The sequence below is a fragment of the Micromonospora sp. CPCC 206171 genome (assembly GCF_036906755.1).
Taxonomy (GTDB): domain Bacteria; phylum Actinomycetota; class Actinomycetes; order Mycobacteriales; family Micromonosporaceae; genus Micromonospora; species Micromonospora purpureochromogenes.
Genome location: NZ_JBAKHT010000036.1, coordinates 1 through 52450, shown reverse-complemented (window position 1 = coordinate 52450; position 52450 = coordinate 1). Strand labels below are relative to the sequence as shown.

General features: G+C 73.6%; 49 protein-coding genes, 2 pseudogenes and 1 riboswitch. Of the genes and pseudogenes, 18 read left to right on the top strand and 33 right to left on the bottom strand.

Features of this window, described 5'->3' with window-relative positions; all coding sequences use genetic code 11:
• Positions 1-112 precede the first annotated feature (112 nt).
• Together V6U89_RS27505 and V6U89_RS27500 are read right to left on the bottom strand one after the other, a co-directional pair.
• Positions 113-763, bottom strand: coding sequence for a mycothiol-dependent nitroreductase Rv2466c family protein (locus V6U89_RS27505; protein ID WP_334575248.1), 651 nt, complete (start codon positions 761-763; stop codon positions 113-115).
• A 349-nt stretch (positions 764-1112) separates the two neighbouring features.
• Positions 1113-1640 (bottom strand): 2'-5' RNA ligase family protein, encoded by a 528-nt coding sequence (locus V6U89_RS27500; RefSeq protein ID WP_334575244.1) that lies wholly within the window; start codon positions 1638-1640, stop codon positions 1113-1115.
• 54 nt (positions 1641-1694) lie between these two features.
• Here V6U89_RS27500 and V6U89_RS27495 point away from each other — a divergent pair, with 54 nt between their 5' ends.
• On the top strand, positions 1695-2123 hold the full coding sequence (locus tag V6U89_RS27495) for a nucleoside deaminase (RefSeq protein WP_334575240.1): 429 nt from the start codon (positions 1695-1697) through the stop codon (positions 2121-2123).
• Positions 2124-2187: 64 nt separating this feature from the next.
• Here V6U89_RS27495 and V6U89_RS27490 read toward each other — a convergent pair whose 3' ends face one another.
• Complete coding sequence (locus V6U89_RS27490) at positions 2188-2793, bottom strand: response regulator transcription factor (protein WP_334575235.1); 606 nt, start codon at positions 2791-2793, stop codon at positions 2188-2190.
• The gene (locus V6U89_RS27485) at positions 2790-3941 is read right to left on the bottom strand and encodes a sensor histidine kinase (RefSeq protein WP_334575230.1); all 1152 of its coding nucleotides are present in this window, start codon (positions 3939-3941) and stop codon (positions 2790-2792) included. Before V6U89_RS27485 ends, V6U89_RS27490 begins: the two co-directional genes overlap by 4 nt.
• Before the next feature lie 183 nt (positions 3942-4124).
• On the opposite strand from V6U89_RS27485, the gene V6U89_RS27480 reads away from it, so the two are divergent.
• Together V6U89_RS27480 and V6U89_RS27475 are read left to right on the top strand one after the other, a co-directional pair.
• Positions 4125-4961 (top strand): hypothetical protein, encoded by an 837-nt coding sequence (locus V6U89_RS27480; protein ID WP_334575226.1) that lies wholly within the window; start codon positions 4125-4127, stop codon positions 4959-4961.
• Between the two features lie 66 nt (positions 4962-5027).
• Positions 5028-6782, top strand: a pseudogene (locus V6U89_RS27475) (DEAD/DEAH box helicase); the annotation flags it as partial.
• Between the two features lie 162 nt (positions 6783-6944).
• Here V6U89_RS27475 and lon read toward each other — a convergent pair.
• From lon to V6U89_RS27450, 5 genes are all read right to left on the bottom strand, one after another.
• Positions 6945-9275, bottom strand: coding sequence for an endopeptidase La (gene lon / locus V6U89_RS27470; protein ID WP_334575223.1), 2331 nt, complete (start codon positions 9273-9275; stop codon positions 6945-6947).
• 38 nt (positions 9276-9313) lie between these two features.
• On the bottom strand, positions 9314-9556 hold the full coding sequence (locus V6U89_RS27465; protein WP_334575220.1) for a hypothetical protein: 243 nt from the start codon (positions 9554-9556) through the stop codon (positions 9314-9316).
• Between the two features lie 54 nt (positions 9557-9610).
• Complete coding sequence (locus tag V6U89_RS27460) at positions 9611-10939, bottom strand: putative manganese transporter (protein ID WP_334575216.1); 1329 nt, start codon at positions 10937-10939, stop codon at positions 9611-9613.
• A gap of 68 nt (positions 10940-11007) precedes the next feature.
• Positions 11008-11877 (bottom strand): manganese catalase family protein, encoded by an 870-nt coding sequence (locus tag V6U89_RS27455; RefSeq protein WP_334575212.1) that lies wholly within the window; start codon positions 11875-11877, stop codon positions 11008-11010.
• Positions 11878-11966: 89 nt separating this feature from the next.
• Positions 11967-12701 carry a sensor histidine kinase gene (locus tag V6U89_RS27450; protein ID WP_334575208.1) on the bottom strand — a complete coding sequence of 245 codons (735 nt, stop codon included), beginning with the start codon at positions 12699-12701 and terminating at the stop codon, positions 11967-11969.
• A gap of 65 nt (positions 12702-12766) precedes the next feature.
• Between V6U89_RS27450 and V6U89_RS27445 the strand changes: the two genes are divergently transcribed.
• The gene (locus V6U89_RS27445; protein WP_334575204.1) at positions 12767-13405 is read left to right on the top strand and encodes a response regulator transcription factor; all 639 of its coding nucleotides are present in this window, start codon (positions 12767-12769) and stop codon (positions 13403-13405) included.
• 139 nt (positions 13406-13544) lie between these two features.
• On the top strand, positions 13545-13892 hold the full coding sequence (locus V6U89_RS27440; RefSeq protein WP_088964589.1) for a histone-like nucleoid-structuring protein Lsr2: 348 nt from the start codon (positions 13545-13547) through the stop codon (positions 13890-13892).
• Positions 13893-14021: 129 nt separating this feature from the next.
• Here V6U89_RS27440 and V6U89_RS27435 read toward each other — a convergent pair whose 3' ends face one another.
• The 4 genes from V6U89_RS27435 to V6U89_RS27420 all read right to left on the bottom strand — a co-directional run bounded on the left by V6U89_RS27435 (position 14022) and on the right by V6U89_RS27420 (position 18180).
• Positions 14022-14546, bottom strand: coding sequence for a DinB family protein (locus V6U89_RS27435; protein WP_334575199.1), 525 nt, complete (start codon positions 14544-14546; stop codon positions 14022-14024).
• A gap of 203 nt (positions 14547-14749) precedes the next feature.
• Positions 14750-16039, bottom strand: a complete 1290-nt coding sequence (locus V6U89_RS27430; protein WP_334575196.1) for a hypothetical protein — start codon at positions 16037-16039, stop codon at positions 14750-14752.
• A gap of 311 nt (positions 16040-16350) precedes the next feature.
• Complete coding sequence (locus V6U89_RS27425) at positions 16351-17229, bottom strand: hypothetical protein (protein WP_334575191.1); 879 nt, start codon at positions 17227-17229, stop codon at positions 16351-16353.
• Between the two features lie 111 nt (positions 17230-17340).
• Entirely contained in the window at positions 17341-18180 is an 840-nt protein-coding gene (locus V6U89_RS27420) for a phytanoyl-CoA dioxygenase family protein (RefSeq protein WP_334575188.1), read from the bottom strand.
• 139 nt (positions 18181-18319) lie between these two features.
• On the opposite strand from V6U89_RS27420, the gene V6U89_RS27415 reads away from it, so the two are divergent.
• On the top strand, positions 18320-19048 hold the full coding sequence (locus V6U89_RS27415) for a helical backbone metal receptor (RefSeq protein ID WP_334575184.1): 729 nt from the start codon (positions 18320-18322) through the stop codon (positions 19046-19048).
• 30 nt (positions 19049-19078) lie between these two features.
• Here V6U89_RS27415 and V6U89_RS27410 read toward each other — a convergent pair whose 3' ends face one another.
• A complete protein-coding gene (locus V6U89_RS27410; RefSeq protein WP_334575179.1) occupies positions 19079-19777 on the bottom strand; it encodes a CBS domain-containing protein in 699 nt (232 codons plus the stop codon).
• A 225-nt stretch (positions 19778-20002) separates the two neighbouring features.
• On the opposite strand from V6U89_RS27410, the gene V6U89_RS27405 reads away from it, so the two are divergent.
• The gene (locus tag V6U89_RS27405) at positions 20003-20566 is read left to right on the top strand and encodes a hypothetical protein (protein ID WP_334575174.1); all 564 of its coding nucleotides are present in this window, start codon (positions 20003-20005) and stop codon (positions 20564-20566) included.
• Between the two features lie 176 nt (positions 20567-20742).
• The gene (locus tag V6U89_RS27400) at positions 20743-21120 is read left to right on the top strand and encodes an FKBP-type peptidyl-prolyl cis-trans isomerase (protein WP_334575271.1); all 378 of its coding nucleotides are present in this window, start codon (positions 20743-20745) and stop codon (positions 21118-21120) included.
• A gap of 156 nt (positions 21121-21276) precedes the next feature.
• Here the strand turns inward: V6U89_RS27400 and V6U89_RS27395 are convergent, their stop codons facing one another.
• On the bottom strand, positions 21277-21645 hold the full coding sequence (locus V6U89_RS27395; RefSeq protein WP_334575169.1) for an STAS domain-containing protein: 369 nt from the start codon (positions 21643-21645) through the stop codon (positions 21277-21279).
• 173 nt (positions 21646-21818) lie between these two features.
• On the opposite strand from V6U89_RS27395, the gene V6U89_RS27390 reads away from it, so the two are divergent.
• A complete protein-coding gene (locus tag V6U89_RS27390; RefSeq protein WP_334575163.1) occupies positions 21819-22844 on the top strand; it encodes an SMP-30/gluconolactonase/LRE family protein in 1026 nt (341 codons plus the stop codon).
• Between the two features lie 287 nt (positions 22845-23131).
• Here V6U89_RS27390 and V6U89_RS27385 read toward each other — a convergent pair whose 3' ends face one another.
• The 5 genes from V6U89_RS27385 to pdhA all read right to left on the bottom strand — a co-directional run bounded on the left by V6U89_RS27385 (position 23132) and on the right by pdhA (position 30051).
• The gene (locus V6U89_RS27385) at positions 23132-24403 is read right to left on the bottom strand and encodes a L,D-transpeptidase (protein ID WP_334575266.1); all 1272 of its coding nucleotides are present in this window, start codon (positions 24401-24403) and stop codon (positions 23132-23134) included.
• 196 nt (positions 24404-24599) lie between these two features.
• Positions 24600-26279 (bottom strand): right-handed parallel beta-helix repeat-containing protein, encoded by a 1680-nt coding sequence (locus V6U89_RS27380; protein ID WP_334575158.1) that lies wholly within the window; start codon positions 26277-26279, stop codon positions 24600-24602.
• 168 nt (positions 26280-26447) lie between these two features.
• The gene (locus tag V6U89_RS27375; RefSeq protein ID WP_334575157.1) at positions 26448-27833 is read right to left on the bottom strand and encodes a dihydrolipoamide acetyltransferase family protein; all 1386 of its coding nucleotides are present in this window, start codon (positions 27831-27833) and stop codon (positions 26448-26450) included.
• Positions 27830-28846: an alpha-ketoacid dehydrogenase subunit beta gene (locus V6U89_RS27370; RefSeq protein WP_334575155.1), complete on the bottom strand. Its 1017-nt coding sequence runs from the start codon at positions 28844-28846 to the stop codon at positions 27830-27832. Before V6U89_RS27370 ends, V6U89_RS27375 begins: the two co-directional genes overlap by 4 nt.
• Positions 28846-30051, bottom strand: a complete 1206-nt coding sequence (gene pdhA, locus V6U89_RS27365) for a pyruvate dehydrogenase (acetyl-transferring) E1 component subunit alpha (protein WP_334575262.1) — start codon at positions 30049-30051, stop codon at positions 28846-28848. The genes V6U89_RS27370 and pdhA overlap by 1 nt, the downstream gene beginning before the upstream one ends.
• A 72-nt stretch (positions 30052-30123) precedes the next feature.
• On the opposite strand from pdhA, the gene V6U89_RS27360 reads away from it, so the two are divergent.
• Positions 30124-30630, top strand: coding sequence for an Lrp/AsnC family transcriptional regulator (locus V6U89_RS27360; protein WP_334575152.1), 507 nt, complete (start codon positions 30124-30126; stop codon positions 30628-30630).
• Between the two features lie 25 nt (positions 30631-30655).
• On the opposite strand, the gene V6U89_RS27355 is transcribed toward V6U89_RS27360, so the two are convergent.
• Entirely contained in the window at positions 30656-31606 is a 951-nt protein-coding gene (locus V6U89_RS27355) for a DNA polymerase domain-containing protein (protein WP_334575257.1), read from the bottom strand.
• Positions 31607-31767: 161 nt separating this feature from the next.
• On the opposite strand from V6U89_RS27355, the gene V6U89_RS27350 reads away from it, so the two are divergent.
• The gene (locus tag V6U89_RS27350; protein WP_334575149.1) at positions 31768-32388 is read left to right on the top strand and encodes an L-threonylcarbamoyladenylate synthase; all 621 of its coding nucleotides are present in this window, start codon (positions 31768-31770) and stop codon (positions 32386-32388) included.
• A gap of 7 nt (positions 32389-32395) precedes the next feature.
• Here the strand turns inward: V6U89_RS27350 and V6U89_RS27345 are convergent, their stop codons facing one another.
• The 3 genes from V6U89_RS27345 to V6U89_RS27335 all read right to left on the bottom strand — a co-directional run bounded on the left by V6U89_RS27345 (position 32396) and on the right by V6U89_RS27335 (position 35389).
• Complete coding sequence (locus V6U89_RS27345) at positions 32396-32941, bottom strand: hypothetical protein (protein ID WP_334575143.1); 546 nt, start codon at positions 32939-32941, stop codon at positions 32396-32398.
• 56 nt (positions 32942-32997) lie between these two features.
• Positions 32998-33318, bottom strand: coding sequence for a hypothetical protein (locus V6U89_RS27340; protein ID WP_334575139.1), 321 nt, complete (start codon positions 33316-33318; stop codon positions 32998-33000).
• Between the two features lie 109 nt (positions 33319-33427).
• Positions 33428-35389 (bottom strand): Xaa-Pro dipeptidyl-peptidase, encoded by a 1962-nt coding sequence (locus V6U89_RS27335; RefSeq protein WP_334575136.1) that lies wholly within the window; start codon positions 35387-35389, stop codon positions 33428-33430.
• A gap of 180 nt (positions 35390-35569) precedes the next feature.
• Between V6U89_RS27335 and V6U89_RS27330 the strand changes: the two genes are divergently transcribed.
• Positions 35570-37819 (top strand): WD40/YVTN/BNR-like repeat-containing protein, encoded by a 2250-nt coding sequence (locus V6U89_RS27330; protein WP_334575130.1) that lies wholly within the window; start codon positions 35570-35572, stop codon positions 37817-37819.
• Between the two features lie 64 nt (positions 37820-37883).
• Here the strand turns inward: V6U89_RS27330 and V6U89_RS27325 are convergent, their stop codons facing one another.
• Entirely contained in the window at positions 37884-38111 is a 228-nt protein-coding gene (locus tag V6U89_RS27325; RefSeq protein ID WP_334575252.1) for a hypothetical protein, read from the bottom strand.
• 145 nt (positions 38112-38256) lie between these two features.
• On the opposite strand from V6U89_RS27325, the gene V6U89_RS27320 reads away from it, so the two are divergent.
• From V6U89_RS27320 to V6U89_RS27305, 4 genes are all read left to right on the top strand, one after another.
• Positions 38257-38988 carry a histidine phosphatase family protein gene (locus V6U89_RS27320; protein ID WP_334575127.1) on the top strand — a complete coding sequence of 244 codons (732 nt, stop codon included), beginning with the start codon at positions 38257-38259 and terminating at the stop codon, positions 38986-38988.
• Complete coding sequence (locus tag V6U89_RS27315; protein WP_280836664.1) at positions 38972-39841, top strand: NAD(P)H-hydrate dehydratase; 870 nt, start codon at positions 38972-38974, stop codon at positions 39839-39841. The genes V6U89_RS27320 and V6U89_RS27315 overlap by 17 nt, the downstream gene beginning before the upstream one ends.
• 144 nt (positions 39842-39985) lie before the next feature.
• Complete coding sequence (locus tag V6U89_RS27310; protein ID WP_334575121.1) at positions 39986-41470, top strand: S8 family peptidase; 1485 nt, start codon at positions 39986-39988, stop codon at positions 41468-41470.
• 114 nt (positions 41471-41584) lie between these two features.
• Positions 41585-42085 carry a hemerythrin domain-containing protein gene (locus V6U89_RS27305; RefSeq protein ID WP_179805259.1) on the top strand — a complete coding sequence of 167 codons (501 nt, stop codon included), beginning with the start codon at positions 41585-41587 and terminating at the stop codon, positions 42083-42085.
• A 48-nt stretch (positions 42086-42133) separates the two neighbouring features.
• On the opposite strand, the gene V6U89_RS27300 is transcribed toward V6U89_RS27305, so the two are convergent.
• Positions 42134-43003 carry a metallophosphoesterase family protein gene (locus V6U89_RS27300; RefSeq protein WP_334575118.1) on the bottom strand — a complete coding sequence of 290 codons (870 nt, stop codon included), beginning with the start codon at positions 43001-43003 and terminating at the stop codon, positions 42134-42136.
• Between the two features lie 163 nt (positions 43004-43166).
• Positions 43167-43256, top strand: a riboswitch (ZMP/ZTP riboswitch).
• An 18-nt stretch (positions 43257-43274) separates the two neighbouring features.
• Between V6U89_RS27300 and V6U89_RS27295 the strand changes: the two genes are divergently transcribed.
• Positions 43275-44693: a glycine hydroxymethyltransferase gene (locus V6U89_RS27295; RefSeq protein ID WP_334575114.1), complete on the top strand. Its 1419-nt coding sequence runs from the start codon at positions 43275-43277 to the stop codon at positions 44691-44693.
• Between the two features lie 399 nt (positions 44694-45092).
• Here the strand turns inward: V6U89_RS27295 and V6U89_RS27290 are convergent, their stop codons facing one another.
• The 7 genes from V6U89_RS27290 to V6U89_RS27260 form a co-directional block, all read right to left on the bottom strand.
• Complete coding sequence (locus V6U89_RS27290) at positions 45093-45476, bottom strand: hypothetical protein (protein WP_334575109.1); 384 nt, start codon at positions 45474-45476, stop codon at positions 45093-45095.
• A gap of 352 nt (positions 45477-45828) precedes the next feature.
• Entirely contained in the window at positions 45829-47481 is a 1653-nt protein-coding gene (gene araB, locus V6U89_RS27285) for a ribulokinase (RefSeq protein ID WP_334575104.1), read from the bottom strand.
• Positions 47482-47541: 60 nt separating this feature from the next.
• Positions 47542-47793, bottom strand: coding sequence for a hypothetical protein (locus V6U89_RS27280; protein WP_130337177.1), 252 nt, complete (start codon positions 47791-47793; stop codon positions 47542-47544).
• A 64-nt stretch (positions 47794-47857) separates the two neighbouring features.
• Complete coding sequence (locus V6U89_RS27275) at positions 47858-48814, bottom strand: carbohydrate kinase family protein (protein ID WP_334575095.1); 957 nt, start codon at positions 48812-48814, stop codon at positions 47858-47860.
• A 54-nt stretch (positions 48815-48868) separates the two neighbouring features.
• Entirely contained in the window at positions 48869-49708 is an 840-nt protein-coding gene (locus tag V6U89_RS27270) for an ATP-binding cassette domain-containing protein (RefSeq protein ID WP_334575091.1), read from the bottom strand.
• Positions 49705-50733 (bottom strand): ABC transporter permease, encoded by a 1029-nt coding sequence (locus tag V6U89_RS27265; protein WP_334575087.1) that lies wholly within the window; start codon positions 50731-50733, stop codon positions 49705-49707. The genes V6U89_RS27270 and V6U89_RS27265 overlap by 4 nt, the downstream gene beginning before the upstream one ends.
• Before the next feature lie 98 nt (positions 50734-50831).
• The gene (locus tag V6U89_RS27260; RefSeq protein ID WP_334575082.1) at positions 50832-51914 is read right to left on the bottom strand and encodes a substrate-binding domain-containing protein; all 1083 of its coding nucleotides are present in this window, start codon (positions 51912-51914) and stop codon (positions 50832-50834) included.
• A gap of 235 nt (positions 51915-52149) precedes the next feature.
• On the opposite strand from V6U89_RS27260, the pseudogene V6U89_RS27255 reads away from it, so the two are divergent.
• Positions 52150-52450 (top strand): annotated as a pseudogene (locus V6U89_RS27255) (hypothetical protein); the annotation flags it as partial.

Genomic DNA, 52450 nt, shown 5'->3' with positions numbered 1-52450 from the left:
AGCAGGCGGACAAGTCCGGCCGAAGGCACAAAGGCCAGTCAGACGATGGGTCACGCCCGCTACTGCCAGCTATCAGCTCACCACCACTGAGCCGACCCCGCCATGCTCACAGTCAGTCGAAGGACGGACCGAGGTCGCGGCTGCGCTTGAGCTCGTAGAAGCCGGACGTGCCGGCGACGAGGAGCACCCCGTCCCAGAGGCGACCGGCCGCCTCGCCGCGCGGCGCCGGCGTGACCACCGGGCCGAAGAACGCCACGGTCTCCCCGGCCACCGGGCCCGGGGCGTGGATGACCGGGGTGCCGACGTCCGTGCCGACCGGCTTCATCCCCGCGTCGTGGCTGGCCCGGACCGCGTCGTCGTGCGTGGTGCGCTCCGCCACGGCGGCGAGGGCCGGGTCGAGGCCGGCGTCGGCCAGCGCCGCCCGGTTGAGCGCGTCGCCGAGCGGCTGCCCGCCCGGGTGGATCCGGGTGCCGAAGGCGGTGTAGAGGTCGCGGAGCACGCCCTGTCCGTGGGCCTGGGCGGCGGCGACGCAGATCCGCACCGGCCCCCAGGAGCGGCGGCGCAGTTCGAAGTACTCGTCGGGTCGGTCCCGGTACGGCTCGGGCACGTCGTCGTTGCCCTCGTTGAGCACCGCGAGGCTCATCACGTTGAACCGGACGTCGACCGGGCGGACCCGCTCCACCTCCAGCAGCCAGCGGGAGGTCACCCACGCCCAGGGGCAGACCGGGTCGAACCACATGTCCACGGTTCCGCGGTCGTTCATGCTGATCCCTTCTCCACCGTCGCGGGCCCTTCAGCCCGTCCCTGCGGTGATCCTCCCCCGCCGGGTCGATCGGGCCGGACCCTCGCGGACCGCACGGCGGGTGACGTCGATCACCACGCTCGGTCATCGGCGACCGCGGGCCCGGCCCGCCGTCCGCGCCGTCGCCGAGGGGTACGCGCGCTGCCGCCGGTCGCGGCGGGTGGTCGCCCCATGTCAGCCCAGCGGATCGTGCGGGCCGTCCCGTCCACGGCGAAGCCGGCCGGTTCGGCGGGGTTGTCGAACGGGTGCCAGCGGCCGCCGCCGACGGGTCCGGGCCGGCGGGAGCGCCGTGGGCCACCACCGCCCGGCGTCAGTTTGCCGGGGAGACCCTTCCCAGCGGGCTGACCGTCCGGGTGTCGCCGTCGTAGCTGCGGGCGGCCACGAACTCCCCCGCCGGCCGGTCGACGCAGGCCAGGGCCCGGGCCAGCCGCCGGTCGTTGTCACGGAAGCGCAGCGCGAGACTCAGGTGCGGGATCCACCGCCCCGGTGCGTGCCACGGGTTCTGTCCGTCGGCGTCGGCGAGCACGCCCCAGACGGCGGCGTGCAGGGCGGTCAGCTCGGGGGTGGGGCGGACCAGCCAGGCCAGCGGGGCGCTGCCGTCGAGCACCTCGACCCGGTCGAGGCGGACCGGCAGGGGCAGCGCGGCGTCGAAGAGGTCGGCGAGGCGTTCGGCGGCGCCGGGCGGGAACGCGTCCACCGAGGCGATGGTCAGGTGCGGCCGGTTGGTGGGGTGGGTGTTGCGGGCCAGGCTGGGCAGTCCGGCGGCGGCGAGCCGGTCCCAGGCGGCACGCACCGCCTGCTCCAGGGGCGGCGAGCAGAGCAGTTCGACGGTACGCACGCCCGCCAGGCTAATCGGCGTGTGGCGGCCGTTTCGGCGGGGAACCCGGCCGGGATGAGCGTGCTGACGGGGGCCGACGAACGACACCTGCGCCGCGCGATCGAGCTGGCCGGCACGGCCCGAGCGGCCGGGGACGGCCCGTTCGGGTCGCTGCTGGTCGCCGCCGACGGGCGGGTGCTGGCCGAGGAGGTCAACACCGAGCGGACCGACGACGACATCACCGCGCACCCGGAGTTGAAGCTGGCTCGCTGGGCGGCCCGGCGACTGGCCGCCGACGAGGCGGGCCGCGCCACCATGTACACCAGCTGCCAGCCGTGCGGGATGTGCGCGGGCGCCATCCAACGCTCCGGGCTGGGCCGGGTGGTCTACGCGCTCAGCGCCGAGCAGCTGGCCGGGCTGCGACCGGCGGACGCGGCGCCGCCGGTGGCGTACGCCGGACCGGCGCTGTTCGACGAGGCGCGCACACCGGTCGAGCCGGCCTAGAGCTGGTGCCGAAGTCCTCGGTCGAGCCGCCAGCCGCGTCCCCCACCTCTCCGGACAGAACCGTCTAGAGCCAGCCGGCCTCGCGGGCGATCCGCACCGCCTCGGCCCGGTCGGCCGCGCCGAGCTTCTGCACGCTCGCGGACAGGTGGTTGCGGACCGTTCCGGCGGCCAGCCCGGTACGCCGGGCGATCACCGCGACCGGGGCGCCGTACTCGGCCAGCCGCAACGTCTCCAGCTCCCGTGGGGTCAGCGGGCAGGGCGGCAGGGTGAGCGCGTCGGCGGCCAGCGCCGGGTCGACGTACCGGGAGCCGGCGTGGACCCGGCGGATCACGTCGGCGAGCGCGCCGCCCGGGGCGCCCTTGGGCAGGAAGCCGCGAGCCCCGGCGGTGAGCGCCTGCCGCAGGTGGCCGGGGCGGCCGTGCCCGGTGAGGATCACCACCGCGCACGAGGGCAGGGCGCGGCCCAGTTCCGCCGCGAGTTCGATCCCGCCCGGCGCCGGCATCTCCAGGTCGACCACGGCGACGTCCGGCCGGTGCGCCCGCGCCGCGTCGAGCGCGGTACGCCCGTCGGCGGCCTGCGCCACCACCTCGAGGTCGTCCTCCAGACCGAGCAGGGCGGCGAGGGCCTGCCGGATCAGCTCCTCGTCGTCGGCGAGCAGGACCCGGATCACGCGGTCACCGGCACGGTCGCCCGGAGGGTGAAGACCCCGCCCCCCCGGTCGGTACGCAACCCGCCACCGACCGCCGCCAGCCGCTCGGTCAGGCCGCGCAGCCCGTGGCTGTGCCGGTCCGGCCCGGCATCCGCGCCGACCCCGTCGTTGCGCACCGTCATCGTGGCCACGTCGCCCTCCCGGGTGATCTCGATCCGGCACCAACCGGCCCGGCTGTGCCGCAGCACGTTGGTGCCCGCCTCGCGCAGCACCGCGGCCAGCTCGGCGGCGGCGCCCGTCGGCAGGTCGGCCGGCGGCGGCACGGCATCGCACCGCACCCCGCAGGAGCGCAGCACCTCGGCCACCGCGGCGAGCTGTTCGGCGAGGTCGACCGTCCGGTAGCCGTGCACCGCCGCGCGGACCCGGTGCAGCGCCGTGCCGGCGAGCCGCTGCACCTCGGCGGCCTCCCGGCCGGCCCGGTCGGCATCGACCGGGGCGAGCCGGGCGGCCAGTTCGGCCTTCAGCGCGATGACCGTCAGGTCGTGCCCGAGCAGGTCATGCACGTCCCGGGCGAAGCGCAGCCGCTCCTCGGCGGCGGCGAGCCGGGCCCGGGCCCCCTGCCCCTGGCGGGCCTCGACGAGCAGGTCCCAGAACCAGACCTGCACCCGGTTGACGGCGGCGGTCCCGCCGCCGACCAGGCCGGTGACGAGCAGCGTGGTGCCGAGCGCGCCGCCGGTCCAGACGGCCACGCCCAGCGCGACCGCCACGGTGGACGCGGCGGCGGCCAGCGCGGCGACCGGCCGCAGCAGCAGCGGCGTCATGCCGATCAGCGAGGCACCGAGCCAGGCCCAGGTCGGCCAGGCGCCGGCCGCCACCGGGCCGACCAGCGGCACGCTGAGCGCCGCGACGACGGCGAACGCGACCTCGGCCCGGCGACGCCACCGCTGGTGCAGCCAGGGGGTGACCGCCGCGTGCAGCACCGCGGCCTGCGCGAGGGCGAACGCGACCACGCCCACCGCGCCGCACGCCAGCCGGACCGGGTCGGGCTCGCGAACCAGGCCGATCCCAGGCAGCAGCAGGCTGGTCCAGAGGCTGGTGGCCAGCGACCCGAGGGTCACAACACGGGCCCGGCGCAGCCGCCGGTCCGTCCCCGCCGCGCCGGTCGTCATGTCCGCCGATCCTAGGGCGTGTCTCCCGGATCTCGTCGTGCCGAGACGAGGCCCGGGCGACGATCCGGCCAAGGTGCGCCCGCCACCCCTGCGGAACGTCACGGTCCGGCCGTGCGCCCCGCACGGGTTTTCCGTGACACTCGCGCCTGTCGCCCGGGCGCCGGTCGGCGGCAGGGTCGAGGCATGTCCGAGACGCTCGCCGAACCCTCGTCCCCGCCGACCCCCACCGACCGCCCCGGCCGCCGCCTGCCGCGGCACCTGGTCGAGATGACCGTCGCCATGGTGGTCGGGATGCTGCTGCTCGGTCCGCTCTGGCGGACGGCCGGCGCCGCGCTGGGCCTCGCCGGCACGCTGGCCCGGCCCGAGGTCGCCGCCCTGGTGATGGCGACCGACATGTCGATCGGGATGGCCGCGTGGATGTGGCACCGCGGCCACCCGGCGCGCGCCACCGCCGAGATGGTCGCCGCCATGTACCTGCCGTTCCTGCTGCTGGTGGTGCCCTTCGCCGCCGGGCTGGTCGGCGCGGACGCGCTGATGCTCGGCGGGCACCTGCTCATGGTCCCGGCGATGGTGCTGGTGGCCGTGCGGCACCGGCACGAGCACCCGGCGCCGCCGCCCCGGCACCCGGTGGTCGCCGCGCTGGTGCGCCGCTGGCCGACCTGGCTGGCGCTGCTGATGACGGTCGACAACTGGGTCTCCCCCATGGTCCCGCCGCCGGCGGCGCTGCTCGTGCTGCCGGCCGGCTACCTGCTGATCGGCACCGCCCGCCGGCAGTGGCGCACCCCCGGCACGCTGCCGGTGCAGCTCGCCGGCCTGGCCGGCTGGACCGCGCTGGCCGGGCTCGCGGCGGTCGCCGACGACGGCCCGGCGCGCTGGCTGGTGGCCGCCGGCTGGCTCGGGCACGCCGCCTGGGACATCGCGCACCACCGGGCCGGTCGGGTGGTGCCGCGCGGGTACGCCGAGTGGTGCGCCGTCCTCGACACCGTCGTCGGGATCACCGTGGTGCTGACCATCCTCTGAGTGGCTTGCACGACGGTTGTGCCGGTCGCCGGAGCGGACCGGGGCCGGTGATGAAAAGCTTTGCCCATGAGTTCCGCACCCGCACCGAACGACCCGACCAACCCTGACAGCACCGACGAGGCGACCGCCTTCGCGGATCTCGGGCTGCGCACCGAACTGCTCGGCGCGCTCTCGGCCCTCGGCTACGAGGAGCCCACCCCGATCCAGCGGGAGGCGATCCCGCCGCTGCTGGCCGGTCAGGACCTGCTCGGTCAGGCGGCGACCGGCACGGGCAAGACGGCCGCGTTCGCGCTGCCGCTACTGCAGCGGATGCCGGACGGGCGCCGCGGCGGCGACCCGGTGTCGCTGGTGCTGGTGCCCACCCGGGAGCTGGCGGTGCAGGTGTCGGAGGCGTTCCACCGCTACGGCAAGGACCTGGGCACCCGGGTGCTGCCGATCTACGGCGGCCAGCCGATCGGCCGGCAGCTGCGGGCGCTGGACGCCGGCGTGGACGTGGTGGTGGCCACCCCGGGCCGGGCCCTGGACCACATCGCCCGGGGCACCCTGCGCCTGGGTGAGCTGGCCACGGTGGTACTGGACGAGGCGGACGAGATGCTCGACATGGGCTTCGCCGAGGACATCGAGGCGATCCTGGAGCACGCCCCGGCGCAGCGGCAGACGGTGCTCTTCTCGGCCACCATGCCGTCCCGGATCGACGGGATGGCCCGCCAGCACCTGACCGACCCGGTACGCATCCAGATCGGCCGGGAGCAGCCGGTCGCCGGCGAGGCGCCCCGGGTGCGGCAGAGCGCGTACATCGTGGCCCGGGGGCACAAGCCGGCCGCGCTGGGCCGGGTGCTCGACGTGGAGTCGCCCACCGCGGCGATCGTCTTCTGCCGCAGCCGCGAGGAGGTGGACCGGCTCACCGAGACGATGAACGGCCGGGGCTACCGGGCCGAGGCGCTGCACGGCGGGATGAGCCAGGAGCAGCGCGACCGGGTGATGGGTCGACTGCGGTCGAGCACCGCCGACCTGCTGGTCGCCACCGACGTGGCCGCCCGCGGTCTGGACGTGGAGCAGCTCACCCACGTGGTGAACTACGACGTGCCGTCGGCGCCGGAGTCGTACGTGCACCGGATCGGCCGGGTGGGCCGGGCCGGGCGCGAGGGCGTGGCGATCACCCTCGCCGAGCCGCGCGAGCACCGGATGCTCAAGACCATCGAGCGGGTAACCGGGCAGCGGATCCACATCGACAAGATCCCGACGGTGGCCGACCTGCGGACCCGCCGGCTGGAGCTGACCCAGGCCGCGCTGCGCGAGTCGCTGCTGGAGGACGACCTGGACCCGTTCCGGGTGATCGTGGAGACGCTCAGCGACGAGTTCGACCTGATGGAGGTCGCGCTGGCGGCGGTGAAGCTGGCCCACGAGGCGGCCGGGCCGACCAGCGAGGACGAGGAGGAGATCCCGCAGGTCGCGGTCCGGGCGCCGCGGGAGGGCCGGCCGGAGACCGGGGGCCGGGGTGAGCGGCGTGGCGGCGCCCGGCCGCGCACCGGCGGCACCACGCAGGTCTTCATCGGGCTGGGCCGGCGCGCCGGCGTCCGGCCGCAGGACCTGGTGGGGGCGATCACCGGGGAGACCGGGCTGAACGGTCGGGACATCGGTTCGATCGAGATCGCGGACCGGTTCTCGCTGGTGGAGATCCCGATCGGCGTCGCCGACGACGTGATCGCGGGCCTGCGCGGCAGCACCATCAAGGGCCGCAAGGCCACCGTACGGCGGGATCGTGACGGCGGCGAGGGCGGCGGCGAGCGCCGCTTCGACGGCGGTGACCGGCGCGAGCGCCGCGACTTCGGCGGCGAGCGCCGCGACCGGGACTTCGGCGGCGAGCGCCGCGACCGGGACTTCGGCGGCGAGCGCCGCCGCGACCGGCACTGAGGTACGCCGAGGCCCCCGGTCGGTCGGACCGGGGGCCTCGTCGTGTCCCGCCGCCTCAGGCGGCGCCGGTCAGGCGGCGGCGAGCGCCGGGCCGGTGAGGGTGTCGGCGTCGGCCGGGCGCAGCGCCAGGGCGAGCACGTCGGCGACGTCGGCGAGGGTGTGCACGGTCAGCGCCTCGCGGACCTCGGCGGGCAGGTCGTCCAGGTCCGGCTCGTTGCGGGCCGGGATGATCACCTCGGTCAGGCCGGCCCGGTGGGCGGCGAGCAGCTTCTGCTTCACGCCGCCGATGGGCAGCACCCGGCCGGAGAGGGTCACCTCGCCGGTCATCCCGAACTCGGGCCGCACCGGCCGGCCGGTCACCAGGGACGCCAGCGCGGTGACCATGGTGATGCCGGCGCTGGGGCCGTCCTTGGGCACCGCGCCCGCCGGCACGTGCAGGTGGATCCGCCGCCCGGCGAGGGCGTTCGGGTCCAGCCCGTACCGGCGCCCGTTGGAGCGCAGGTACGACCAGGCGATGTGCGCGGACTCCTTCATCACGTCGCCGAGCTGGCCGGTGAGGGTCAGCCCCGGCTCGCCCTCCATGCTGGTCGCCTCGATGAAGAGCACGTCCCCACCGGCGCCGGTGACCGCCAGGCCGGTGGCCACGCCGGGCACCGCCGTGCGCTCGGCCGACTCCGGGGTGAACTTCGGCCGGCCCAGGTAGCGGGCCAGGTTGCCGGTGTCCACCCGGACCGGGGCCGGGTCGCCTGACAGCTCGACGGCGACCTTGCGCAGAATCTTCGCCAGGGCGCGTTCGAGCTGCCGTACGCCAGCCTCCCGGGTGTGCTCCCCCGCGATTCGGGCGAGGGCCGCGTCGGCCACGGTGACCTCGTCGGCGGTCAGGCCGGCCCGCTCCCGCTGCCGGGGCAGCAGGTGGTCCCGGGCGATGGCCACCTTCTCGTCCTCGGTGTAGCCGTCCAGGGTGACCAGCTCCATCCGGTCCAGCAGCGGGCCGGGGATGGTCTCCACCACGTTGGCGGTGGCCAGGAAGAGCACGTCGGACAGGTCGAGGTCGACCTCCAGGTAGTGGTCCCGGAAGGTGTGGTTCTGCGCCGGGTCGAGCACCTCCAGCAGCGCGGCGGCGGGGTCGCCCGCGTAGCCGGCGGCCAGCTTGTCGACCTCGTCGAGGAGCACCACCGGGTTCATCGAGCCGGCCTCCCGCAGCGCGCGGACGATCCGGCCGGGCAGCGCGCCGACGTAGGTGCGCCGGTGACCGCGGATCTCCGCCTCGTCGCGGACGCCGCCGAGCGACACCCGGACGAAGTTGCGCCCGAGCGCCCGGGCAATCGACTCGCCGAGGCTGGTCTTGCCGACGCCGGGCGGGCCGGCGAGGGCGAGGACCGCGCCGGAGCCACGACCGCCGACCACGCCGAGGTTGCGCTCGGCGCGCCGGTTGCGCACCGCCAGGTACTCCAGGATGCGGTCCTTCACGTCGGCCAGGCCGGCGTGGTCGGCGTCGAGCACGGCGCGGGCCGCGGCCAGGTCGGTGTTGTCCTGGGTACGCGTGCTCCACGGCATCTCCAGCACCGTGTCGAGCCAGGTCCGGATCCAGCCCGCCTCCGGGGAGGCGTCGCTGGCCCGCTCCAGCTTGCCGACCTCGCGCAGCGCCGCCTCGCGTACCTTCTCGGGCAGCTCGGCGGTCTCGACCCGGGCCCGGTAGTCGGCGGAGCCGTCGGGCTCGTCCTCGCCCAGCTCCTTGCGGATGGCGGCGAGCTGCTGGCGGAGCAGGAACTCCCGCTGGGACTTCTCCAGCCCCTCGCGGACGTCACTGTTGATCCGCTCGGTGACCTCCTGCTCGGCCAGGTGGTCCTTTACCCAGCCGACGAGCAGTTCCAGCCGGGCGACGACGTCCGGCGCGGCGAGCAGTTCGGTCTTCTGCGCCAGGGTGAGCCAGGGCGCGTAGCCGGCCGCGTCGGCCAGCTCGGAGACGTCGGTCATCCGCTCCATGGCGTCGATGACCTGCCAGGCGCCGCGCTGCTGGAGGACCGAGGTCATCAGCGCGCGGTACTCGCGGGCGAGTTCCCGGGCCCGGCCGGCCGGGGCGGGTTCGTCGAGTTCGGTCGCCTCGACCCAGAGGGCGGCGCCGGGTCCGGGCACGCCGGAGCCGATCCGGGCCCGGGCGAGGCCGCGGATCACGGCGGCGGGCTCGCCGTCGGGCAGCCGGCCCACCTTCTCGATGGTGGCGATCGTGCCGACGGAGCCGTACTCGCCGTCGATGCGGGGCACGGCGAGCAGCTGCTTGTCGCCGGTGGCGCGGGCCGCGTCGACCGCGGCCTGGGTGGTCGGGTCGAGGGTCACCGGGATGACCATGCCGGGCAGCAGGACGGCGTCGGTCAGCGGAAGTACCGGAAGAGTTGCCATCGAACACCTGCTATCGCGTTGAGTTGAGCGTGTCAGGCTCAAGTCACAAAGCGTTCCCCTTGTTCCTGGGTGTGACCCAGGCCACCCCGCCGGGCGGGGCGGGACGGGAGCAGGTCGCGGGGCCGCCCACCGGCGAGGGCGACGGCCACCGGCACGGCGAGGCCGGTCAGCGCCAGCGCGGCGACGGTCGGGGCGGGCAGGCCGGACAGCAGCGCGACGGCGGCCAGGCCGACGAGGACGACGCACTTGCGCCGGGCCGCGCGGACGGAGCGAGGTGACACGGTGGCCTCCTTCGGACGGCTGGTCGGGGCGGGTCGACGCCCGCCCCGGCCGGGTCAGAGCAGGACGAGCAGGGCGGCACCGACCGCCGCCGCCGGAATGGTGGTGATCACGGTGGCCAACGCGGCCGAGTGCCGGCGCAGTGCGGCGAGCGGGATCAGGGCGTCCCCGTCCTGGCTGATGGCGTTCGCCACCAGGGTCGGCAACGGCAGCCCGCCGCCGACGTAGAGGCCGGTGAAGACGATCTGGACGGCACACCCGGGGATCAGCCCGATGGCCGCGCCGACGAGCACGCCGAGCAGGCCGGTCAGCGCCAACTGCGAGCCGTCGAACCCGGTGACGGTGGTGACCACCTGCCAGCCGAGGTACGCCACCGCCACCCAGACGGTGACGAAGGACGCCTCGTGCGCGCTGTGCCGCAACGTCTCGCGCAGCGACTGCGGGTACGCCGTCTCCAGGCTGTCGTCGGCCAACCGCCCCCGCCCGGCGGCGAAGATCAGCACCGCGACCAGCGTGCCGAGCACCCCCAGCGCCAGGTACGGGTCGACCCCGCCGAGCGCGCGGGTCAGCACGGTCGGGTCGACCAGCTGGAACACCACCGGCACCGACACCGCGAACGCCGGCGTGGTCAGCCCCCAGAACGCGGTGGCCGGGTCGCGCCGGCGCAGCCCGTCGAACAGCCCCACCCGACCGGCGGCCGTGCCGCCCGATCGCGGACCGGCGCAGCCGCCCGGGCCGACCGGCACCGCCGCGACCGAACCCACCGGCTGCGCCGGAACCGCATCGACCGGCCCTGCCGGGGCCGCGCCGACCGCGGCTGCCGGGGCCACACCGACCGGCACCGCCGGGGCCGCACCGGCCAGGACCGCCGGGGCGGCGCCGGTGGACGCGGCCGGCACGGCGCGGCCGACCGGGGCGGGGACGACGACGCGGGTGGACGGCCTCCCGGCGGCCACGACCACGGCCGCGATGCCGGGGCGGGTGCGCCGGCGGGCCGGGTCGATGCCGAGCGCGTCGACGACGTACCCGGTGACCAGCCCCACCGCGAAGAGCAACATGTGGATCTTGAAGGCGAAGAGCGGATTCCAGGCCAGCACCACCCAGGACGAGTCCCCCATGGTGGCGGCCAGCGCGGCCACCACCGTGCCGAAGGAGACCTTGCCCCGGGCGTACAGCGGCATCAGCACGATCGCGCCGCCACAGCCGGGGCTGACCCCGAGCAGCGCGCCGACCAACGGGCCGAGCCGGGGGCGGTGGGTCAGCCCGTCGGTGATCCGGTCCCCGTACCGCCAGCGCAGCCAGCCGAAGAGCGCCACCATGACGGCGACGTACACACCCACCTGCATGAAGGCGTCCGCCAACGGACGCACGACGAGTTCGGTCACAGCGCACCTCCTGCGCCTACGGGGGTGCCGCCGGGCCGTCCACGCGGGGACGGCCCGGAGCGGCGACCTCAGGTGAGCTTGCTCTTGACCTTGGTGGCAATGCCGCCGGCGACGCCCGGGTTGGTGCCGTACAGGCGCGGGTCGCCCGGTGCCAGCACCGGCTCCGGGGCGTGGGCCCGCGGGCTGTGGTCGTAGCGGAACTCACCCTTGCCGTCGGGCGTCGGCCCGGAGGCCCACCGCCCCTCAGCGGCGTCGGTGCCCGGCGAGAAGTCCAGGTAGGTGTAACTGAACTGCTCGGTGAACTCCTTGGAGTCGGGGAAGGCGTCCGGGACCGGCATCTCCTCCAGCCCGTCCTCCTTGAGCTGCTCGATCGCCGCCATCCACATGTTCTGGTGCATGGTGTCCCGGGCCAGCAGGAAGCGCAGCATCTGCTTGACGCCCGGGTCGTCGGTCATGTGGAACAGCCGGGAGACCTGGAGCCGGCCCTGCGCCTCGGCGGTGACGTTGAGCTGGAAGTCGGCCATCAGGTTGCCGCTGGCGGTGATGAACGCCGCGTTCCACGGCACGCCGTTGCTGTCCGTCGGCAGGGCGCCGCCGCCGCCGTGGATGAAGTGCGCCGGGTTCGACCCGCCGTAGATCGCCCCGACCATCGGGTTGTCGTCGGCCGCCTCCTGCAGCGACAGCGGCGCGTTCTCCAGCAGCCGCGTGATCATCGTGGCGATCATCTCGACGTGGCCCATCTCCTCGGTGCCCACGTCCAACAGCAGGTCCTTGTACTTGCCGGGCAGCCGGCAGTTCCAGCCCTGGTAGAGGTACTGGTTGGCGACCGTCATCTCGCCCCACTTGCCGCCCAGGATCTCCTGGAGCCGGCGGGCGAACGCGGCGTCGGGGCCGTCCGGCTTGGCCTCGAACTGCAGGTCCTTGATGTGGCTGAACACTATTTTTTCCTCCTCGGTGCGGTCGGGGTGACACCGAGCGGGGTTCCCGCCGCGCCGACCCGTCGGGGCCATCCGGCGGCCCCGGGGGGTCAACCCGGTTGGCGGCCGTCCCGGGGCAGCAGCACCTCCACCCCGACCCCGCGCGGACGCAGCCGGTGCGCCCGCACCGACCCGCCGTCGGCGGCGACCAGCTGGCGCGTGATCCACAGGCCGAGTCCGTGCATCCCGCCGCCGGGGGTGGGCCGGCGCAGTGCCTCGGCGAGACCGTCGGTCGACCGGCCCTGGTCGGTGACGAGGATGCTCAGCCCGGCCGGGCGCACCGCGGCGTAGAGCCCGACCTGCCCGCCGGCCGGTCCGTGCCGCAGCGCGTTCTGCACCAGGTTCACCAGCACCTGGCGGGTCCCTCGCGCCGGCACGGGACATTCGCCGGCCCGGCGGGTGACCCGGGTACGCAGCCGGTGCGGCGGGACGAGGGCGGCCGCCACGGGCAGGAGGTCGGCCAGCGGCGCGTCCGACTCCCGGCGGACGGCCGGGGCCAGCGCGCCACCGCCGGCGGTGACCGCGCGCAGCAGTCCGTCGAGGTGTGCGGCCTGCTGGCGGGCCAGCTCGCTGATCGCCCGGCGTTCCTCCTCGGCCAGCCGCCCGGTGTCCTCGGCGAGCGCCCGGGTGAGCGAGGCCAGCGAGCTGACCGGGCTCCGCAGCTCGTGGCAGAGCACCCGCAGCACCAGCCCCGGGTCGTCGGGTTCGCCGACGGATCCCCCGTGGTCGGGACCGGTGGGCCGCCCCCGCCGCACCAGCGCCCTGCTTCCGTGTCGCGCGCGCACCCGCCCAACTCCCCTCTATCTACACAAATCCGCATGATCCGTACCCGTTCGGGAAGGAAACACGCATGCTCGACGCCCCCATCCGGATGGTCGTCGTTGACGACCATCCGCTCTTCGTCCGCGGCCTGGAGTTGCTGCTGCCCGCCAGCACCGACGGACGCGCCCGGATCGTCGACTCCACCGGCGACGCCTCCGCCGCCGCCTCGCTGGTCGGTCGCACCCAGCCCGACCTCGCCCTGGTCGACCTGCACATGCCGCCACCCGGCGGGATCCGCGCGATCGCCGCCATCCGCCGCACCACCCCGCGGGTACGGGTGGTGGCGATGTCCGGCGGGGACGACCCGGCGCCCGCGCTGGAGGCGCTGCGCGCCGGGGCGGAGGGGTTCCTGCCCAAGAGCAGCGAGCCGGAGGAACTGCTCCCCCCGATCATGGCCGTCCTCGACGGCTGGGCGGTGCTGCCCGGTCCCCTGCTGCGTGGCCTGCTCCGGCCGGTCCGCAGCAGTTCGGTCGACCTGGACTCCGAGGAGCGGCGGCTACTGCGGTCCATCGCGGCCGGTCGCAGCACGGTGGAGATCGCCGAGCAGTTGCACGTCTCGGAGCGGACGGTGAAACGGATGACCGCCGCACTGCTGCGCAAGCTGCGGGTGTCCAGCCGCGCCGAGGCCGCCGCGCTGGCCGGACACGCCGGACTGCTCACCGACTGACGCCGCCCGCCCATTGGCCGCGCGGATTTTCCACGATTGGCGCGACTCGTCAAATGAAAGCGACGCATATTGTTGCGGATTAGCCGGCCGATACGTCAAACTCTTGACCACACCCCGCCCGACACAGGGAGCAATGGCGATGGCAAGGAAAGTAATCACCGTTCTGAGCGACGACCTGGACGGCGGAAAGGCCGACCGGACCGTCGAGTTCAGCCTGGACGGGGTGGCGTACACCATCGACCTCTCCGACGAGAACGCGGGGGTGCTGCGCAAAGCGCTCGACCCGTACATCAGCGCTGGCAGGCGAATGGGGCGGGGCAACGTGGACGCCGGCCGCCCGGTCCGCCGCCCGGCCCGCGCCGCCGTCTCGGGAATGGACCGGGAGCAGAACCGGGCCATCCGGGAATGGGCCGCCAAGAACGGCTACGAGATTTCCGAGCGCGGCCGCATCCCGGTCAACGTCGTGGAGGCGTGGAAGAACCGCTGACCGGCATCGCCGGGGCATCACGATCCGCCGCGCAGGGGTCACGCTGAGAAATCAGCGTGACCCCTACGCTTTTCGCCGCGTTCACAATTTCCACCCGGTGGTGCGGCCCGGTCGGTGCGCGCCGGCCGGTCACTCGCCGGTGACCCCGTCGAGCAACTGCCGGGCCACGTCGAGCTGACCCAGGTGTCGGGCGTACTCCTGGAGCAGGTGGAACAGGATCCGGCCCAACGACGGCGCGTCGGCGGCGGCAGGGAACCGGCCGCCGAGCGCGGCCCGCCGCGACAGCGGCACCCCGGCGACGAGCCGACGGGTGTGCGCCACCTCCGCCCGGTACGCCCGCCACACCTGCTCCGTCGACAGGGCGTCCACCCGCCACTCGGCGTCGTCCTCGCCCGGCGGGCACGCAGCGACCTGCTCCGCGGCGAAACCCCAGCGGATCCAGCGCCGCTCCACCCAGCCCAGATGCCGCACCAGCCCGAGCGGCGCCCAGCCGAGCCCGTCGACGGGCCCGCGCAGCTGCTCCTCCGACAGGCCGGCGGTCTTGCGCACCAGCGCCTCCCGGTACCAGTCGAGATAGCCGACCAGCAGCTCCCGGGGGTCGTCGACGTGGTTGCCCGGACCGTCGAGCAGGACCGGGAAACGGGCGTCCGACATCCACCGACCCTACGGCCGGGCCGTACCCCTCGCCACGGTCACGATCGGCCGGTGACCGGGCCGCCGGCAACATGGCCGCCGGCCCGGCCCGGCGACACCGGTACACCCCGCTACCCGCCGGCCGGTGGCGACGCTGGTTCGAAAATACGGCCGCGGGCCGCCCGGATCTCTCCGGACGGCCCGCGACGGTGTCGTACGACGGGTCAGTTGACCTCGATCCGCACCACGTCGAAGGCGGGGGTCTGGTTGGCCCGCTCCATCATCGGCACCCGGTGCGAGCCGTCACCGGCCCAGACCGCGCACTGCGCCGTGCCCGACTGCGGCAGGCCCGGGACCTGGATGGCCACCTCGTCGGCCTCGTTGCCGCCGCGACCGTCCTCGGTGGCGACGAAGAACGCCGGCACGTCCTGCGGGTTCGACGGCGCCTCGTCGGTGCTCTGCAGCATCCGGCAGGCGGTGTGGAAGTGACCGCGGGTCAGCCCCTGGTCGTTGAGGACCGAGCTCTCCAGGTAGTAGCCGCCCTGGCCGGCGGCGAGGAACCGGTCGCGGATGAGGTTGCGGGTGGAGACCCGCAGCGCGAACGCCTGGTTGCGCTGCACCTGCTCCGGGAAGTCGGTGATCAGCAGGGACGGGTTGTTGGCGGCCGCGCCGACCTCGCCGAAGGCGGTGCTCACGCAGCGGTTGCCGTTCTGGAAACCGTCGTGCGGCTGGAGGTCGCTGTTGGTGCAGTCCTTGGCCAGCACGCCGAGATTGTTTCCGCCGTTGTTGTTTCCGCCGCCGTTCTGGCCGCCGTTCTGACCACCATTGGTCGGGGCGGCGGTCGGAGCACCGGTCTGACCGCCGTTCTGGCCGCCATTGGCGCCGCCGTTGTTGTTGTTCGCGGCGACGGTGCATTTGGCGAGCTGGTCCAGGCCCTGCGGGCGCGGACCCACCCGATCGATGGCGGTCGTGATCCGGTTCAACGTCGCGCGCCGCTTGTCCTCCAGCGGACGCAGGATGGCGTTGTTGATGAACGTCTGCCCGTTGCGACCCTCGGCGGCCAGCCGCCGGTCGGCCTCGGCGATCTGGGTCTGCAGCAGCGCGAGGTTCCGGTCGACCTCGGCCCGGGCGCGGTCCGGGACCCGGGGGAGCTTGCCGGCGACGTCCGGGCAGACCACGCCGGAGGCGACGGTGTTCACCGGTGCGTTGCCGTCCTTGACGGCCTGGCACTCGGCGACGGACATCTGGCCGTCGCCCCAGTGGTTGCGCACCCAGCGGCCGTTCTGCCACGTCTGCGTGGTGCTGCCGCGACCGCTCGGCGAGGTGGCGCCGGGACTCGGCGCCACGCAGGCGGACGAGACGTTGCGGGTCGTCGTCCGCCGGTTCTCGTGGGCCGACGAGATCTGGGTCACCGCGGCGATACCGCCGAAGACCGCGAGCGCGCCGACCGCCGCCAGCAGCCGCTTGCTCCGCGCGTTACCGGATGACCGGCGCGCCCCTGTGGACCTGCGCATCGAATTGCTCTCCTTCTCGATCCGGTACCTGACTGGTGACCCGTCGGGCGAACGGAATTCGGGGTGGGACGCCCGTCGGGATCACTGCGACGTTCCGGTCGCGCGTCGATGGCCGACGATGCCCTTTCCGCACCGTCCGCCGCGTCGGGTGGCGCGGCTGGGAAGATCTGTGTCCATTCGCGCTTAGGTACGGAGCGCCGTGGGCGATGGTTCAACGCGGATCGAGGAATTCGGAACGGGCGGGCGACGACGGCCCGATCGGGTTCTGCGACAGACGCGGAGTCACCGCGCGGCGACGCTGCGGTCGGGTGTCAGTCGACGCAGAGGTGGTCGAAGGCGAAGCCGCCGACCAGTTCGTCCCGGCGGGCGCGCAGCCCTCGGATCTCCTGCCGCAGCTCGGCCCGGTCCACCAGCGGCGGTTCGTCGGCCTCCAGCGCCCGCAGCCGGTCCCCCACCGCGACGGTGGCCAGGTCCTCGGCCAGCCGGGCGGCGTCCACCCCGCACCAGAAGCGGTGCTCGCGGACGGTCACCCGCTCGACCAGGCAGCGACCGGGCCGCACCTCGACCCAGCTCCAGCCCTCGGCCGCCCCGTCCTGCCACCGCACGTGCAGCCCGCGCACGATGGGGTCGGCCAGCCGCCGGGACACGTACGCGTCGACGACGGCGGCGCGGGTCAGCGCCCCGAGGTCGTTGACCGGGCCGGTGCGGCCGTCGGGCAGCCGACCGACGATGTCGCGGAAGGCCACCGCGCCGTCGTACCCGTCGCCGTCCTGGCCGGCGGACGGGCCGGCGTACGCGCGAGCGTCGATGACGTACCCGACGATCCGCGGACCGTGGGTGGCGGACCGCAAGGTCGGCGACTCGATCCGCAGCACGGGCAGGTCAACCGCGGCGCAGACGGCGTCGCGCATCCGCTCGGCGCGCTGCCGGGCCGAGCCGGGCGGCGCCGGCGCGCCGAGCACGACGGCGAAGAGCGGCCGACCGGTGTCGGCGGTGCAGACGACGTGGTCGAACTCCTCGCGGGTCGCCGAACTCCACTGGTGCCCGGTGATGCCCTCCGGGCGCCGGGTCACCAGGTCGCCGAGCCGGCGACCGGCGTGGACCACCTGACCGGCCCGGACGGGCAGCGCGGCACCGTCGAGCGGCAGCGGCCGCAGCCGGGAACCGTCGTCGGTGGCGGTACGCGTCATGGTGGTGCCGGATCCTCACGTGGTCGGTCGACCGGCCGAGTCTAGGGCGTCGATCCTGCTCGTCGCCTCGCCGGTGCGGTCAGATCCGGGTCCCCGGTGCGCCCGGGTGGCTCAGGCCTCCCCCATCACCAGGCCCTCGATGGTGTGCTTCTGCCGGATCGGGGTGAGCCGCTCCACCACCGGGCACGGCAGGTGGGCGCGGGCCAGCCCGGGCAGCCCGTCCCAGTACCCCCGGGTGACCGCCATGTCGTGCCGCTCGGCGTTGCCGGCGCCGGGGGCGTCCACGCCGAGCACCAGCACCGGCCGGGCCAGCGTCGAGACGTTCGGGGTGCCCCGGTGCACGGTCAGCGCCGAGCGGGCCGAGATGTCGCCGCGCCGCGGGTACTTGCGCACCGCCCGTTGCGCGTAGCGGGGGTAACGCTCCTTCGGCGGGAACATCCCGTGGTCGAAGTCGGCGCCGTCGTCCCACTGGGTGCCGGGGGCGATCTCGAACGGGCCCATCTCCTCGACCGTGTCCACGGTGGTCAGATTGAACGCGAGCGAGGTGAGTCGCCGTTGGCGTCGGGTCTCCTCCGGCATCGGGAAGTCCCGGTGCCAGGGCTGCATGGCGGCCCCCGGAAACGGGATGTCGAAGCCGAGCTCGACGATCTCGTAGTCGGGGCCGAGCACCGCGCGGCAGACCGCCATCACCCAGGGGTGGGTGACCAGGTCGGCGAAGCCGCGCAGCTGTTCGGGGTGGATCTCGACGTACCAGCGGTTCGGGCCGCGGCCGACCGCGCCGTCCGGGCGGGAGCGGGCCTCCCGGAAGGCCGCGTCGATGTCCGCGCCGACCTGGTCGACCCAGTCGACGGCGAACGCGCCCCGGCAGGCGGTGATGCCGTCGCGGTAGAGGTCGCCGAGCGCCTCCACCGGGGTCTCGTCCAGGGTGGTCGGGGTGGGGTGGGCGGTCATCGGTCCTCCTCGGGATGCCGGACCACCCGAGTATTACAACGTTGTAGAAGACCGGCAAGGGGGCCGGCCCGACCGGACCGGCCACCCCGGGGACGATGGGTCGGACCGGCGCGGTCCGCGCCGGGGAGGGAGGTACGTCGTGCGGGTGGTCTCGCTGGTGCCGTCGCTGACCGAGGCCGTGGCGGTGACCGTGCCGGAGGTGCTGGTCGGCGCGACCGACTGGTGCACGCACCCCGCCGGGCTCGACGTGGCACGGGTGGGCGGCAGCAAGTACCCGGACCTGGACCGGGTGCTCGCCCTGCGCCCGGACCTGGTGCTGCTCAACGTGGAGGAGAACCGGCGTGCCGACGCCGACGCGCTGGTCGCGGCCGGGGTGCCGGTCCGGGTCACCTATCCGCGTACCGTGCCGCAGGCGCTGACCGAGCTGGCCGACCTGCTCGCCGCGCTCGGCGTGACCGCCGAACCGGACTGGCTCGCCGCCGCCCGCCGCGCCTGGGCCGCCCCGGCCACGCCGCCGGTGCCGCGCCGGGCCGTCGTACCGGTGTGGCGCCGGCCCTGGGTGGTGCTCGGCGGCGACACCTTCGCCGGGGACGTGCTGCGCCGGCTCGGGGTGGCGAACCTGTACGCCGACGACGCCGAGCGGTACCCGCGCCCGGACCTCGACGGGCTGCGGGCCCGGGAACCCGACCTGGTCGTGCTCCCCGACGAGCCGTACGCGTTCACCGCCGACGACGGCCCGGAGGCGTTCGCCGGCACCCCCTGCGCGCTGGTCTCCGGCCGCCACCTCACCTGGTACGGCCCGTCGCTGGCGGAGGCGCCCGGGCTGCTGGCCGCCCAGCTCGCCGACCCGGTGACCCACCTGGCCTGACCCCGGGGCCGCCGCCCCGGGGGCGGCGGTTCAGGCGACCGGGGTGACCCGGCCCGGGGGCAGCTCGACCAGGACGGTGTCGTCCACGTCGTACCCGATGGTGTCGATCACCCGGACCACGCCGCTGACCTGCCCGGCGAGCCGGACCGCGAGGTAGGCGGCGCTGCGCCGGTCGAGCCGGCCGTCCAGAATCACCTCACCGTCGCGGACCCGCACGGTGACCAGCCCGTCCCGTACGGCGAGCACCCGCCGCAACACCTCCTGCACCACGTCCTCGCGGATCTCCGCGTCGCTGCGCAGGTGCACCCGGAGCAGGTCGCTGCGGGTCACGATGCCGACCAGTCGGCCGAGGTCGTCGAGCACGGGCAGCCGCTTGACGACCTCCTGGTCCATCAGCCGGGCCGCGGCCGGCAACGACGACTCCGGGTACGTGGTGACCGCCGGGGCGGTCATCAGCTCCTTCGCCACCAGCGCGTCGGCCTTCTCCCGCGCCACCCGCCGGCGCCGGCCCTCGAAGACGCGGCGCTGGTCCGGGTTGCCCGCCCGCTCCACCTTGTGCAGCAGGTCGGCCTCGGACACCACGCCGAGCACCCGCCGGAACCCGTCCACCACCGGCACCGCGCTGACTCCTCGTCGGATCAGCACGTCGACGATGTCCCGGTACGGGGTCTCCTCCCCCACCGTCGCGACGTTTCGGGTCATCACGTCGCCCACCTGCCACGTCCTCATCACGACCTCCTCGGCTGGTCTTCATCCGCACGGTACGGCGGCGCCGACCAGCGGGGGCAGAGGCGGTGGACCGGGTCGGCCGGGGGCCGAAGGTCCCGCCGGCGGGGCCGAGTCGGGGGTCCAAGGTCCCGGTCCGGGACGGCCCGACCGGCCCTGCCCGGGACCGCCGCGCGGCGGTGCAATGAATGTGCCACCGGAAAGCGCGGTGCCAGGCAGAGAAGGGACGTGGACACCATGACCGCGACGATCGAGCGGAACGCCACCGCCGCCACCACCATCGCTACGGCGGCCGAGACCCCCCGTGAGCGCGCCGCCCGGTTCGTCTGGGCCGGCACCCGGATCGCCCTCGGCTGGATCTTCCTCTGGGCGTTCCTGGACAAGACCATCGGCCTCGGCCACGAGACCGCGGCGAAGAACGCCTGGATCAACGGCGGCAGCCCGACCAAGGGGTTCCTCACCTTCGGCGCGGCCGGTCCGTTCCAGGGCATCTACCAGGACATCGCCGGCGCGACCTGGGCAGACTGGCTGTTCATGGCCGGTCTCGCCGGGATCGGCGTGGCGCTGCTGCTCGGCATCGGGATGCGACTGGCCGCCACGACCGGCGCGCTGCTGATGGTGCTCATGTGGACCGCCGTCCTGCCTCCCGAGAACAACCTCTTCATGGACGACCACCTGATCTACGCCGCGGTACTCGCCGGTCTGGCCCTGGTGGGCGCGGGCAACACCCTCGGCCTCGGTCGGGTCTGGGCGAACCTCCCCGTCGTCCGGAAGTACGGCTGGCTGAAGTGACCGCACCGACCCGGCAGGGGCGCCACCGACCGGTGGCGCCCCTGCCGTCGTGTCCCGGTCCACCGCCGCGCCGGCGCGCCGTCCGCGGGACTGCCGGGGATCGGTGGGTCGCGATCCGGCAGGATCGGAACCGACCGGACGATCGAGCCAGAACGGCAGGAGATCAGCAGATGAACATGCCCCAGGCAGGCAAGCCCGAGATCGGCCCGATCGAGGGCGCGCCCCCGGCCGACCTCGTCATCGAGGACATCACCGTGGGCGACGGCCCGGAGGCCCGGCCCGGCCAGCTCGCCAACGTCCACTACGTCGGGGTGTCGCACTCCACCGGGCGCGAGTTCGACGCGTCCTGGAACCGGGGCGAGGCGTTCGAGTTCCCGCTCGGCGGCGGCCAGGTCATCGCCGGCTGGGACCAGGGCGTGGTGGGCATGAAGGTCGGCGGCCGTCGCAAGCTGACCATCCCGCCGCACCTGGGCTACGGCAGCCGTGGCGCCGGGGGCGTCATCAAGCCGAACGAGACCCTGGTCTTCGTCGTCGACCTGCTCGGCGTCCGCTGACCGGAGGCGGGGTCGTCGGCGCCGTGCCGGCGGCCCCGCGCCATCGGCGTGCACGGGCGGTGACGTGCCGGCGGCGGCGCGCCATCGCGGCCGGTGCCGTGGCGGCGGCCCCCGCCATCGGGCGCGGGGGCGGTGACGTGCCGGCGGCGGCGCGCCTCAGGCGCAGGCGACCAGCTCGCCGCGGGGGCAGGGCGCAGTGGGCAGACTCTGCACGACGGGAACGACCCGGTGCAGGCCGGTGGCCCGCAGCACCCGGGCGACCACCGGATCCGGATCGGCCAGCACGAGCTCGCCGCCCCGGGCCCGCACCCGCAGGTGCGCGGCGACCAGCGCGCGGACCCCGGCGGCGGAGAGCAGCCGGACCCCGGAGAGGTCGACCCGCAGCACCGGCCGCGCCGGCGCGGCCCACAGCGCGGCACGCAGCACACCGACCGAGGCGACGTCGACCTCGCCGACCACTCGCACCCCGACCACGTCGTCACCCACGCTGAGCTGCACGTGGAGCCGATCACCCCGCTGTCCCATACGGACGAATCTAGCCCCGGCCACCGACATTTCCGCCGTCCGACGGACCGAATCCGGGTACGCCCAGGGTCGCCCCCGGGGGAGTCCCCGATCCGCCTCAGGGACGATGCGCCGCCGGCACGACACGCCTCGGTGGGGCGACGGGACCGGGATCGGCGGGTGACAATGACCCGATGGTCGTCCCGCGCCAGCGCCCCCGCCCGCCCCGCCTGATCCGGCCCGTCCGCGAGCCGGCCACCGTCCCGCCCCCGCTGACCGGGGTGTGGGCGGCCACCGACCGACGGCTCGACGCGGTCGAGCTGCTGCCCCTGCCGCCCGGCGCGCACGGGCCGGAGGACGTGCTGGTAGACCCGGACGGGCGGGTGATCAGCGGCGACGAGGACGGCCGGCTCTGGTGGTGGCCCGCCGACGCGCCCGCCGGCACCGCGCCCCGGCTGCTCGCCGAGACCGGCGGGCGACCGCTCGGCATCGAGCTCGACCCGCGCGACGGCAGCCTGGTGGTCTGCGACGCGTACCGGGGGTTGCTGCGGGTCACCCCCGACGGCGCGGTGCGCGAGCTGACCGGCAGCGCGCCGCCGGTGAACCTGGCCGACAACGCCACGGTGGCCCGCGACGGCACGGTCTACTTCACCGACTCCTCCGACCGCTACCCACTCTCCCACTGGAAGCACGACCTGCTGGAACACCGCCCCAACGGGCGGGTGCTGGCGTACGACCCGCGCTCGGGGCGCACCGAGGTGGTGACCGACGGGCTCTACTTCCCCAACGGCATCGCGCTGACCCCGGACGAGTCGGCGCTGATGCTGGTGGAGACCAGCACTCACCGGCTGGTGCGGGTGGCCCTGCCCGACGGGGCGGTCACCGTGCTCACCGACCTGCCGGCGTACCCGGACAACCTCACGGCGGTCGGCGACGGGACGTACTGGATCGCGTTGCCCAGCCCCCGGCTGCCGGTCGTCGAGCGGCTGCTGCCGCACCCCCGGCTGCGCCAGTTGGTGGCGCTGCTGCCCGACGCAGTCCGACCGCAGCCGCAGAAGTACGGGCTGGTCGCCCTCGTCGACGGCGAGGGGACGGTGCTGCGCACGCTGCACGGCCCCGACGGCGCCTACTGGATGATCACCGGGGTCCGGCAGCACGGCGACCGGCTCTGGCTGGGCAGCCTGATCGGCACCGCCATCGCCCGCGTCGATCTCACCTGACGTCCGCCTCACCGGCCCTGGCCGTCGCCTCCCTTGCCGGCGCGCGTACGGCAGGGGGCTCGGGAACGCTACGGATCTGATGACGCCGACGACTCACGGGCGCACCGATGAGTCGTTGGCGACATCAGATCCGTAGCGGCTGTAGGGAGCCCTCGGAGGGAGGAGGCCACCGAAGCTGGCGGGTGCCCACCTCGACCGAGCAGCGGCCCCGAGCCCGCCGGGGCCGACGCACGACCGGCCCGTCGTGCGGCAGGCCGGTCGTACCCCGGTCGTTCCTCCCCCTGGTCTCAGCCGCCGCTGGCCGACGGCGCGGGTGCGGGCGACGATCCCCCCGCCACCGCCCCCGGGTGCCCCGGGCTCAGCGTGGGCGCCGGCTTCAAGCCGGGCGGCACGGGCAGCGCGCTGCCCTTGGCGAACTCGTCCCAGCTGACGTTCCAGGCGGTGAAGCCGTTGCCCTGGTCCAACTGCACCTCGGTGCCCTTGATGGTCACCAGGTCACCAACCTTGGTGATGCCCATCAGCCAGTCCGCCGCCGTGGCCGACACGTTGGTGCAGCCGTGCGAGACGTTGATGTTGCCCTGATCGCCCTCCGACCACGGTGCGGCGTGGATGAACTCGCCGCCCCAGGTGAGCCGCTGGGCGTCCTCGACGTCAACCACGTAAGGGTCGGCCGAACCCCGGGTGTCGAACGTGGTGAAGTCGTGCTTCTCCATGATCACCATCTTGCCGCTCGAGGTCGGGGTGCTCGGCTTGCCCATACTCACCGGGATCTTGCGGACCAGCTTGCCGTCCTGGAGGACCGACATCTGCTTGGTGGCGTTGTCGATCTCGAGGGCCACCTGCCGGCCGATCTTGGAGGTGGACCGGTGGTCCTCGTCACCGATGAACTCCTTGCCGATCGGGAGACCCGCCAGTCCCGACCGCACGCTGATCTTCGTGCCGGGCTTCCAGAAATCCGGCGCCCGGTATTCGACCTGCTTGCCGTCCGCCATCCATGACCAGGTACCCGGCTGCGGCGGGTCGGTCTTCACGAACAATCGCCGTTGCACGACTGCCCGGTCCTCTTTGGGAATTGGCGGATCAAATGCGACGGTCACCGGCATCGCGGTGCCGTACGTCTGATTTCCGGTGAAATACAGCGTGCTCTTTATCGCCTGTCTGGTCGATTTGGGCGACGTGGTGAAGGTCGTCCGCCCGACGGCGGTCCGCCCCTTCTTCCCGGTGGCGGTCACCTCCGCGGTGTAGGTCCGGCCGTTCTCCAGCGGGGCGCTCGGCACCCAGCTCGACCCGTCCTCGCGCGGCTCCCCCGCGACCTGCTTTCCCTTGTCGTCGGTGAGCTTGACGCCGGTGACCTTCCCGTGGCTCACGCTCGTCCCGACCTCCGCGCTGACCGGGACGTCCTTCGCCCGGTCGGCGGGGGTCACCGTGACCGCGGGGTCCGCGGCCCTGCCCAGCGCCGAGCCGGCGGCCTCCTTCCGGTCCGCCGTGCACCCGCCGAGGATCAACGGTGTGGCTGCGATGGTCACCGCCAATAGCGTCAGTCGCCGCCTCACATCCATATTCAGCCCCCCGTTTCCATTTCCCTTGGCCACATTCTGTACGGCGCTTCTCGGGCCGCGACGCACTTTCGCGGGAAATTCTCGGAAACGGATGGGCTTTTGGTCGCCGGTGTGCACGGCCGCGAATTCGCGGCCCGGCCGTCCCGGATCGGGAAGCCTGGGTGGTCCGTGTCCCCGGCGTACCGACTCGGGTCGTTCAGTCCCAGTCCTGGTCGCCGTGGTTGCGGTCCCACCGACCGCCGACCGGCGGGGTGTCCAACCGGGTGGCGCTCTCGGCGTTGCCGGCGAGGTCGTTGTCCTCGACCCGGCAGGCCACACAACTGCCCCGCTCGGTGATCCACAGCCCGTGGGACTGGGTGCGCGGGTCGTGGTTGTCCCAGACGCGGTTGCCCCGGATCGTCGCCGAGTCGAACGGCGCGTTGATGGTGATCCCGGCCCGGGTACCCGGCGCGGCGGGCAGCTCGTACGCCGTCCCGGGCAGCGGCGTGTCACCGCTCCAGGCGCTGTAGGCGTCCGGGCGTACCGGGGCGAGGGTGAGTTCGGCGGCGGTGTTGGCGGCCACCACGGCCACCCGATCGCCCACCCGCAGCACCTTGCCCCGGTGCCCGTCCGGCGGCCAGTTCGCCGAGCGGTCCACCAGCGCCTTGTCGCTGTACCGGACCGTCTCGCCGCCGCCGGCGCAGGCGCCGGCGCACTGCCGCCCGTTGTTGCGGACCCGGTTGTTGAGCAGCGTCGTGTCGGTCATCGGGCGGTCGACACGAATCCCGTCCAGGCCGTTGCCCCAGAACTCGTTGCTCTCGATCACCACGTCGATCGCCGGGTCCTGGTAGCCCCGGCCCAGGTTGTGCTCGTGGTAGCCGTACGCGCCGTTGCCGCTGATCCGGTTGCCCCGCACCGTGTACGGACCGGGGGTGTTGCCCATGCTGATCCCGTCGCGGACGTTGCCGTCGATCACGCAGTCGGTCAGCAGCCCACCCCGGCCGGCCACCCCCGCGGTGCCGTTGGCCGAGACGTCGAAGCCCGCCTCCAGGTTGCCGGTCATCGTGCAGCCGGTGACGATCAGCCCGTCGGCGCCCCAGTCGGAGATGCCGAACCGGTTGCCCTGGCTGTGGCAGCCGACGATCCGGTAGCCGCGCGGCGGCGGCCAGTAGTCCTTCTGCAACTCCAGGAAGATGCCGTTGGTGCCGTTGCCCAGCGCGGTGCAGTTGGCGATGGTGAGCCGCTCGACGGTGCCCCAACCGCCGATGCCGATGCCGATGCCGGCCCCGCCCATCTCCTCGCCGTTGTCCAGCCGGCCGCAGCCGACCACCACCACGCCGTCGATGTTGCCGTCCTGCAGGAAGTCGCAGCCGAGCCCGCTCGCCGCGGTGTGGTGGATGTAGAGGTTGCGGAACACCCCGCGCACCACGTACTGCAGGCCCAACCCCTTGGCCAGGTAGTTGTACTCGGCCATGGCCACGCCGGAGCCGTCGATCTCGAAGTCGGCGAAGGTGCAGTCGGCGAGGTGCCGGTCCCGGTCCGCGCCGTGCTGCAGGGTGGTCCAGAAGGCCAGCGGCGTCGGGTCCGACCGGTTGCCCTCGTTGCTGAGCAGGAACCGGGTCGCCGCCGAGCCGGCCCCGATCAGCGACACCCCGCTGCGCCACACCGTGCCGGCGTCGCGGATCGAGTAGATCCCCGGTGGGCAGTAGATCACCCGGGCCCGCCCGTCGGCGGCGTACCCGTCGCCGAGCCGGTCCACCAGGGCGGCCAGCGCCGGCTGGTCGTTGGTCACCCCGTCACCGGTCAGCCCGTACTCGTGCGCGTCGCACCACAACGGCGCACCGGCGACGGACGGGCGCCGGTCCCGCACGGTGGTGGGCAGAGCCTGGTACGGCACGACTGCTCCTCTCGGCGGTCCGGTCGTTCCCCGGCCGCCGATTTCCCGGCCCACCGACCGGAAAACGCCGTGCCCACGCCCCCGCCGCCCACACCGCTGAGGACGAAACGGACACCCCGCCGTCCGGCGGCGGAGCCGGCCAGCGCGGCCGGCTCCGCCCGTACCGCCTCAGACGTTGGCGACCAGCAGCGCCGGCTGCTCGACGCAGTCGGCGACGTGCCGCAGGAAGCCGCCCGCCACGCCACCGTCACAGACCCGGTGGTCGAAGGTGAGGCTGAGCTGGGTCACCTTGCGCACCGCGAGCTGCCCGTCGACCACCCAGGGCTTGTCCACGATCCGACCCACCCCGAGCAGCGCCGCCTCCGGGTGGTTGATGATCGGCGTCGAGCCGTCCACACCGAACACCCCGTAGTTGTTGAGGGTGAAGGTGCCGCCGGTCAGCCGGGCCGGCGGCAGCGTGCCGGCGCGGGCCGCGGCGGTGGTCTCCGCCAGCGCGGCGGCCAGTTCCCGGGTGGTGAGCCGCTGGGCGTCGCGCAGCACCGGGACGACCAGGCCCCGGTCGGTCTGCGCGGCGATGCCCAGGTGCACCCCGGCCGACTGGACGATCCGCTGTCCCTCGGTGTCGACCCGCGCGTTGAGCTGCGGGAACCGCCGCAGTCCGCTGAGGCAGATCCGGGCCAGCAGGGCCAGGGTGCTCACCGGCGCGTCCGGGGTGGCGGCGTTGATGGCCGCCCGGGTCTCCAGCAGCCCGGTGGCGTCCACGTCCACCCAGATGGTCACCTCGGGGATCTCCCGCCGACTGCGGGAGAGCTTGTCGGCGATCACCTTGCGGATGCCGGTGAGCGGGATGACCACGTCCTGCCCGTCGGCCGGGGCGAGCCCGACGTGCGCGGCGGGCTGTTCCGGAACCGCCGCGAGCCGGGTGGCCGGCGCGGCGGCGGCCGCCTCCACGTCGGCGCGGCGGATCACGCCGCCGGTGCCGGTGCCCCGCACCGAGGCCAGGTCCACCCCGCGTTCGCGGGCCAGCCGGCGCACGATCGGCGAGATGACCAGCGCCGCCGTCGGCGTCCGCCCGGCCGCGAGGTCGGTCGGTGCGGCGGCCGGCTCCGGGGAGTTCTTCCCGTCGGGGGCGTCGGTCGCGCCGGCGGTGGGCTCGGGGGCCAGCGCCAACCGGGGCCGGCGCCGGCGCCGGCCGGCGCCGGCGTGCCCGGTGCCGTACCCGATCAGCACGTTGCCGGAGCCGGCCCGCTCCTCCTCGCGGTAGGTGGCGTGTCCGGCCGGCTCGCCGCCACCCTCGCCGTCGAGCGGCGCGATGGTGATCAGGGGTTGGCCGACCGGGCGCACCTCACCCGCCGCGCCGTGCAGGGCGACCACCCGGCCGGCGTACGGGCAGGGCACGTCGACGACCGCCTTGGCGGTCTCCACCTCGACCACGCTCTGGTCCACCGTGACCACGTCGCCGACGGCGACCCGCCACTCCACGATCTCGGCCTCGCTCAGCCCCTCGCCCAGGTCGGGCAGGAGGAAGACCTGCGTCCGCTCCACCGTGGTCACGCCGCGCTCCCCTGGGGCAGCCAGCGCGGGTCGGGCTGGTCGTCCCACTGGAGGCGGGCCACCGTGTCCAGCACCCGGTCCACCGAGGGCAGGTGGGTGTGCTCCAGCATCGGCGCCGGGTACGGGATGTCCAGGCCGGACACCCGCAGCACCGGGGCGTGCAGGGCGTGGAAGCAGCGCTCCTGCACCCGGGCGGCGATCTCCGCGCCGACCCCGGCGAAGCCCTGCGCCTCCTGGATCACCACGCACCTGCCGGTCCGGCGGACCGAGGCGGCGATCGTCTCGTCGTCGAACGGCACGATGGTGCGCACGTCGACGACCTCCAGGTTCCAGCCCTCCTCGCGGGCGGCCTCGGCGGCCTCCAGCGCGACCGGCACCGCCGGGCCGTACGCGACCAGGGTGGCGTCGGTGCCGGGCCGGCGCACGACCGCGCGGCCGAACGGCGCGGTGGTCGCGGGCAGTTCCGCCTCGGCGCTGGAGAAGTAGAGCTTCTTGGGCTCCATGAACACGACCGGGTCAGGATCGTCGATCGCCTGGCGCAGCAGCGAGTACGCGTCCTCGACGGTGGCCGGGGTGACCACCTTCAGGCCCGGGGTGTGCGCGTAGTACGCCTCGGACGAGTCGCAGTGGTGCTCCACCCCGCCGATGCCGCCGGCGTAGGGCACCCGGATCACGATCGGCACGCTCAGCGCGCCGCGGGTGCGGTTGCGCAGCTTCGCCACGTGCGAGGCGATCTGCTCGAAGGCCGGGTACGCGAACGCGTCGAACTGCATCTCCACCACCGGGCGCAGCCCGGACATGGCCAGCCCGACGGCGAAGCCGACAATGCCGGCCTCGGCCAGCGGGGTGTCGAAGCAGCGCTTGTCGCCGAAGCGGGCCTGCAGCCCGTCGGTGATCCGGAAGACGCCGCCGAGCTGCCCGACGTCCTCGCCGAAGACGACCACCCGGTCGTCGTCGAGCATCGCGTCGGCGAGCGCGGCGTTGAGCGCCTTCGCCATGGTCATGGTGGCCATCAGGCGTCCCCCTCCTCGTCGCGGGCGGCGGCCAGCTCGGCGCGGACCTGCTCGCGCTGCTCGACCAGCTGCGGGGTCGGCTCGGCGTAGACGTGGTCGAAGAGGCTGAGCGGGTCGACCGTGGGCTGGGCGTTCATCCGGTCGCGCAGGTCGGCGGCGTACGCCTCGGCCTCCTCGGCGATCGCGGCCACCGCCGCGTCGTCGAGCGCGCCCCGGTTGCGCAGGTACGTCTCCAGCCGGGCCACCGGGTCGCGGTCGCGCCAGGCCTCGACCTCGTCGGCGTCGCGGTACCGGGTGGCGTCGTCGGCGTTGGTGTGCGGCTCCATCCGGTAGGTGTGCGCCTCGACCAGGAACGGCCCGTGACCGGCCCGGGCGTGCGCCACCGCGCGGGTGAGCACCGCCAGCACCGCCACCGGGTCGTTGCCGTCGACCTGCTCGCTGGGCACGCCGTAGCCGACACCCTTGTACGCCAGGCTCGGCGCGGCGGTCTGCCGGGACAGCGGCACGCTGATGGCGTACTTGTTGTTCTGCACGAAGTAGACGACCGGGGCCTTGAACACGGCGGCGAAGTTGACCCCCTCGTGGAAGTCGCCCTCGCTGGTGGCGCCGTCGCCGATGAAGGCCAGCGCCACGGTGTCCCGCCCCTGGTACGACTCGCCGTAGGCCAGCCCGGCGGCGTGCACGCACTGGGTCGCCAGCGGGGTGCACTGCGGCGCGGTGTACACCCGCGTCGGGTCGTACCCGCAGTGCCAGTCGCCGCGCAGCAGGGTGAGCACCTCGACCGGGTCGATGCCCCGGCTGACCAGCGCCATCGACTCGCGGTAGGTGGGGAACACCCAGTCGGTGTCGCGCACGGCGAGGGTCGCCCCGACCTGGCAGGCCTCCTGGCCGCGCGAGGACGGGTAGACGGCGAGCCGGCCCTGCTTGGTCAGGGCGGTGGCCTGGGTGTCGAAGCGGCGACCGACCACCATCCGGCGGTACATCTCGCGCAGCGCCTCGACGGGCGGCTCGGGGTAGTCGGCGCGGGCCGGCAGCGGCGTGCCGTCCGGGTCGAGCAGTCGGACCGGCTCGGCCTGCGGGAGCAGGCCGGCGGACTTCTCGGGCGCGGCCGGGGTGGCCGGCCGGCGGGTGCGCGGGGATGCCCTGCGGACCGCCTGGGGTGTGGTCGTCACGGCGGGGACCTCCTGGACGTGTGGTGGCCTTATGCTCCTGCTGTCGGATGATTGACTCAAGATGCGCGGTGAACGTGGGATGAATGGCATCCCGAGGGGGCTGATGTGAGCCAGGAGACCAGTCCGGAGGCGGGCCTGCCCGGTGGAACGGGACGTTCGGCCGGTCCGTTGGACGAGGTGGACCGGCGCATCCTCGACGAGCTGGTCCGCGACGGCCGGCTCTCGGTCCGTACGCTGGCCGAACGCGTGCACGTCTCCCGCACCAACGCGTACGCCCGGGTGGAGCGGTTGCTGCGCGACGGGGTGATCACCGGGTTCCGGGCACAGGTCGCGCCCGAGCCGGCCGGGCTGGGCACCTCGGCGTACATCGCCCTGACGATCCAGCAGAACACCTGGCGGGAGGTGTCGGCGGAGCTCGCCCGGGTGCGCTACGTCGAGCACGTGGCGCTGCTCAGCGGCGAACACGACGTGCTCGCCCTGGTCCGCGCGCCCGACAACGCCACCCTGCGCGACGTGGTGCTGGAGCGGGTGCAGGGCATCGCCGGGGTGCTGTCGACCCGCAGCTGGCTGGTCTTCGAGGAGTTCACCGGCGCGCAGAGCCCCTGGCAGTGACCCGTCAGCGCCCCGGCAGTGACCGTCAGCGTTCGGGCGGGGCCGCCAACCCCTCCCGGTCGGCCAGCTCCAGCAGCGGCTCCAGCGAGAAGCGCCGCTCGTCCAGGCCGGCGTGCGGGTCGCCGCGCCCGGCGAACCGGGCCGGCATGCTCACCACGTCGAAGTCCTCGGGGCGGACGTCGTCCAGCTCCGACCAGTCCAGCGGCGCGGAGACCAGCGCCGCCGGCGTCGGCCGGATCGAGTACGCCGAGGTCATGGTGTGATCGCGGGCCATCTGGTTGTAGTCGACGAAGACCGGCCGGTCCCGCTGCTCCCGCCACCAGGTGGTGGTGACCAGGTCGGGGCGGCGCCGCTGCATCTCCTGGCCCAGCGCCAGCACCGCACGCCGGCACTCGCCGAAACTCCACCTCGGCTCGATCGACAGGTAGACGTGCAGACCCCGCCCGCCGGTGGTCTTCGGGTAACCCACCAGCCCCAGCTCGTCGAGGAAGGCGCGGACCTCGTGCGCCACCGGCACCACCTGGTCGAAGCCGACGCCCGGCATCGGGTCGAGGTCGATGCGGAGCTGGTCGGGGCGTTCCACGTCCGCCGCCGAGACCGGCCAGGGGTGGAACCGCAGCGTCCCCAGGTTGGCCGCCCAGATCACCACGGCCAGCTCGCTCGGCGCGACCTCGTCGGCCGTCCGCCCGCTGGGGAAGGTGATGTGCGCGGTGCGGACCCAGTCGGGCGCGCCGGCCGGCAGCCGCTTCTGGTAGAAGGCGTCGCCGCGGTTGTCCTGCCGGGTAGCGATCTTCGCGCCCTCGAAGACACCGCGCGGCCAGCGTTCCAGCATGGTCGGCCGGTCCCGCAGCGCGCGCAGGATGCCGTCGCCGACGGCGAGGAAGTAACGCACCACGTCCAGCTTGGTCAGGCCTCGCTCAGGGAAGTACGGCTTGTCCGGGCTGGAGACCCGGACCACCCGTTCCCCGACCCGCATCTCCTCCGCCGCCGTCGCCACGCTCACACGGTAACGGCAGCGGCCGACTCCCGCGCCCGGCTCACCGGCACCGCTCGGTGGAAGGGTGAACCCGCCCGACGCGAGGTCGGCGATGGCGACCGGCGGTTCCGGGGGGCGGGGCCGCGGCCTAGGCTTCCGCCATGGCGACGTACCTCGACGTGCACCCGGACAACCCGCAACCACGGACGATCAGCCGGGTGGTGGACGTCGTCCGCGGCAACGGACTGATCGCCTACCCGACGGACTCGTGCTTCGCGCTCGGCTGTCAGCTGGGCAACCGGGAGGGCATCGACCGCATCCGGGACATCCGCCAGCTCGACAGCCGGCACCACTTCACCCTGGTGTGCCGGGACTTCGCGCAGCTCGGCCAGTTCGTCCAGATCAACAACGCCCTGTTCCGGTCGCTGAAGGCGGCGACCCCGGGCAGCTACACGTTCATCCTGCCGGCGACGAAGGAGGTGCCGCGCCGGTTGCTGCACCCGAAGAAGAAGACCGTGGGGGTCCGCATCCCCGATCACGTCGTGGCGCAGGCGTTGCTGGCCGAGCTGGGCGAGCCGCTGGTGTCGAGCACCCTGCTGATGCCCGGCGACACCGAACCGATGACGCAGGGCTGGGAGATCAAGGAGCGGCTCGACCACGTGGTCGACGCGGTGATCGACTCCGGCGAGTGCGGCACCCTGCCCACGACGGTGATCGACTTCTCGGAGGGCGAGGCGGAGATCGTCCGGCGCGGTGCCGGCGACCCCTCCCGGTTCGAGTAGCGCCGGGTCACGGCGTCTCGTCGTCCAGCGACGGCAGCGGCAGCAGCACGGCGGTGCTGCCGGCAGCCCGCTCGGAGTGCGCGGGTGGCGGCCGGTCGCCGCCCGGTGCCCGGCTGTGCAGCCGGCCCGCCCCTGCGGGCCCGGCGCGGCGGGAGACCTCGCAGGTCACCTGATGGATCGGCGCGGGCGCGGTACCGAACCGCCCCGGTCCCCAGCGCACCCAGATCGCGACGCGGCCGGCCGCCGCCTCCGCCGCCAGCTTTTCCCAGGTACGACGCCGATCGGTGTGGTCGACCTCGATGACCACAGGCGGCCCGTCCGGCCGGGCGCAGGCGACGTCGAGCACCGACTGCTGGCCCGACAGCGGCGGCGGCAGGGGCAGCACGCTCGGCGCCCGGCGGTAGACCCGCCAGCCCTGCTCAGCCGCCCAGGCGACCGCGGATTCGATGATCCGCGCCGTCACCGCGTCCGTGCTCAGGTCGACGAAGGTGAGCCGGTCGAGGGCCCGCCCGAGCGACGCCGCCAGCCGTTCGCCGTCCGCCACGCCGTCCATGAGCGCAGGGTAGCGGCTCGCCGGGCCGCCGCCGTGACCGGCGGCCGCCGGAGCGGTCAGACGATCAGCAGGATGCCCACCACGACGAGCGGAACGGAGACGAACAGCGAGATGCCGATCCCGGTGAGCACCCGCCCACCGCCGGCGTCCTCCCGCTCCGGCGCCAGCCCGAACGTCGACCGGGCGTCCAGCATGCCGATCCGGCTCAGGGTGAGGTCTCCGGTGACCGCCAGCAGGAGGCCGACCACCACCAGCGCGATGCCCAGTCGGTGGAGGAAGTCCCCACCGCTGACCGCCACCCAGATCCCCACTCCGACGGCGGCGACCGCCACCGCGATCACGATGAGCACCAGCGCCTCGCCCAGCCCCTTGACCACCGTCCTCCGGCGTCACCCCTCCCGTCGTGGTCGACCGATTGGCATCCTTCCCGGTCGATCGGCCCGTCGCTGCCCCGGACGGCGGCGGCGGGCCGGTCGACACCCGCCGTCAGGAGCGGTCCGGCAGCTGACGGTTGTCGGGCGGGGCGGCGCGGCCGGCCGACGGGACGGCGGGAGCCGCGACCACGTCGGGCACGTCGGTGACCGGCGGCAGGGTGGCGCCGCCGGTGACGGGCAGGGTCAGCGTGCTGCGCCCGAGGTCCACCGAGACGGTGGCGTCCCGGTCGTCGGTCTCGGTGAAGCCCGGGTCGCTCTGGGCGAGGACGAGACCGAGCACGTGGCCGGCCGGCAGCACCGCGTCGTACGCGTTGAGCGGCAGGGTGACCGTGTACCAGCGGTCCGGGCGCAGCGGGCTGGTGAACCGCAGGGACCGGTGGTGCGCCGCGTCGAGCCAGCCGCGGGTGAGGACGCCGTGGTCGGTGACCGCGGTGATCTCCGCCGTGTCCCGGTAGCAGGCGTCGTCGGCCACGGTGGACTCCCCCCAGCACGACTGGGTGACCAGCGTCCGAACCCCCTCCGAGCTGCGGTACTGGATCCGTTCCGCGGTGCCGTAGCCGACGAGTCGGGCGCTCAGCGCGGTGGTCGGCCGGTCGACCCTGATCCGCAGGCGCACCGACGGCGTCCCGGAGATCCGCAGCGGCGCGGTCAGCGCGCCGGAGAGGAACACCAACCGTCCGGCGCGGGCGGTCGTCGGCTCGGTGACCACCTGCGGCTCGGTCAGCGACTCGTCGGTGTACGCCCGGACCACGCCGGGCCGGGCGCCAGGACCGCCGAGGGTGCCGGTCGTGCCGTCGCCGGCGCCCAGGACCACGGGGACGTTCCGGGTGCCCGGGGCCGGCCAGTCGCGCTGCTCGGTCCACACCCCGGGGGCGGTCTCCAGGGTGGCCCGGGGCTCCCGCATGACCCCGTTGGGCAGGCCCTGCAGCCAGTAGTCGAACCAGCGGTGCAGGGTGGCGACCCACTCGGCCCGGCGTACGTCGAACGGATCCTCGTGCCCGGCCTGGTAGAGCCAGAGCTTCCGCGGCACCCGCCGGTCGGCGAGCGCGTCCCACCAGCGGGCGAACTGGCCGGTGGTGACGTTCAGGTCGTTGACGCCGTGCGCGACCAGCACGCTCGCCCGGACCTGCTCGGCCGCGCGGCGGTAGTCCCGCTCCGCCCAGTAGGCGTTGTAGTCGCCGGTGTCCTCCGCGCTGTCGGCGCGCAGCCGGGCGAGCACGGCGGCGCACGCCTCGGCGGGCCGGCCGTTGACCACCTGGTGCAGGTAGGCGGGATAGTCCGACGCCCGCAGCAGGCCCCGGTACCGCTGGTAGTCGTACCAACTGGAGATCGCGGAGATCGGCACGATGGTCTCCAGGCCCCGGACGCCGGTGGCCGCCACGCCGTTGGCGACCGAGCCGTCCCAGGACTTGCCGATCATGCCCACCCGGCCGGTGCTCCACGACGCGGTGACCGGCTCGCCGTCCAGCGTGAAGCCGCGGGCCCGGCCGTTCAGCCAGTCCACCACCGCCTTCGCCCCGGCCACCTCGGCCCGGCCGCCGACGTCCTCGCACCCGGTGGCGCGGGCGGTGCCGCTGAGGTCGACCGCGACGAACGCGTACCCGCGGGGGACGAACCAGTTGTCGTAGAAGAGCGGCGCCTTGGCGATCACGCCGTTCGCGTCGTACGTCTTGCGTTCGCTCTCGTTGCCCCGGCCGCAGCAGTGGTAGTAGGGCGAGGCGTCCATGATGACCGGCACCCGGATGCCGGCCTGCGCCGCCTCCCGGGGCCGGACCAGGTCGACCATGACCCGGTCCCGCATGCCGTCGCCGTCGGCGTCGGTCGGTGCCTCGACCTGGATGCTCTCCCGGACGGCGTCGGCGTAGGAGTAGACCGGCACGGTGTGGTCGCCGGCGATGTGCGGTGGGGTGGCCGGCCGGGCAGGCGCGGCGTGGGTGGGGGCGGCGGGTGCGGCCGTGAGCAGGAGCGCCGTGAGGGTGGCGGCGGCCAGTGCCCGGCTGCGGGCAGGCGTCATCGTGGTCCTTCCGACGGGGTACGGCAGGTCAGGCCATTCCACCCCATCGATGCGCTCCCTGCCTAGTGTCCGGTGTCGACCCGATCACCTTCGGTGACGCCGGAGGGTTGACCATCGACATCCGTCTTCGTAACGTTCGGCGGGACCGTCGACCCTCCCTCCACCGGCGAAGGGACCTCCGTGGCACGACGACGTACCCTCTCCCTGATCCTGGCCGCGACGCTGCTCTCCGGCGGCACCGTGGCCCTCTCCCCCACCGGCGCCGGCGCCTCACCGCCGCGTCCCGAGGACGAGTACCGGCCGGTGCGCGGACCCTCCGCCCCCGCCGAGTACCGCTACCTGCAGAAGACCGTGCGCGGCGAGGCGCTGCCCCGGCACGCCTACGACACGGCCGCGAAGGAAGGGGCCCGGCTGCCCACGGTCGGCGGCCGGTGGACCTCGGTCGGACCGACCAACATCGGCGGCCGGATCACCTCGCTCGCGCTGGACCCGCACCGCCCCGACACCGTCTACGCCGCCGCCGCCAGCGGCGGGGTCTGGGTGAGCCGGGACGCCGGCAACCGCTTCGAGCCGGCCTGGCCGGACGGCTGGACCCAGGCGATGGGCGCGGTGGCGACCGGCCCGGACGGCACCCTGTACGCCGGCACCGGCGAGGTCAATCCGGGTGGCGGCAGCGTCACCTACGAGGGCACCGGCCTGTACGCCTCCCGCGACGGCGGCCGGACCTGGCGGTCGCTGGGCCTGCGCGACTCGGGCGCGATCGGCGCGATCACCGTCGACCCGGCCGACCCGAAGCGGATCTTCGTCGCCGCCGCCGGTTCGCTCTACAACGGCGGCGGCGACCGGGGCGTCTACCGCTCCACCGACGGCGGTACGACCTGGCAGCGGATCCTCGCCGGGGCCAACGAGTTCACCGGCGCGACCGAGGTGCTGATCGACCCGCGCGACGCCGATCGGCTCTACGCCGTGCTCTGGGACCACCGCCGCACGCCGGACCTGCGCACCTACGGCGGTGTCGGCTCAGGGGTCTACCGCTCCCTCGACGGCGGTGCGACCTGGGCCCGCCTGGCGGGTGGGCTGCCGGCGGCCGGGCCGGAGGTGGGCCGGATCGGCCTGGGCCAGTCCGTCTCCGACCCGGACCTGCTCTACGCGATCGTCAACTCCACCGCCGGCCCGTTCGCCGGCTTCTACGGCAGCAGCGACGGCGGCGACGCCTGGACCCGGCTGCCGGACACCCCGGAGCTGACCACCTCGCAGTCCACCTTCGGCTGGTGGTTCGGCAAGGTCTGGGTCGACCCGGACGAGCCGCAGCACGTGCACGTCGCGGGCGTGCCGCTGCTGACCACCAAGGACGGCGGGCGGACCTGGACGGCGGACAGCAGCTCCACCCACGTCGACCACCACGCGATGATCTGGGATCCGCGCCGTCCGCAGCGGGTCTACCTCGGCAACGACGGTGGGACGTACCGCTCGGACGCCGACGGGGACGGCGGCTGGGTGAAGGCCACCCACGAGCCGTACACCCAGTTCTACAGCGTGGCGATCACGCCGCAGGACGTCAGCCGGATCTCCGGCGGCACCCAGGACAACGGCTCGCTGCGCTCGTGGGGCGGCCCGGCCTTCAACGAGTACCTCGGCGGGGACGGCGAGGAGAACCTGATCAACCCGACCGACAAGGAGAACGTCTACGCCTGCTACCAGTACGGCAACTGTTTCTTCTCGACCGACGGCGGCGAGACGATGACGTACTTCGGCAACCGGGTCACCGCCGCCCGGCGCAACTGGTTCACCCCGGTGGTCTTCGACCCGCGCGACCCGGCGGTGCTGTACTACGGCGCCAACGTGCTCAACCGGTCGACCGACGGCGGCCGGACCTGGACGGCGATCAGCGGCGACCTGACCGGCGGACCGGGCCGCGACCCGATCTACACCAACTACGGCACCATCACCACGGTCGCCCCGGCCGGGGACGGCCGGACCGTCTACGTCGGCACCGACGACGGGCGGGTCTGGGTGACCCGGGACCTGGGCGGCTCCTGGCAGCTGCTGCTCTCCGGGCAGCCGTGGGTCACCCGGGTCGTGGTCGACCCAGGGCGGGCCGACCGGGTGTACGTGACGCTGTCCGCGTACCGGTCGGGCTCCCAGCGGCCGTACCTGCTCGGCTCACTCGACGGGGGCCGGCACTTCCACGACCTCAGCGGCACCCTGCCGAAGGCGCCGGTCAACGACCTGGCCATCGGCACGGGGCTGACCCTCTACGTCGGCACCGACCAGGGCGTGTTCGTCAGCCCGACCGGCGGCGGGGTCTGGCTGCGCCAGGGCCGGGGCCTGCCGTTGGTCCCGGTCGACGACATCGAGTACGACGGCACCCACCACCGCCTCGTGGCGGGGACCTTCGGCCGGGGCATTTACGCCGTCCGGGTGTCCTGAGTGTCGCGGGCTGCCGGGGCCGGACGCGACGAGACTGCCGCGTCCCGCCCCGGCAGCGCGGGTGTCAGCGCCCTTCCTGCTGCATCCGCGTCATGAGCATCTGCTTGGCCTGGTCACCCGCCTTGCGATTGTTCTCCTGGATCTTGCGGAACCAGGTGGCCAGTTCCGAATCGCCCCGCTGCTCCGCGTCCCCGATGTAGGTGTCCATCCGGTAGATGTTGTCCAGCGACATCTGCAGGACGTGGATCAGGTCGTAGTTCTTGTCCTTCACCGGGCTCTTCTGTTCCGTCATGGTCGCCACGGCGTACCTCCCCTGTCTCGGTTTCCGACCAGGCCAGCGCTTACCCGGCCTCGGCCCGTTCACGCCGCAGGCCCGCCGGGAGCTGAGCGCCGGCCGGAACGGTTACCGGGCGGCCCGCTCGGGTACGGGTGGCCGCATGGCGGAACTGGCAGCCCTCTGGATCGTCCGGCACGGCGAGAGCACGGCGAACATCGCCGCGACGGCCGCGGAGACGTCCGGCGCCGAGCTGATCGACCTGACCCACCGGGACGCCGACGTGCCGCTGTCGGACACCGGCGAGGAGCAGGCCCGGGCCACCGCCCGCTGGCTCGCCGGCCTGCCGGCCGAACGCCGGCCCGACGTGGCGGTGGTCTCGCCGTACCTGCGGGCGGTGCGCACGGCCGAGCTGGCGCTGGCCGGCACCGGCATCCCGGCCAGCCGGGACGAGCGGCTGCGCGACCGGGAACTGGGCATCCTCGACGGCCTGACCGGGCACGGCGTGCAGCGCCGCTTCCCCGAGGAGGCCGCCCGCCGCCGCCGGCTCGGCAAGTTCTACTACCGCCCGCCGGGCGGCGAGTCCTGGACCGACCTGGCGCTGCGGCTGCGGGCGCTCCTGGGCGACCTGCGCCGCGACCACGAGGGACAGCGGGTGCTGCTGTTCGGCCACGACGCGCTGGTCTTCATGCTCCGCTACCTGGTGGACGGGCTGACCGAGGCGGAGCTGATGGCGCTCACCCGGGAGCACGTGATCGCCAACTGCTCGGTGACCGGCTGGTCGGCCGACCCCGAGGGCCGCCTCGTCCTGGACACCTTCAACGACGTGACGCACCTGCGCCGGCAGGGCGCCCGACCGACCAGGGAGGACGAGGTCCATGCCGAACCGGTCTGAGACGCGGGTGATCACCCCGGCGCTGCTGCGCGACTGGGCGCTGCCGGTGCCCACCGGCGGCAAGGAGCACCGGGGCACCGTGCTGGTGGTCGGGGGTTCCCGCTTCACCCCCGGCGCGGTGCTGCTGGCCGGCGTGGCCGCGCTGCGCGCCGGCGCCGGGGTGCTCCAGTTGGCCGCCGCCGAGTCGACCGCCGCCGCGCTGAGCATCCAGGTGCCGGAGGCGCTGGTGATCGGCCTGCCGGAGACCGGGGACGGGGCGGTCGCCGGCGATCCGGGCGACCGGCTCGGCGAGTTGGTCGGGCAGGCCGACGTGGTGGCGGTCGGTCCCGGCCTCAACGACATCGACGAGACCCGGGCCCTGCTGCGCCTGGTCCTGGACGCCGCCGCGCCGGAGACGCCGCTGGTGCTGGACGCGTACGCGCTGGGCGCGCTCAGCCACCAGCCGGACCTGCTGGTCGGCGCGGGCCGGCCGGTGGTGCTCACCCCCAACGTGACCGAGGCGCGGCACCTGCTGGGCCGCGAGCCCGGCCACGACCTGGACGCCGAGGCGCGCGAGCTGGCCCGCCGGTACGACGCGGTGGTCTCGCTCTACGGGCACATCGCCACCCCCGCCGGCGAGTGCTGGCGGGAGGAGAGCGGCGACGCGGGCCTGGGCACCTCGGGCAGCGGCGACGTCCGCTCCGGGCTGCTGGCCGGGCTGCTGTCCCGGGGGGCGACGCCGGCGCAGGGCGCCTGCTGGGCCGCGTGGGCGCACGCGGTCAGCGGCCAGCGGCTGGTTCCCCGGTTCGGGCGGATCGGCTTCCTCGCCCGGGAGCTGCTGGACGAGATCCCGCACACCCTGGCCACCGTATGACGGTCAGCGACCGACCGAACGGATGTGTGTAACGACACACCGCGCTCCTACGCTGTTGGTTCGGAAGCGGGCATCCCGCCCTCTTCCCGCCGGCCGCTCCCCACCAGGGGGCGTACCGGCTGGAAACAGCCCCTGGGAGTCTGTGTGAAGAACCTTCGTCGCAAGACACTGGCTGCCGCGTCCGCCGTGACCCTCGGTGTCGGCCTCGCCGTCACCGGCGGGCTGGCCCCGGCGACGGCCGCCGGCCCGGACACCACGTTCCTGGTCCTGGCCCCGCAGGGCGCCACCACCGGGAAGGCGGCGGCCCGGGTGGCCGCGGCCAAGGGCACCGTGGTGGCCACGTACGACCAGATCGGCGTGCTCGTCGTCCGCTCGACCAACCCCGAGTTCGCCACCGACGTGGCGGGTGCGGGCGTCGAGTCGGTCGCCTCCACCGCCGGCCTGGGCACCGCGCTCGAAGACAGCGAGACCGTCGAGGTCTCCGCGGCCGAGGCGGCGAACATCACCGCCGACCCGACCAAGGAGCCCCTCTACGGTCAGCAGTGGGACATGCCGATGATCGGCCTCCCGCAGGCCCACGCCGTCAACGCCGGCAACTCCGGCGTGGTGGTGGGCGTGCTGGACAGCGGCATCTCCTCCAGCCACCCCGACCTGGCCACCCAGATCGCCAAGGACAAGAGCACGTCCTGCCTCGGCGGCACGGTGGACACGGCCGAGGCGGCCTGGAACCCGACCACCTCCGACCACGGCACCCACGTGGCCGGCACCATCGCCGCCGCCGTCAACGGCGTCGGCGTGGCGGGCATCGCGCCGGGCGTCAAGCTCGCCGCGGTGAAGGTGGTCAACGACGACGGCTACATCTACCCGGAGGCCGCGGTCTGCGGGTTCATCTGGGCCGCCGAGCACGGGTTCCAGCTGACCAACAACAGCTACTTCATCGACCCGTGGGAGCTGAACTGCCGCAACGACGCACGCCAGCGTCCGGTGTGGCAGGCGGTCCAGCGGGCCATCCGTTACTCGCAGAGCAAGGGCGTGCTGAACGTGGCGTCCGCGGGTAACTCCAACTACGACCTCGCGCACAAGCTCGACGACTTCGGCAGCCCGAACAACGGGACGCCGGAGGAGCGCGAGGGCCTCACCAACGCCTGCCTCGACCTGCCGGCCGAGGTGCCGGGTGTGGTGACCGTCTCGGCGGTCGGCCGGACCGGGGCGAAGAGCTTCTACTCCTCGTACGGCCAGGGTGTCATCGACGTGACGGCGCCGGGTGGCGACACCCGCTACCGCACGCAGGGTGTCACGCCGACCTCCACCGACGGGATTCTGTCGACCACCTTCAACACGGCGACGAAGACCAACGGCTATGGCTACAAGCAGGGCACCTCGATGTCCGGCCCGCACGCCACCGGCGTGGCGGCGCTGGCGGCGTCGGCGCACCCGGGCATGAGCCCGGGTCAGCTGGCGGCGTTCCTAAAGCGTACGTCGGTGGCGCAGTCCTGCCCGGAGGGCGTCTACAACCCGGCTCCGCTGCACCCGGCCGGCCCGCACGCCTACGACGCGACCTGCTCCGGCGGCGAGCGCAACGGCTTCTACGGCGCCGGCATGGTCAACGCGTACAACGCGGTGAAGTAGCAGCACGGCACGACCAGTGGTGGGGCCCGGCGCAACACGCCGGGCCCCATCCGTTTTCGCAGCTCACCCTCGGGGTACCGGGGCAGACGTCAGTCGAACCAAGGAGGTCTGCCGGTGTCCACCGATGCCATCGTCCTGCTCAAAGAGGACCACAAGGAGATGCGCCGCCTCTTCAAGGAGTTCCAGAAGGCCGAGGAGGGCCCGGCCAGCAAGCGCCAGCAGCTGGTGAACCAGATCCTGGAAGCCCTGACGGTGCACACCTACCTGGAGAACGAGGTGATGTACCCGGAGGTCCGCAAGCTCCTGCCCGACCTGGAGGACGACATCCTCGAGTCGTACGAGGAGCACCACGTCGCCGACCTGCTCTGCGCGGAGCTGGCCGCGATGGACGCCTCCGACGAGCGCTTCGTCGCCAAGACCACGGTGCTGATCGAGAACGTCGAGCACCACGTCGAGGAGGAGGAGCAGGAGTGGTTCCCGAAGGTGCGCGAGGCCCTCGGCCGCAACCAGCTCCAGGAGATCGGTGAGCGGATGATCGCGATGCGCAAGGACGCGCCGCGTACCCCCACCGCCCCCAAGGCGATCAAGAAGGCCGTCGACGCGGTCACCGCCTGAGCGCCACTCGCGCCCGGGGCCCGGCCGTCGGCCGGGCCCCGACGCACGTCACCAGGCGGTCGGCGGCACCCCGTCCGGCGCCGGCAGGATCCGCCGCACCCGCCCCGGGGGTACGCCCCGGCGCCGCCACTCCCGGGGGTAGCCCACCGAGACCTCCTCGAAGCGGACCCCGTCGTGCCAGGTGGTCCGGGGGATGTGCAGGTGCCCGTAGACCACGGCGGCGGCGTCGAAGCGGCGGTGCCAGTCGGCGGTGGCCTCGGTGCCGCACCACTGGGCGAAGATCGGGTAGCGCAGCACCCGGGTCGGTTCCCGCACCAGCGGCCAGTGGTTGACCAGCACGGTCGGCAGGGCCGGATCGCGCTCGGCGAGGCGGCGGGCGGTCTCGGCGACCCGGGCCGCGGACCACTCGTGCCGGGTCGGGTACGGGTCGGGGTGCAGCAGGAACTCGTCGGTGCAGACGATCCCCGTCCGGTACGCCTCGGCCAGGGCGGCCTCCCGGGTGTCGAAACCCTCCGGCCGCCAGCTGTAGTCGTAGAGCAGGAACAGCGGCGCCACCAGCACCGGCCCGCCCGCCCCCCGCCACACCGGGTACGGGTCCTCCGGGGTGAGCACGCCCAGCTCCCGGCACCGTCGCACCAGGTGCTGGTAGCGGGCCACGCCCCGCAGGGTGACCGGGTCGCCCTGCGGGGTCCACAGCTCGTGGTTGCCGGGCGCCCACACCACCGTGTCGAACCGCTCGGCCAGCAGGCCCAGCGCCCACTCGACGTCGGCGGCGGTGTCGCCCACGTCCCCGGCGACGATCAGCCAGTCGCGGGGAGAGGCCGGGCGCAACGCCTCGACCAGCGCCCGGTTCTCCGCGTACCCGACGTGCAGGTCGCTGATGGCGACCAGGCTGCCGCCGGCGTCCTCGGATGGCATCCGCCGATCGTACGCAGACCGCGCCGCAGGCGTGGGGCCGCGCGACGGCGGGCTCAGTCGGCCGAGCCCGGCTCGGCCATCTTCCGGTGCTGCTCGGACTTGAGCCGGTCCACCCCCGTCCGGCGAGGTCGGGCGGGCCCCGCCCCGGCGACCCGGTAGGATCGGCGCGGGCCGTGACTGGCGCGTGGGGATGGAGCACCATCGGGAAGCGGTCCCGTCATGAGGACGCACGCCGAGCGCCTGGGCCTTCCGCACGTCTGTAGGAGGTCGCATGTCGCTGAACGCCGAATCCACCGCTTTCCGCAGCGCGCTCGAGGTGATCCGCGCCGTCGAGCCCCGGGTGGCCGACGCCATCGGCGCCGAGCTGGCCGACCAGCGCGAGTCGCTCAAGCTGATCGCCAGCGAGAACTACGCCTCCCCGGCCACCCTGCTGGCCATGGGCAACTGGTTCAGCGACAAGTACGCCGAGGGCACCGTCGGCCGCCGCTTCTACGCCGGCTGCCAGAACGTCGACACCGTCGAGGCGCTCGCCGCCGAGCACGCCAAGGAGCTGTTCGGCGCCGCGCACGCGTACGTGCAGCCGCACTCCGGCATCGACGCCAACCTGGTGGCGTTCTGGGCGATCCTGGCCGACCGGGTGGAGTCGCCGGCGCTGAAGAAGGCCCAGGTACGCCAGGTCAACGACCTCACCGAGGCGGACTGGTTCGCGCTGCGCCGGGAGCTGGGCAACCAGCGGATGCTCGGCATGTCGCTGGACGCCGGCGGCCACCTCACCCACGGCTTCCGGCCGAACATCTCCGGCAAGATGTTCGACCAGCGCAGCTACGGCACCGACCCGGCCACCGGCCTGATCGACTACGACCGGGTGGCCGAGGCGGCGCGGGAGTTCAAGCCGCTGATCCTGGTCGCGGGCTACTCGGCGTACCCGCGGAAGGTGAACTTCCGGATCATGCGGGAGATCGCCGACTCGGTCGGCGCCACCTTCATGGTCGACATGGCGCACTTCGCCGGACTGGTCGCGGGCAAGGTCTTCACCGGCGACTTCGACCCGGTGCCGCACGCGCACATCGTCACCACCACCACCCACAAGTCGCTGCGCGGCCCGCGCGGCGGCATGGTGCTCTGCGGCCCGGAGCTGGCCGACCAGGTGGACCGGGGCTGCCCGATGGTGCTCGGCGGTCCGCTGCCGCACGTGATGGCGGCCAAGGCCGTCGCCCTGGCCGAGGCCCGCCGCCCCGACTTCGCCGACTACGCCCAGCGCATCGTCGACAACGCCCAGGCGCTCGCCGAGGGCCTGGTGCGCCGGGGCACGAAGCTGGTCACCGGCGGCACCGACAACCACCTGGTGCTGCTCGACGTCTCCGGCTACGGCCTGACCGGCCGGCAGGCCGAGCAGGCGCTGCTGGACTCCGGCATCGTCACCAACCGCAACGCGGTGCCGCAGGACCCGAACGGCGCCTGGTACACCTCGGGCATCCGGATCGGTACCCCGGCGCTGACCACCCGGGGCCTCGGCGTCGCCGAGATGGACGCCACCGCCGAGCTGATCCACACCGTGCTCAGCCAGACGACGCCGGGTGAGTCCAAGGCCAAGTACGTCCTCGACCCGGCGCTGGCCGACAAGATCAGCAAGCAGGCCAACGAGCTGCTCACCGGCTTCCCCCTCTACCCCGCCGTCGACCTGGGCTGACCGCGCGCGTGGGCCGGCGCGGCGCGCCGGCCCACCGCCGCTCCGCCCGGCACCCCCGCGTCCGCGGCGATCGGACCCTCTCGATGCGAACCGGCTGCATCGTGGTCCGGTCGGGCTGCGAGCGGTAGCCGTGGATGAGAGGAGCGTCGGTAGGCGCTGACCAACGAACGCGGCCAGCAGGTCCGGCTCCCGTGCAGGACCTACATTCGTCTGGCCATAAGCCTGCATCTCGTAGGACGGGTAGCGTCCACGACCGCCGCGGGACGCAGCCACGACCTCCCGTGGCTGGCTGAATAGCTCCGAGAACCCGGGCTACCGCTTCTCGTCGCCGACCACCAGCGCGCCGGCCGGCGGGTCACTCACCGTTGACAGAGTCGCCTGATGAATTGGGCGCCGAGTTCAGAGCTGTCCAGGCAGACAAGCCTCTGCTTGGCTGACCACGAGTTCCCGGATGAGGGATAGCTCGGCAGCAGACTTCTCATCAGTGACTTCATGCCATCGGTCTAGGCAGGAGATCACGTATCTCCATTGCGCGCCGGAAAGCGCCACGGTCACCTCTTGATCGTCGTGTGGCCAGCCCGTGGAGGCTGTTGTTTCAGTCCATCCAGTGATCTGGTGCCAGCCCTCTCGGAGAATCTGCGTTCCCGCCGCTATGAGATCGTCGGGGTCGCCATTCTCGGCCTCGACATTGACCACGTTGTCAAGGACACTGTTCACGCTGCGCCACTGCCGGGAGGACATTTCGACTGCGCAAGTGCGCTCATCATCTGGCTGGTGGATCATGCGCAGCATGGTGACCGGCGGGGGTCTATGAGTCAAACGACCCAGTCCGGCTTTCATACGTCGCGCAGAGGCATCGTGAGCGGTCAGGCCTGGACGCGCCCGGTCCGGTGGGCGCGGGGACCACTGAGGCAGCCCTCCCAGTCCAAGTCTCGGGAACTCCTCATCCGGCCATGTTGACGCCTGGGCTGATCAAGCGCCAGAGCGTCGCGTCAAGCCGACCTTGACGCCGGTACGGACGCCGGGCTTCCGCCCCCGCTAGTCGTTTCCCGCCCCGGGAAAAGGCCTTTGACCTGGGCAACTGAGGGGATCTGAACCACCTCGATGCGAAGCGGGGCCGGCGGGGCCGGGCGGGTCAGCCGCGCAGGGCGCGGTTGCGGAGGGCGCGGAGGCGGTGCAGGACGTCGCTGCCGCCCCGGCCGAAGTGGTCGTGCAGGGCCCGGTACTCGGCGTACAGCTCGTCGTAGGCGGCGGCGCGGGCCGGGTCCGGGTGGAACGTCTCGCGGTGCGGCGCACCCATCGCCTCCGAGGCGGTCGACACGTGCGGGTACGCCCCGCCGGCCACCGCCGCATGGATGGCCGCGCCCAGCGCCGCCGGCTGGGCCGCGTCCAGCACGTGCAGCGGCCGGCCGAGCACGTCGGCGTAGATCCGCAGCAGCAGCCGGTTGCCGGTGAGGCCACCGGCGGCGGTCAGCTCGCGCACCGGCACCCCGGCGGCGGTGAACGCCTCGACCACGGTCCGCGCCCCGAACGCGGTCGCCTCCAGCAGCGCCCGCCAGATCTCCTCCGGCCGGGTGGCCAGGGTCAGGCCGACCAGCACCCCGCTCAGCTCGTGGTCCATCAGCACCGAGCGGTTGCCGCTGTGCCAGTCGAGCGCGAGCAGCCCGTGCCCGCCGACCGGCTGCTCGGCGGCGAGCGAGTCCAGCAGCTCGTACGGGCTGACGCCGCGCCGCCGCGCCTGTTCGGCGTACGACGCGGGCAGCGCCCGGTCGACGTACCAGGCGAAGATGTCACCCACCCCGCTCTGCCCGGCCTCGTACCCCCAGCTGCCGGCGCTCACCCCGCCGTCGACCACCCCGCACACGCCGGGCACCTCGTGGCAGTCGTCCGCGTTCATGATCAGGCAGGTGGAGGTGCCCAGCACCGCGAGCATCCGCCCGGGCGCGACGCAGCGGGCGGCCGCCGCGGTGACGTGCGCGTCGATGGCGCCGACCGCCACCGGCGTACCCTGCGGCAGGCCGGTCCAGCCGGCCGCCTCGGCGGTGAGCGTCCCCGCCCGGGCGCCCAGCGCGGCCAACGGCCCGTCGACCTTGGCCAGCAGCCCGGGCAGCGCCGGGTGCAGCGCGGCCAGGAACTCCGGGGACGGCTCGCGGCCGTCCTGGCGCAGCCCCTTGAAGCCGGCGGCGGAGACGTTGCGGGTCTGGCGCCCGCAGAGCCGCCACACGATCCAGTCGGCGGCCTCGATCCAGCGCTCCGCGGCGTCGAAGACCTCCGGGTCGGCCTCCAGCAGCTCCAGCGCCTTGGCCAGCTGCCACTCGGCCGAGACCCGGCCGCCGTAGCGGCCCAGCCAGGTCTCGCCGCGCTCGCGGGCGACGGCGTTGATCCGGTCGGCCTGGGGCTGGGCGGCGTGGTGCTTCCACAGCTTGGGCCAGGCGTGCGGCCGGTCCCGCAGCCCGGGCAGCGTGCAGAGCGGGGTGCCGTCGGCGAGCGTCGGCAGCACCGTGCAGGAGGTGGCGTCCACGCCGACACCGACCACGTCGCGCGGGTCGACCCCGGCGGCGGCCAGCGCGGCGGGCACCGCGATCCGCAGCACCGCCAGGTGGTCGGTCGGGTCCTGCAGGGCCCAGTCCGGGGGCAGCGGCGGGCCGTCGGGCAGCCGGTCGGTGAGCACCCCGTGCCGGTACGGGTGCACCGCGCTGCCCAGCTCGGCGCCGTCGTCGACGGCGACCACCACCGCCCGGCCGGACAGCGTGCCGAAGTCCACGCCGACGGCGTACCGCTTGCTCACCGCTGCCCCTCCCCCGGCGGATGCTCCCGCCTCCGGGGCCACGCTAGCAACGAGGCCCGGTCAGGCGAGCGGGCGCTTCAGGTGGTAGCGGTGCACCTCGGTGCTGCCCTGCACGTTGTTCACGTCCTCGCCGGCGGAGACCAGCTCCCAGCCCTCCCGGCCGGCGCGGTTGAGGTGCGCGATCGCGGTGTCGCCGTACGCCGTGATGTCGGTGCGCGACCCGTCCGGGCCGTACCAGACGAACGAGACGTGGAAATTGCGTCCCTGCCCCTGGTAGCGGCGGACCAGCAGGGCGTACTCCCAAGCGACCATGCGTCCATTATGGTGGCCCGCGCCGGTCGTCGGAACGGCGGCCGGCCCCTGCTCCGGGAACGGGTCAGCCCACGGCCGGGGATGCGGCGACGGCGGACCGGTCGGCCGCCAGGTCCGCCCGGGTGGGCGGGTCCGCGCCCCGTCGGCCGCAGGTCCAGGCGGCGACCCGAGCCGCCTCCAGGAGCACGGCCGCGACGATGTCGGGGCGGACGGCGCGCAGTGCCGTCCGCCGCGCCGCGCCGAGCAGGTCCCGTTCCGCCAGCGCCGCCAGCAGCCCCGCCGTGAACGCGTCGCCCGCCCCGACGGTGTCCACCACGGCGACCGGCAGCGCGTCCACCCGCACCGCACACCGGCGGGTGGCGGCCCACGCCCCGCCGTCGCCCTGGGTGACCACCACCAGGGAGGGACCCGCCTCCAGCCAGTCATGTCCCACCTGCTCGTGCCGGCGGCCGGGACAGAGCCAGGCCAGGTCCTCCAGACTCACCTTCACGATGTCGCTCGCCGCCACCAGCTCCTCGACCCGCCGCCGCGCCGTGACCTGGTCGCCCATCAGCGATGGCCGGCAGTTCGGGTCGTAGCTGATCATGGTGGTGGCGCGCCGGTTCCGCACCAGCGCCAGTACGTCGTCGGCGCCCGGCTGCAGCACGGCGGCGAGGGAGCCGGTGTGCAGGCAGACACTCGCGGTGCCCGCGCCGGTGAGCCCCCCGTCCGGAAAGGACCGCCACGTGATGTCGAAGTCGTAGCCGGCCTGTCCGTCCAGGCCCACCCGGGTCCGGGCCACGCTGGTGCGCGGCAGGTCGGACACCGACGCGGGTTCCAGCCGTACGCCGCTGCCGCTCAGGTGCTCACGCAGCGTCCGCCCGTGGGCGTCGTCCCCGAGCTGGGTCAGCAGGGTGGTGGGCTGACCCAGCCGGGCGAGCGCGACGGCGACGTTCGCCGGGCTTCCCCCGGGACGTGCCACCACGTCCCGGGCCGTCTGCACGATCAGGTCCATCAGAGCCTCGCCCACTACCGTGATCACGATGTTCCTTTCCTCCCGGGGCGCCGTCGGATTCCGTTCCCTTCTGCCACCGGCTCAGCCGGCCGCCCGCCCCGGGGTCTCCTCAAGGGTGGTCGCACCGGTCATGATCGCTACCGCCTCCGGCATCGTGTGCGACCTCGGGGTGACCACCCCGGCGCAGCGGCCCAGCCGCTGGATGTGGATGCGGTCGGCGACCTCGAACACGTGCGGCATGTTGTGGCTGATGAGGATCACCGGCAGGCCCCGCGAGCGGACCTCCTCGATCATCCTCAGCACCTGGTTGGACTCCTTGACGCCCAGCGCGGCGGTCGGCTCGTCCAGCACGATCACCTTGCTGCCGAAGGCCGCCGCCCGCGCCACCGCCACCGCCTGCCGCTGACCGCCGGAGAGGGTCTCCACCGCCTGTGCCACGTTCTGCAGCGTGCCGATCCCGAGGTCGGCGAGGGCCTGCGTGGCCTCGCGCCGCATGCCCTTCTGGTCGAGCATCCGGAACACCGCACCGAGCACCCCGCGCCGACGCTTCTCCCGACCCAGGAAGAGGTTGCTCGCGATGTCCAGCGCCGGGGCCACGGCCAACGTCTGGTAGACGGTCTCGATACCGGCGTCACGAGCGTCCTGCGGCCGCTTGAACTGCGCCGGCCTGCCCTCCAGGAACAGGTGTCCGGCATCGGGGGTCAGCGCGCCGGTCAGGCATTTGATCAGCGTCGACTTGCCGGCGCCGTTGTCGCCGATGACGGCGAGCACCTCACCCGGGTACAGGTCGAGGTCCACTCCGTCGAGCCCGACGACCTTGCCGAACGTCTTGACCAGGCCGCGGGCCGAGAGCACCGGGGAGCGCTGGTCGCTGTCGGGGGCGTCCGGCCGGCTGGCGGGAACGTGCGTGGTGGCGGTCATGACCTCACCTTCCTGATCCACTGGTCGACGGCCACGGCGAGGATCACCAGCAGACCGACCGCCAGTACCCGGTACTGGTCGTCGACCCCGGCGAGGGAGAGGCCACTGCGGAAGAAGCCGACGATCAGCGCGCCGAGCAAGGTGCCCAGCACCGCACCCCGGCCGCCGAAGAGGCTGGTGCCGCCGATGACCACGGCCGTGATGCTCTCCAGGTTGGCGTCGGTGATGGCGTTGGGACTGGCCGCACCGGCACGTCCGATCAGGATCCAGGCGGTGACGCCGTAGATGGCGCCGGCGACGACGTACACACTCAGCAGGACCCGGTCGACCCGGATGCCGGCGAGCCGGGCGGCCTCCTTGTCGTCACCCACGGCGTAGACGTGCCGGCCCCAGGCGGTCTTGGCCAGGGCGAAGCCCACCGCGAGGTAGAGGATGACGACGGCGACCACGCCGAAGGTGATCCGGAACCGGCCCAGCGGGAAGGATTCACCGGTCCAGCTGAGCACCGCCGGGAGGTCGGTGGCCTGGACGCTCTGGCCGCCGGAGTAGAGCAGCCCCATGGCGGTGAAGACGCTGAGCGTGCCGAGCGTGACGATGAACGGCGGTAGCTTCAACCGCGTCACCAGCGTCCCGTTGAGGGCTCCGGCGGCGGCGCCGACCGCCACGGCCAGGACGATGGCGAGGACGCCGGGCAGTCCCTGCCCCTCGGCCAGCTTGGCCGAGAGCATCATGGCCAGGATCGTGATCGCGCCGACTGACAGGTCGATACCGGCGGTCAGGATGATCAGGGTCTGCCCGACGGCCAGCGCGCCGATGACGGCCACCTGCTGCAGCACCAGCGACAGCGAGTTGGGCGAGGCGAAGCGCGGGTTGAGCGTGGAGAAGATGACGAACGATCCGACCAGCACGAGGAACGGGCTGATCGCGGGATGCGCGTGCAGCAGGTGCTGGACGCGTTGCAGTGGCGACTGCCGGCGCAGGGCGAACTGCTGCGCGGCGGTGGTCGGTGGTGTCGTGGTGGTCACGGCGGGCTCCCTGCCGTTGTCGACGGTGGCGGACGAACCGCCCGGTCGAGGGCCCGGGGCGCAGGTGTCCCGAGCTCCTCGGCCGTGGCGATGGTGGCTCAGCCCCAGCAGCGCTGCGCGCCGTCGGTGCTGGTGATGCTCTCGACGCCGGTGGCCGCCTTGTCGGTGACCAGGGTGACGCCGGTGTCGAAGAAGTCGAGGCCCGCGGAGGTCTTCGGCTTCTCCCCGTCGTTCGCGATCTTCTTGATCGCCTGCACGCCGAGCTCGGCCATCTTCAGCGGATACTGCTGGGAGGTGGCGCCGATGATCCCGTCCTTGACCTGGCGGACGCCGTCGCAGCCACCGTCGACGGAGACGACCAGCACGCCCTGCGTCTTTCCGGCCGCCTGAAGAGCCTTGTGCGCACCGACCGCGGCCGGCTCGTTGATGGTGTAGACCACGTTGATGTCCGGGTTCCTGGTCAGGCAGTTCTCCATCGCAGTACGACCGCCGTCCTCGGCGCCGTTGGTCGGCTCGTTGCAGGCGATCGTGTAGGTGCCGCCCGAGTAGCTGCCCGTCTTCGCCTCGTCGCCGTTCTTCTTCCGGTCGGCGGTGGCGATGCCCATCCCGGTCAGGAAGCCCTGGTCGCGGTCGTAGTCGACCGAGACCACCTTGTCGTTGAACAGGTCCAGCAGGGCGATGGTCGCGGGCTTGCCGGCGAGCTGGTTCGCCGTCCACTTGCCGATCAGCTCGCCGGCCTTGAAGTTGTCGGTGGCGAAGGTGATGTCCACCGTGTTCGCCGGGTCGGGCGGGGTGTCCAGCGCGATGACGTAGAGCCCGGCGTCCCGGGCCTTCTTGATGGCCGGGTTCACGCCGGGGCCGTTCGGGGTGATGAGGATGCCCGCGTCACCCCGGGCGATCGCGTCCTCGATGGCCTGCACCTGGCCGGCCTCGTCGCCGTCCTCCTTGCCGGCGGCCAGGGTCAGCTTCACGCCCTCCGCGTCGGCGGCCTTCTTCGCGCCCTGCTGCATGGTGACGAAGAACGGGTTGGTGGAGTTCTTGGTGATCAGCGAGACGGCGACGGTCTTGCTGCCCGAACCGCCGTCGCCCGAGCTGTCGCCGCACCCGGTGACGACCAGGCTGGTGGCTGCCGCGGCGGCGACCAGCAGGGCCGCGCGGCGGCGGACGATGCGCTGGAACATGTGTTCTCCCTCGATGACACCCGGCGGAACCGGAGCGTTCATGACAACGATGTCAGCGCAGTTTCAAGTGAGTACCACAGGTATGTCAATGGGTGGATGCATGGTTTTTCCTAACCGAGGCGTAACTCCGGCGTAACCCTTGACATCGATGTCAGGCAGCCACACGATTTCGGCCACGGGCGGACCCCCGGCACCGGCAGCGGGTGCCGGGCGCTCGGGACGGACGGAGGACGGGATGAGGATTCGCCGATGGCTGGCCGTGGCCGCCGCGACTCTCGTGGCGCTGGTGCCGGGTGCCGCCGGGGCGTCGACCGCGACCAGGGACGAGCCGTACCGACCACAGGTCCATTTCAGCCCCGAGCGCAACTGGATGAACGACCCCAACGGACTGGTGTGGTACGAGGGCGAGTGGCACCTCTTCTACCAGTACAACCCCGAGGGCGCGCAGTGGGGCAACATGTCCTGGGGCCACGCGGACGCTCCTATGCCGCGTCAAGTGGTTGGGGTGGGGTTTCGAGGCGTCGGTAGAGCTCTCG

Excerpts from the sequence above, each read along its gene's own strand:
- V6U89_RS27505 (WP_334575248.1), bottom strand. The coding sequence starts at position 763 with ATGAACGACCGCGGAACCGTGGACATGTGGTTCGACCCGGTCTGCCCC.
- V6U89_RS27495 (WP_334575240.1), top strand. The coding sequence starts at position 1,695 with ATGAGCGTGCTGACGGGGGCCGACGAACGACACCTGCGCCGCGCGATC.
- V6U89_RS27485 (WP_334575230.1), bottom strand. The coding sequence starts at position 3,941 with ATGACGACCGGCGCGGCGGGGACGGACCGGCGGCTGCGCCGGGCCCGT.
- V6U89_RS27480 (WP_334575226.1), top strand. The coding sequence starts at position 4,125 with ATGTCCGAGACGCTCGCCGAACCCTCGTCCCCGCCGACCCCCACCGAC.
- lon (WP_334575223.1), bottom strand. The coding sequence starts at position 9,275 with ATGGCAACTCTTCCGGTACTTCCGCTGACCGACGCCGTCCTGCTGCCC.
- V6U89_RS27445 (WP_334575204.1), top strand. The coding sequence starts at position 12,767 with ATGCTCGACGCCCCCATCCGGATGGTCGTCGTTGACGACCATCCGCTC.
- V6U89_RS27440 (WP_088964589.1), top strand. The coding sequence starts at position 13,545 with ATGGCAAGGAAAGTAATCACCGTTCTGAGCGACGACCTGGACGGCGGA.
- V6U89_RS27435 (WP_334575199.1), bottom strand. The coding sequence starts at position 14,546 with ATGTCGGACGCCCGTTTCCCGGTCCTGCTCGACGGTCCGGGCAACCAC.
- V6U89_RS27430 (WP_334575196.1), bottom strand. The coding sequence starts at position 16,039 with ATGCGCAGGTCCACAGGGGCGCGCCGGTCATCCGGTAACGCGCGGAGC.
- V6U89_RS27425 (WP_334575191.1), bottom strand. The coding sequence starts at position 17,229 with ATGACGCGTACCGCCACCGACGACGGTTCCCGGCTGCGGCCGCTGCCG.
- V6U89_RS27420 (WP_334575188.1), bottom strand. The coding sequence starts at position 18,180 with ATGACCGCCCACCCCACCCCGACCACCCTGGACGAGACCCCGGTGGAG.
- V6U89_RS27410 (WP_334575179.1), bottom strand. The coding sequence starts at position 19,777 with ATGAGGACGTGGCAGGTGGGCGACGTGATGACCCGAAACGTCGCGACG.
- V6U89_RS27400 (WP_334575271.1), top strand. The coding sequence starts at position 20,743 with ATGCCCCAGGCAGGCAAGCCCGAGATCGGCCCGATCGAGGGCGCGCCC.
- V6U89_RS27395 (WP_334575169.1), bottom strand. The coding sequence starts at position 21,645 with ATGGGACAGCGGGGTGATCGGCTCCACGTGCAGCTCAGCGTGGGTGAC.
- V6U89_RS27390 (WP_334575163.1), top strand. The coding sequence starts at position 21,819 with ATGGTCGTCCCGCGCCAGCGCCCCCGCCCGCCCCGCCTGATCCGGCCC.
- V6U89_RS27385 (WP_334575266.1), bottom strand. The coding sequence starts at position 24,403 with ATGGATGTGAGGCGGCGACTGACGCTATTGGCGGTGACCATCGCAGCC.
- V6U89_RS27370 (WP_334575155.1), bottom strand. The coding sequence starts at position 28,846 with ATGGCCACCATGACCATGGCGAAGGCGCTCAACGCCGCGCTCGCCGAC.
- V6U89_RS27355 (WP_334575257.1), bottom strand. The coding sequence starts at position 31,606 with ATGCGGGTCGGGGAACGGGTGGTCCGGGTCTCCAGCCCGGACAAGCCG.
- V6U89_RS27350 (WP_334575149.1), top strand. The coding sequence starts at position 31,768 with ATGGCGACGTACCTCGACGTGCACCCGGACAACCCGCAACCACGGACG.
- V6U89_RS27345 (WP_334575143.1), bottom strand. The coding sequence starts at position 32,941 with ATGGACGGCGTGGCGGACGGCGAACGGCTGGCGGCGTCGCTCGGGCGG.
- V6U89_RS27335 (WP_334575136.1), bottom strand. The coding sequence starts at position 35,389 with ATGACGCCTGCCCGCAGCCGGGCACTGGCCGCCGCCACCCTCACGGCG.
- V6U89_RS27325 (WP_334575252.1), bottom strand. The coding sequence starts at position 38,111 with ATGACGGAACAGAAGAGCCCGGTGAAGGACAAGAACTACGACCTGATC.
- V6U89_RS27320 (WP_334575127.1), top strand. The coding sequence starts at position 38,257 with ATGGCGGAACTGGCAGCCCTCTGGATCGTCCGGCACGGCGAGAGCACG.
- V6U89_RS27315 (WP_280836664.1), top strand. The coding sequence starts at position 38,972 with ATGCCGAACCGGTCTGAGACGCGGGTGATCACCCCGGCGCTGCTGCGC.
- V6U89_RS27300 (WP_334575118.1), bottom strand. The coding sequence starts at position 43,003 with ATGCCATCCGAGGACGCCGGCGGCAGCCTGGTCGCCATCAGCGACCTG.
- V6U89_RS27295 (WP_334575114.1), top strand. The coding sequence starts at position 43,275 with ATGTCGCTGAACGCCGAATCCACCGCTTTCCGCAGCGCGCTCGAGGTG.
- V6U89_RS27290 (WP_334575109.1), bottom strand. The coding sequence starts at position 45,476 with ATGATCCACCAGCCAGATGATGAGCGCACTTGCGCAGTCGAAATGTCC.
- V6U89_RS27280 (WP_130337177.1), bottom strand. The coding sequence starts at position 47,793 with ATGGTCGCTTGGGAGTACGCCCTGCTGGTCCGCCGCTACCAGGGGCAG.
- V6U89_RS27270 (WP_334575091.1), bottom strand. The coding sequence starts at position 49,708 with ATGACCGCCACCACGCACGTTCCCGCCAGCCGGCCGGACGCCCCCGAC.
- V6U89_RS27260 (WP_334575082.1), bottom strand. The coding sequence starts at position 51,914 with ATGTTCCAGCGCATCGTCCGCCGCCGCGCGGCCCTGCTGGTCGCCGCC.